The sequence below is a fragment of the Undibacterium sp. Xuan67W genome (genome assembly GCF_049340165.1).
Taxonomy (GTDB): Bacteria; Pseudomonadota; Gammaproteobacteria; order Burkholderiales; family Burkholderiaceae_D; genus Undibacterium.
On sequence record NZ_JBMPPN010000004.1, the window covers coordinates 173,015 to 229,606 of the forward strand.

57 protein-coding genes and 1 pseudogene (2 of these 58 only partly in view) are annotated in these 56,592 nt (G+C 49.9%); 34 read left to right on the forward strand and 24 right to left on the reverse strand.

Features of this window, described 5'->3' with window-relative positions; all coding sequences use genetic code 11:
• The 3 genes from ACO0LE_RS05225 to ACO0LE_RS05235 form a co-directional block, all read left to right on the forward strand.
• Positions 1–289 carry the 3' end of a sensor histidine kinase gene (locus tag ACO0LE_RS05225; protein ID WP_422959366.1) on the forward strand. The gene continues 1,724 nt to the left of window position 1, outside the view, so only the last 289 of its 2,013 coding nucleotides appear in the window; its start codon lies off the left edge, out of view; its stop codon occupies positions 287–289.
• A gap of 157 nt (positions 290–446) precedes the next feature.
• Positions 447–1,157 carry a riboflavin synthase subunit alpha gene (locus ACO0LE_RS05230; protein ID WP_422959367.1) on the forward strand — a complete coding sequence of 237 codons (711 nt, stop codon included), beginning with the start codon at positions 447–449 and terminating at the stop codon, positions 1,155–1,157.
• Positions 1,158–1,278: 121 nt separating this feature from the next.
• The gene (locus ACO0LE_RS05235; protein ID WP_422959368.1) at positions 1,279–2,037 is read left to right on the forward strand and encodes a PEP-CTERM sorting domain-containing protein; all 759 of its coding nucleotides are present in this window, start codon (positions 1,279–1,281) and stop codon (positions 2,035–2,037) included.
• A gap of 53 nt (positions 2,038–2,090) precedes the next feature.
• On the opposite strand, the gene ACO0LE_RS05240 is transcribed toward ACO0LE_RS05235, so the two are convergent.
• From ACO0LE_RS05240 to ACO0LE_RS05255, 4 genes are all read right to left on the reverse strand, one after another.
• Positions 2,091–2,588 carry a cupin domain-containing protein gene (locus ACO0LE_RS05240; RefSeq protein WP_422959369.1) on the reverse strand — a complete coding sequence of 166 codons (498 nt, stop codon included), beginning with the start codon at positions 2,586–2,588 and terminating at the stop codon, positions 2,091–2,093.
• Entirely contained in the window at positions 2,585–3,031 is a 447-nt protein-coding gene (gene pcaC / locus ACO0LE_RS05245; protein WP_422959500.1) for a 4-carboxymuconolactone decarboxylase, read from the reverse strand. Before pcaC ends, ACO0LE_RS05240 begins: the two co-directional genes overlap by 4 nt.
• A gap of 106 nt (positions 3,032–3,137) precedes the next feature.
• Entirely contained in the window at positions 3,138–3,578 is a 441-nt protein-coding gene (locus ACO0LE_RS05250; RefSeq protein WP_422959370.1) for an MAPEG family protein, read from the reverse strand.
• Positions 3,579–3,635: 57 nt separating this feature from the next.
• Positions 3,636–3,884, reverse strand: a complete 249-nt coding sequence (locus tag ACO0LE_RS05255) for a tautomerase family protein (protein ID WP_422959371.1) — start codon at positions 3,882–3,884, stop codon at positions 3,636–3,638.
• 99 nt (positions 3,885–3,983) lie between these two features.
• Between ACO0LE_RS05255 and ACO0LE_RS05260 the strand changes: the two genes are divergently transcribed.
• Entirely contained in the window at positions 3,984–4,985 is a 1,002-nt protein-coding gene (locus ACO0LE_RS05260; protein ID WP_422959372.1) for a GlxA family transcriptional regulator, read from the forward strand.
• 199 nt (positions 4,986–5,184) lie between these two features.
• Entirely contained in the window at positions 5,185–5,751 is a 567-nt protein-coding gene (locus ACO0LE_RS05265) for an outer membrane beta-barrel protein (RefSeq protein WP_422959373.1), read from the forward strand.
• A 124-nt stretch (positions 5,752–5,875) separates the two neighbouring features.
• On the opposite strand, the gene ACO0LE_RS05270 is transcribed toward ACO0LE_RS05265, so the two are convergent.
• Entirely contained in the window at positions 5,876–6,448 is a 573-nt protein-coding gene (locus ACO0LE_RS05270) for an SAM-dependent methyltransferase (protein WP_422959374.1), read from the reverse strand.
• Between the two features lie 311 nt (positions 6,449–6,759).
• Here ACO0LE_RS05270 and ACO0LE_RS05275 point away from each other — a divergent pair, with 311 nt between their 5' ends.
• On the forward strand, positions 6,760–7,596 hold the full coding sequence (locus ACO0LE_RS05275) for a branched-chain amino acid aminotransferase (protein ID WP_422959375.1): 837 nt from the start codon (positions 6,760–6,762) through the stop codon (positions 7,594–7,596).
• A 58-nt stretch (positions 7,597–7,654) separates the two neighbouring features.
• Here ACO0LE_RS05275 and ACO0LE_RS05280 read toward each other — a convergent pair whose 3' ends face one another.
• From ACO0LE_RS05280 to ACO0LE_RS05290, 3 genes are all read right to left on the reverse strand, one after another.
• Complete coding sequence (locus ACO0LE_RS05280) at positions 7,655–8,449, reverse strand: hypothetical protein (protein ID WP_422959376.1); 795 nt, start codon at positions 8,447–8,449, stop codon at positions 7,655–7,657.
• A 98-nt stretch (positions 8,450–8,547) separates the two neighbouring features.
• Complete coding sequence (locus ACO0LE_RS05285) at positions 8,548–9,969, reverse strand: alkaline phosphatase (RefSeq protein ID WP_422959377.1); 1,422 nt, start codon at positions 9,967–9,969, stop codon at positions 8,548–8,550.
• A 33-nt stretch (positions 9,970–10,002) separates the two neighbouring features.
• On the reverse strand, positions 10,003–11,451 hold the full coding sequence (locus ACO0LE_RS05290; protein WP_422959378.1) for an alkaline phosphatase: 1,449 nt from the start codon (positions 11,449–11,451) through the stop codon (positions 10,003–10,005).
• 217 nt (positions 11,452–11,668) lie between these two features.
• Between ACO0LE_RS05290 and ACO0LE_RS05295 the strand changes: the two genes are divergently transcribed.
• On the forward strand, positions 11,669–13,177 hold the full coding sequence (locus tag ACO0LE_RS05295) for a DUF3369 domain-containing protein (RefSeq protein WP_422959379.1): 1,509 nt from the start codon (positions 11,669–11,671) through the stop codon (positions 13,175–13,177).
• 27 nt (positions 13,178–13,204) lie between these two features.
• Here ACO0LE_RS05295 and ACO0LE_RS05300 read toward each other — a convergent pair whose 3' ends face one another.
• Together ACO0LE_RS05300 and ACO0LE_RS05305 are read right to left on the reverse strand one after the other, a co-directional pair.
• Complete coding sequence (locus tag ACO0LE_RS05300) at positions 13,205–15,160, reverse strand: GAF domain-containing protein (RefSeq protein WP_422959380.1); 1,956 nt, start codon at positions 15,158–15,160, stop codon at positions 13,205–13,207.
• Positions 15,161–15,464: 304 nt separating this feature from the next.
• On the reverse strand, positions 15,465–15,923 hold the full coding sequence (locus tag ACO0LE_RS05305; RefSeq protein WP_262837253.1) for an Lrp/AsnC ligand binding domain-containing protein: 459 nt from the start codon (positions 15,921–15,923) through the stop codon (positions 15,465–15,467).
• Between the two features lie 140 nt (positions 15,924–16,063).
• Here ACO0LE_RS05305 and putA point away from each other — a divergent pair, with 140 nt between their 5' ends.
• The gene (gene putA / locus ACO0LE_RS05310) at positions 16,064–19,726 is read left to right on the forward strand and encodes a trifunctional transcriptional regulator/proline dehydrogenase/L-glutamate gamma-semialdehyde dehydrogenase (RefSeq protein WP_422959381.1); all 3,663 of its coding nucleotides are present in this window, start codon (positions 16,064–16,066) and stop codon (positions 19,724–19,726) included.
• Between the two features lie 161 nt (positions 19,727–19,887).
• Here putA and ACO0LE_RS05315 read toward each other — a convergent pair whose 3' ends face one another.
• The 3 genes from ACO0LE_RS05315 to ACO0LE_RS05325 all read right to left on the reverse strand — a co-directional run bounded on the left by ACO0LE_RS05315 (position 19,888) and on the right by ACO0LE_RS05325 (position 23,852).
• Positions 19,888–20,403: a DUF2059 domain-containing protein gene (locus tag ACO0LE_RS05315; protein ID WP_422959382.1), complete on the reverse strand. Its 516-nt coding sequence runs from the start codon at positions 20,401–20,403 to the stop codon at positions 19,888–19,890.
• A 998-nt stretch (positions 20,404–21,401) separates the two neighbouring features.
• Positions 21,402–22,520, reverse strand: coding sequence for a hypothetical protein (locus ACO0LE_RS05320; RefSeq protein ID WP_422959383.1), 1,119 nt, complete (start codon positions 22,518–22,520; stop codon positions 21,402–21,404).
• Between the two features lie 117 nt (positions 22,521–22,637).
• The gene (locus tag ACO0LE_RS05325; RefSeq protein ID WP_422959384.1) at positions 22,638–23,852 is read right to left on the reverse strand and encodes a DUF3419 family protein; all 1,215 of its coding nucleotides are present in this window, start codon (positions 23,850–23,852) and stop codon (positions 22,638–22,640) included.
• 123 nt (positions 23,853–23,975) lie between these two features.
• Here ACO0LE_RS05325 and ACO0LE_RS05330 point away from each other — a divergent pair, with 123 nt between their 5' ends.
• A complete protein-coding gene (locus ACO0LE_RS05330; RefSeq protein WP_422959385.1) occupies positions 23,976–24,512 on the forward strand; it encodes a DUF2867 domain-containing protein in 537 nt (178 codons plus the stop codon).
• A gap of 92 nt (positions 24,513–24,604) precedes the next feature.
• Here the strand turns inward: ACO0LE_RS05330 and ACO0LE_RS05335 are convergent, their stop codons facing one another.
• A complete protein-coding gene (locus ACO0LE_RS05335; protein WP_422959386.1) occupies positions 24,605–25,714 on the reverse strand; it encodes a GNAT family N-acetyltransferase in 1,110 nt (369 codons plus the stop codon).
• A 335-nt stretch (positions 25,715–26,049) separates the two neighbouring features.
• A complete protein-coding gene (locus tag ACO0LE_RS05340; protein WP_422959387.1) occupies positions 26,050–26,574 on the reverse strand; it encodes an SRPBCC family protein in 525 nt (174 codons plus the stop codon).
• A 173-nt stretch (positions 26,575–26,747) separates the two neighbouring features.
• Between ACO0LE_RS05340 and ACO0LE_RS05345 the strand changes: the two genes are divergently transcribed.
• Positions 26,748–27,437, forward strand: coding sequence for a glycine zipper 2TM domain-containing protein (locus ACO0LE_RS05345; protein ID WP_422959388.1), 690 nt, complete (start codon positions 26,748–26,750; stop codon positions 27,435–27,437).
• A 78-nt stretch (positions 27,438–27,515) separates the two neighbouring features.
• Here ACO0LE_RS05345 and glpK read toward each other — a convergent pair whose 3' ends face one another.
• Positions 27,516–28,985 carry a glycerol kinase GlpK gene (gene glpK / locus ACO0LE_RS05350; RefSeq protein WP_422959389.1) on the reverse strand — a complete coding sequence of 490 codons (1,470 nt, stop codon included), beginning with the start codon at positions 28,983–28,985 and terminating at the stop codon, positions 27,516–27,518.
• Between the two features lie 316 nt (positions 28,986–29,301).
• Between glpK and ACO0LE_RS05355 the strand changes: the two genes are divergently transcribed.
• Positions 29,302–29,562, forward strand: coding sequence for a hypothetical protein (locus ACO0LE_RS05355; RefSeq protein ID WP_422959390.1), 261 nt, complete (start codon positions 29,302–29,304; stop codon positions 29,560–29,562).
• A 168-nt stretch (positions 29,563–29,730) separates the two neighbouring features.
• Here ACO0LE_RS05355 and ACO0LE_RS05360 read toward each other — a convergent pair whose 3' ends face one another.
• The 7 genes from ACO0LE_RS05360 to ACO0LE_RS05390 form a co-directional block, all read right to left on the reverse strand.
• Entirely contained in the window at positions 29,731–30,474 is a 744-nt protein-coding gene (locus ACO0LE_RS05360) for a hypothetical protein (RefSeq protein ID WP_422959391.1), read from the reverse strand.
• A 254-nt stretch (positions 30,475–30,728) separates the two neighbouring features.
• Complete coding sequence (locus tag ACO0LE_RS05365; RefSeq protein ID WP_422959392.1) at positions 30,729–31,046, reverse strand: antibiotic biosynthesis monooxygenase family protein; 318 nt, start codon at positions 31,044–31,046, stop codon at positions 30,729–30,731.
• Between the two features lie 21 nt (positions 31,047–31,067).
• Positions 31,068–31,583, reverse strand: coding sequence for a M48 family metallopeptidase (locus tag ACO0LE_RS05370; RefSeq protein WP_422959393.1), 516 nt, complete (start codon positions 31,581–31,583; stop codon positions 31,068–31,070).
• Between the two features lie 31 nt (positions 31,584–31,614).
• Positions 31,615–32,064, reverse strand: a complete 450-nt coding sequence (locus ACO0LE_RS05375; RefSeq protein WP_422959394.1) for an FKBP-type peptidyl-prolyl cis-trans isomerase — start codon at positions 32,062–32,064, stop codon at positions 31,615–31,617.
• A gap of 11 nt (positions 32,065–32,075) precedes the next feature.
• Complete coding sequence (locus ACO0LE_RS05380) at positions 32,076–32,342, reverse strand: hypothetical protein (protein WP_422959395.1); 267 nt, start codon at positions 32,340–32,342, stop codon at positions 32,076–32,078.
• Entirely contained in the window at positions 32,342–33,094 is a 753-nt protein-coding gene (locus ACO0LE_RS05385; RefSeq protein ID WP_422959396.1) for a substrate-binding periplasmic protein, read from the reverse strand. Before ACO0LE_RS05385 ends, ACO0LE_RS05380 begins: the two co-directional genes overlap by 1 nt.
• Before the next feature lie 126 nt (positions 33,095–33,220).
• Positions 33,221–34,111, reverse strand: coding sequence for a LysR family transcriptional regulator (locus ACO0LE_RS05390; RefSeq protein WP_422959397.1), 891 nt, complete (start codon positions 34,109–34,111; stop codon positions 33,221–33,223).
• 117 nt (positions 34,112–34,228) lie between these two features.
• Between ACO0LE_RS05390 and ACO0LE_RS05395 the strand changes: the two genes are divergently transcribed.
• The 10 genes from ACO0LE_RS05395 to ACO0LE_RS05440 all read left to right on the forward strand — a co-directional run bounded on the left by ACO0LE_RS05395 (position 34,229) and on the right by ACO0LE_RS05440 (position 44,768).
• Positions 34,229–35,743 (forward strand): CoA-acylating methylmalonate-semialdehyde dehydrogenase, encoded by a 1,515-nt coding sequence (locus ACO0LE_RS05395; protein WP_422959398.1) that lies wholly within the window; start codon positions 34,229–34,231, stop codon positions 35,741–35,743.
• Positions 35,744–35,874: 131 nt separating this feature from the next.
• On the forward strand, positions 35,875–36,942 hold the full coding sequence (locus tag ACO0LE_RS05400; protein WP_422959399.1) for an NAD(P)H-dependent flavin oxidoreductase: 1,068 nt from the start codon (positions 35,875–35,877) through the stop codon (positions 36,940–36,942).
• A 6-nt stretch (positions 36,943–36,948) separates the two neighbouring features.
• Positions 36,949–38,577, forward strand: coding sequence for a GMC family oxidoreductase (locus tag ACO0LE_RS05405; protein ID WP_422959400.1), 1,629 nt, complete (start codon positions 36,949–36,951; stop codon positions 38,575–38,577).
• A 321-nt stretch (positions 38,578–38,898) separates the two neighbouring features.
• Positions 38,899–39,672, forward strand: coding sequence for an ABC transporter ATP-binding protein (locus tag ACO0LE_RS05410; RefSeq protein WP_422959401.1), 774 nt, complete (start codon positions 38,899–38,901; stop codon positions 39,670–39,672).
• Positions 39,669–40,430, forward strand: coding sequence for an ABC transporter ATP-binding protein (locus ACO0LE_RS05415; RefSeq protein WP_422959402.1), 762 nt, complete (start codon positions 39,669–39,671; stop codon positions 40,428–40,430). Before ACO0LE_RS05410 ends, ACO0LE_RS05415 begins: the two co-directional genes overlap by 4 nt.
• A gap of 130 nt (positions 40,431–40,560) precedes the next feature.
• Complete coding sequence (locus ACO0LE_RS05420) at positions 40,561–41,772, forward strand: ABC transporter substrate-binding protein (protein ID WP_422959403.1); 1,212 nt, start codon at positions 40,561–40,563, stop codon at positions 41,770–41,772.
• Between the two features lie 335 nt (positions 41,773–42,107).
• A complete protein-coding gene (locus ACO0LE_RS05425) occupies positions 42,108–42,992 on the forward strand; it encodes a branched-chain amino acid ABC transporter permease (protein ID WP_422959404.1) in 885 nt (294 codons plus the stop codon).
• 11 nt (positions 42,993–43,003) lie between these two features.
• A complete protein-coding gene (locus ACO0LE_RS05430) occupies positions 43,004–43,984 on the forward strand; it encodes a branched-chain amino acid ABC transporter permease (RefSeq protein WP_422959405.1) in 981 nt (326 codons plus the stop codon).
• A gap of 181 nt (positions 43,985–44,165) precedes the next feature.
• Complete coding sequence (locus ACO0LE_RS05435; protein WP_422959406.1) at positions 44,166–44,357, forward strand: hypothetical protein; 192 nt, start codon at positions 44,166–44,168, stop codon at positions 44,355–44,357.
• 18 nt (positions 44,358–44,375) lie between these two features.
• The gene (locus tag ACO0LE_RS05440; RefSeq protein WP_422959407.1) at positions 44,376–44,768 is read left to right on the forward strand and encodes a hypothetical protein; all 393 of its coding nucleotides are present in this window, start codon (positions 44,376–44,378) and stop codon (positions 44,766–44,768) included.
• 260 nt (positions 44,769–45,028) lie between these two features.
• On the opposite strand, the gene ACO0LE_RS05445 is transcribed toward ACO0LE_RS05440, so the two are convergent.
• Entirely contained in the window at positions 45,029–46,186 is a 1,158-nt protein-coding gene (locus tag ACO0LE_RS05445; RefSeq protein ID WP_422959408.1) for an iron-containing alcohol dehydrogenase, read from the reverse strand.
• A 116-nt stretch (positions 46,187–46,302) separates the two neighbouring features.
• Here ACO0LE_RS05445 and ACO0LE_RS05450 point away from each other — a divergent pair.
• The 13 genes and pseudogenes from ACO0LE_RS05450 to atpA form a co-directional block, all read left to right on the forward strand.
• A pseudogene (locus ACO0LE_RS05450) lies at positions 46,303–47,064 on the forward strand (sulfite exporter TauE/SafE family protein).
• Positions 47,065–47,102: 38 nt separating this feature from the next.
• Positions 47,103–48,032 (forward strand): hypothetical protein, encoded by a 930-nt coding sequence (locus tag ACO0LE_RS05455; RefSeq protein ID WP_422959409.1) that lies wholly within the window; start codon positions 47,103–47,105, stop codon positions 48,030–48,032.
• Between the two features lie 149 nt (positions 48,033–48,181).
• Positions 48,182–50,125, forward strand: coding sequence for a tRNA uridine-5-carboxymethylaminomethyl(34) synthesis enzyme MnmG (gene mnmG / locus ACO0LE_RS05460; RefSeq protein WP_422959410.1), 1,944 nt, complete (start codon positions 48,182–48,184; stop codon positions 50,123–50,125).
• The gene (gene rsmG, locus ACO0LE_RS05465) at positions 50,122–50,778 is read left to right on the forward strand and encodes a 16S rRNA (guanine(527)-N(7))-methyltransferase RsmG (protein ID WP_422959411.1); all 657 of its coding nucleotides are present in this window, start codon (positions 50,122–50,124) and stop codon (positions 50,776–50,778) included. Before mnmG ends, rsmG begins: the two co-directional genes overlap by 4 nt.
• Before the next feature lie 33 nt (positions 50,779–50,811).
• The gene (locus ACO0LE_RS05470; RefSeq protein WP_422959412.1) at positions 50,812–51,603 is read left to right on the forward strand and encodes a ParA family protein; all 792 of its coding nucleotides are present in this window, start codon (positions 50,812–50,814) and stop codon (positions 51,601–51,603) included.
• Positions 51,603–52,496 carry a ParB/RepB/Spo0J family partition protein gene (locus ACO0LE_RS05475; RefSeq protein WP_422959413.1) on the forward strand — a complete coding sequence of 298 codons (894 nt, stop codon included), beginning with the start codon at positions 51,603–51,605 and terminating at the stop codon, positions 52,494–52,496. Before ACO0LE_RS05470 ends, ACO0LE_RS05475 begins: the two co-directional genes overlap by 1 nt.
• Positions 52,497–52,510: 14 nt before the next feature.
• A complete protein-coding gene (locus tag ACO0LE_RS05480; RefSeq protein WP_422959414.1) occupies positions 52,511–53,053 on the forward strand; it encodes an RBBP9/YdeN family alpha/beta hydrolase in 543 nt (180 codons plus the stop codon).
• Positions 53,054–53,221: 168 nt separating this feature from the next.
• Positions 53,222–53,560 (forward strand): ATP synthase subunit I, encoded by a 339-nt coding sequence (locus ACO0LE_RS05485; RefSeq protein ID WP_422959415.1) that lies wholly within the window; start codon positions 53,222–53,224, stop codon positions 53,558–53,560.
• 2 nt (positions 53,561–53,562) lie between these two features.
• Positions 53,563–54,393, forward strand: coding sequence for a F0F1 ATP synthase subunit A (gene atpB / locus ACO0LE_RS05490; protein WP_422959416.1), 831 nt, complete (start codon positions 53,563–53,565; stop codon positions 54,391–54,393).
• Between the two features lie 82 nt (positions 54,394–54,475).
• Positions 54,476–54,718 (forward strand): F0F1 ATP synthase subunit C, encoded by a 243-nt coding sequence (gene atpE, locus ACO0LE_RS05495; RefSeq protein WP_110254369.1) that lies wholly within the window; start codon positions 54,476–54,478, stop codon positions 54,716–54,718.
• A gap of 64 nt (positions 54,719–54,782) precedes the next feature.
• The gene (locus tag ACO0LE_RS05500; protein WP_422959417.1) at positions 54,783–55,253 is read left to right on the forward strand and encodes a F0F1 ATP synthase subunit B; all 471 of its coding nucleotides are present in this window, start codon (positions 54,783–54,785) and stop codon (positions 55,251–55,253) included.
• A gap of 2 nt (positions 55,254–55,255) precedes the next feature.
• On the forward strand, positions 55,256–55,789 hold the full coding sequence (locus ACO0LE_RS05505) for a F0F1 ATP synthase subunit delta (protein WP_422959418.1): 534 nt from the start codon (positions 55,256–55,258) through the stop codon (positions 55,787–55,789).
• A 52-nt stretch (positions 55,790–55,841) separates the two neighbouring features.
• Positions 55,842–56,592 carry the start of a F0F1 ATP synthase subunit alpha gene (atpA, locus tag ACO0LE_RS05510; protein ID WP_422959419.1) on the forward strand. Its footprint extends 791 nt past the window's final position, so only the first 751 of its 1,542 coding nucleotides appear in the window; the start codon lies at positions 55,842–55,844; the stop codon falls past the right edge of the window.

The window sequence follows — 56,592 nt, forward strand, 5'->3', positions numbered from 1 at the left end:
GCCGGCAGGCCGACACATCTGGATCACCATCTCGGCACAGGCAGAGCTTGGTAGGATTGTTGTCAAGGACGAAGGACCGGGATTATCGGAAGAAGATCAGCAACATCTTTTTGAAAAATTCACCCGCCTCTCTACCCGGCCTACGGCAGGAGAACATTCCAGCGGATTGGGTTTGTCGATTGTCAAAAAACTCAGTGAAGCAATGGGTGGCAACGTTCAGTGTGAAAGTGTCGAGGGACAAGGCTGTACGTTCACCGTGGACTTGCCTTTCGCTAAAGGTAATTTTTAAGCCATAGTAGGCAAACACGTTTAGTGCAAATAGACTGCACGGGCATGACATTCCTGCGAATCGCTTACAATGACATTGCCTCGGAGCTGGTGTATCAATCGTATGACACACGTCAACCAGGCATATATATTTCCCTAATTCTTGAATACCACTCCCCATGTTTACTGGCATCGTACAAGGCATCGCCCGCATTGCAACACTCTCTGACAAACCCGGCTTGCGCACATTTAAGCTCGATTTCCCCGAAGGCTTCTGTAAAGACCTAGAAATAGGTGCCAGTGTCGCGGTAGACGGCGTGTGCCTGACTGTCACGGCTTTACCAGACGACCACAGTGCAGAGTTTGATGTCATGCAACAAAGCCTGGCAATCACTACACTAGGCGCCTATCAGCAAGACGGGCGGGTTAATGTGGAAAGAGCGGCCAGAGACGGCGCAGAAATCGGCGGTCATCCGCTATCTGGTCATATCGATTTCACAGCCACGATTGCTGCTATCCGCGAGCTGGAAAACAACTATGTTATCCGTATCGCCGTCACACCCGAATGGTTACGCTACATCTTTGCCAAAGGCTACATTGCCATCAACGGCGCCAGCCTCACGGTTGCCGAAGTCAACCGCGAAGAAGGCTGGTTTGAAGTCTGGTTAATCCCGGAAACCCTGCGCATGACCGTGTTCGCTGAGAAAAAAACCGGTGCCGCCTTAAATATCGAAATCGAACGCGCTACCCAGGTCGTTGTCGACACCGTACGTGCCATGCTGACAGAAACCTTGGGGCCATTATTACCTGCACTGGAGGCTCTATTAAAACAGCAGGGGGTTGCGGTGGAGGAGTTGGTAGCGCCTTCGAATTTGAAAAAAATGGAGTAATTGTCGGAAAAATTTACACTTCCAAAATATACTTTCTTTAAGTCATTGCTTTAAATCACTAAATTTTTTGGCGTGATTTTTGCTTAATGAGCTTACTGATCAATTTTAATTAAGGTGTGTTATGAAATTTTTACGTCATGTTGCCATTGCGGCAGTTGCTCTTGCAATGTCCATTTCTGCACAAGCAGGAACAATTTCCTATGTCACAGCAAATAATCCATGGGGTAATTTGACGAACGACGCAGCGATGAATACGGCATTTGGTGCAGGTAACTGGAATAAATACACGAGTTTTAGTCTGGCTGCTTTGGCAGGTGCTGACTTTGTTTTTATCGACGGCAGCGACAGCAATTCTGGTAACTTTGCTTCCTTCATTGCAGCAAACACTGCGGTATTGGAAAGCTATGTTAGTGGTGGTGGTCGCTTATTTTTGAATGACTCACCAAACACAGGTCCTGCTAGCGCAAGTCTTGGTTTTGGTATCACGATGAATTGGAACGGTTATGCAAACGCTAGCTCAACAGCAACAGTAACCTCCCTGGGTATTGCTGATGGCTTGACTGCAGGTGGTATTACTAGTTCATACACTGGTGGTTATTTTTCTCATTCTTCAGTAAGTGGTGCTGGCTTGAGCAATCTGGTATCCGGCACTGGCGGTATCATTTTCGGTGGACTGCAATACGGTAACGGCTTTGCAGCGTTTGGCGGTCAAACAACAACAAATTTCCATTCACCAAATGCTGACGCAAGCCGTCTGCTGGTCAATGAATTGTTGTACGTAAAAAATGCAACGACTAACAATGTTCCAGAACCAGCTAGCCTTGGCTTGTTAGGTTTAGGCATGATTGGTCTGGCAGCAGCCCGTCGCCGCAAACAGTAATCTCGCACATCAAACAAAAAGCCCAGCTAGTCTGGGCTTTTTTTATGACTTATCTAGGTATCTTCGCCCTCCCAATACGCCATCACGGCAGCCTTGTTATACCCTTCGCCGGTCAAACGCACACTGACCCGGTTGCTGTCTGGATAAACAATCACATCATGTGGATTGCGGTCACCGATCAGCAGATAACGGCAGACCTGGTCTGTGTGATTAAAAATACTGTGCCCCAATTTTTGCCCAGCCGGAAAAACTACGTAGCTGCCTGCTGACATAACATAGGTTTTGTCGCCCAGACGTAAAGTCAGACTTCCTTCCATCACCATAAGCTGCTCTTCTTCAAGATAATGATAGTGGTTGGGGCAAGCGCGCATGCCAGGTGCCAACTCCTCGATACAAACCCCAATGCGCTGACAGCCGCCATGTTCCCCGATTTGCTTGTAGCGAGAGCCAAAACTGGTACCGTGCGAATAGCCGTCCCATGCGACATCATCAATTAAAAATGGCTCGGTATGTCCCTCGGCATTAATCGCTTTTGCTTTGCTCTCGCTCATACTGACTTGTCCAGAGCGGGTATCAAACCCATTTCTGATAAGACCTCTTGCGCGGAGCGAAATGCATCAATCGCCAGCGGCATGCCGCAATAGACACTTGCATGCAGCAACACTTCCTGTATCTCTTTCATCGTCGCGCCGTTGTTGACAGCGCCGCGCACGTGGCCGCGAATCTCATGCGCACGGCCCAGCGCAGTCAGCATGGAGAGAGTAATCAAGCTGCGGGTCTTCATATCAAGTTCGTCACGGCACCAGACGGTACCCCAGGCGTTACGGGTCACGAACTCTTGCAACGGTGCGGTAAAAGCGTCAGCGCTCGCAAAGGCTTTATCGACGAATGCATCACCCATCACTTGCTTGCGCTTATTTAAACCATCATCAAATTGCTGATCTGCTTGTTGACCTGCTTGTTGTTTTGCTCTTTGATTTATTTCCTGATCCATTCTGCCTTCCTTCGCGGTCATGATGCTGCATAGAGAGTAGACCCATGGTAGCCAGCAGAATAGCTAGGGTCAAGGCTGATGGTGTAAGCCAATCCGGCGAGCATGATTATCCGGTGATCTGGATGATCCTGAGCACAATCGCCGCCACGATCATCCAGCATACCGCCATACCGGACAGGTACAAAATCGCGCGCCACGGTTGCAAGCCGCGCAGATAGACGATGGTATGTGCGTAACGAATCAGCACATAGCTGCTAAATAATGTTGATGCCGTATCTGGCTCCCCGCCGACTAAAACATAGCTCAGTGCCAGCGTTAAAAATAACGGTAAATTCTCTACATCGTTACGCCAGACATTGGCACAGCGTTGCACAAATGCGGACTCACTTGCGACCGGAGTGGTTCTGGCCAAGGCGGCGTCTTCTGGCAATAAAAACCGTCTGCTACGAAAACGGCTGATGATCTGTATGACACTGGTGACGCTGGTTTTGACAAATAGCGCCAGCAGGCTCAATACAAAAATAGACAAGGCAGGATAGTAGGGCATCAATGGCTCCTAAAAAAATGGGTGTATGCATATACAAATATATGCAAATAGATAGACTTATTTTTGACGCGCTGTGGCATCGCGTAAGGCCACAAACTGGGCAATTGAGGCACTGTCTGGCCGGAGCTCACCCAGCCCGAATGATTCCGGTGAGCGTTCGTCAATACTGACCCAAACCATCTTCCGAAAATCGGGATTACCGCCACCTTCGATATCGACCAAGGCATCGCTTAAGCGGGTAATCAAAACTTGTTTTTGCTCAGGACTGAGCAGACCGCGAATCGTCGTGACATTGACATAAGGCATGAGGAACTCCTGTCGTGATTGAATGGGAGTTCACATTATCGGCAGAGCATATCGCCACGACCATTGGCGCAATTGACATAATTATGATGTAATTCGCCAATGGCTACGTCTCAACGCATCATACGCATAGGCATTCTGGTCTATCCCGGTTGCCTTCTCAGCGGCGCAGTGGTGCCGCGTGATGTATTCTCGATTGCAAATACCCTGATGCAGTTGCGACCGCCGGGACAACAGATCCGGCTGGAGCCGGTCTGGCTCAGTGCGCGCGACCAGGCAGTAGAAAACCAGCATGGGCTTAGCTTTGCAACCCAGCCACTGGACGGACAGCAGCTTGACGCTCTCATGCTACCGGGAATTGATCACCAAAGCGCTTATGACATCACCGACCGCATCGCATTGATGACGCAAGAACAGCTTGCGCTGCGTGACTACCTGTCGCAGGGCAAGTTGCTGATCGCGAGTTGCTCGGCAACCTGTCTGCTGGCGAATACCGGCATGCTGGATGGCAAACGTGCGACGACAAGCTGGTGGCTGGCGGCTTATTTCAAACAACAGTATCCCAAGGTCATCCTCGAAGCCGAAGAATTAATCGTGCAGGACGGCAATTTGGTGTCCTCAGGCGGACTGACGTCGTATATCGATCTCGCTCTATGGCTGGTCGCTCATTTTTGCGGTGAAACCTTGCGCCAGCTATGCGCCAAGATGCTGGTGATTGACGCCAACCGCAATAGCCAGGCCCCGTATATTGCGACTGCCATGATCCAAAATCAGGGACATATCATCGTCGAGCGGGCGCGTCGCTGGCTAAATAAACGACTCGATCAGCCATGGTTAATGGGTGAGCTGGCAGAACATTGTCATATCAGCCAGCGCACCTTGTTGCGTCGCTTTCAAGAGAATGTGGGTTTAAGCCCGGCCCAATATGTCCAGCAATTACGCATAGAGCGCGCCAAAGCTTTACTGGAAACCACAAAAATCTCCCTCGAAGAACTGGCCGGACGTTGCGGTTATCAGGACGTGTCGAGCCTGAGTAAGGTGTTTAAACAATGGACTCAGGTAACGCCAAAAGAATACCGGCAACGGTTCGGCTTACGCAGCTAAGGCAGCTAAGGTAACTTTGACGGGTAGTGAGGTAATGCAACAACTAGCTGTTTTCGTCTAGAAATAGTTTCGACAGAGACAACTCAAACAAGTAAAATAATAGATTGACATGGAATTTGATGTAATTCTGTCAAATCGTTCTGTGGCTCTGTCCAGCGGAACGCATCCATTACCCATCTTATAAATAATTGAGAATTACATGATCAAGAAAAATATCCTCGTTGCAGCATTGATGCTTGCCGGTATCGCTTTAAGCGCAAGTGCTTCCGCACAAACCTATGTTGCCGCGACCGTTGGTCAGGCGAAAGTTGATGCAGATTGCACTGGAGTGACTAACTGCAAAACATCTGACACAACAGTCAAACTGCTGGGTGGATACAACTTCACACAAAACCTAGGCGTTGAAGCCGGTTATTTCTCTTTAGGCAAAGCAACTGCAAGCGTGGGTGGTATTGCCGGAGAATTTAAAGCAACTGGTGTTGATGTTGTTGGCGTGGTAAAGAGCACACCATCAAACGGCTGGGTTGGTTTCGGTAAAGTAGGTATTGCCTATATCCGTGCAGAATCCACTGTAAATTCAGCCACAATCAAAGGTACTGTTACAAAAAATAGCACTAAGCCAGTGTTTGGCCTAGGTGCGACATACCAGATTTCCAATAACGTGAACGTACGTGCCGAATACGAACGTCGTCAAGTTAATGTGGTGGATGGTGTAAGCGATGCTACGGTATCCAACTTCTCCGTAGGCGTTGAATACATCTTCTGATGGTGTGATTGCCTCGCGCAGTCGATGATGTAAAAAAAGGCATGCTACGGCATGCCTTTATTGTTCCTGCCTGATCACGCCATTATTTCCGAATTCGCTCTTCGTTTTTTGCAGGCTTTGCGTCCTAGTGCTCGTATTCATCCGGCGGCTCTTCGCCCGCAAGCACCCCGGTCGTTACTGGCAATCCTTCCCCTTTGCGCACCAGCTCATCCGCATATTCAAATACATTGGGACAACCTGTGACCGCAATCAGGGTTTTGACGATGGTGACTTTCCATGCATCGACACCAGCAGCTTGAAACTGACAGACCAGATAACCCGGTGCGCTGCCGTAATGATCGACCAGCAGACCTGGCAGGCCGTCTTGTTCTGCATTAATCAGGCGACGTTGCTTGCCATCCGCTTTGACCGGCATCGGCTGTTTTGCCAGAGCCGCTTGCACGCGCCGTTTAATAAAAGCATGATCAATGGCCTCGGTCTCATCGACGCTCCAGACCCGTGCCTGTATCTGCGATTTCGGACTCCAGGCAGCGCGCGCTAAGAATTGCCCTGATGATGAGCGAACCAAAGCGGTTGCTCCTGCTTTCATTTTTTCGTCATACTTACCGTCAACCCGCGCCACCATAGACACATAGATCCATGGCTCGCCTTGCAATATGCTTTTTTCCTTGCCTTGTTTAATCGTGATGATCAGCATGTGCTTGTCCTGTCCGGGTAAAAATGGTGTGGGAGCGGAATATACACCAATGCAAAAAAATGCGGTTATTTACGCAGTATAGCCGCTGCAGAAAGGCGATACCCGGGAATGAATCCGCAGTATTCATGGTCCTTTCAAGACAAAAAGCGTCCGAGATCCGCATAAACAAAGCGGATACGTATTAGAAATAAATGCGCTACTTATTGTAAGCAAGTCATTCTGCTCACATGTCAGGCTCTGTTAACATATAAGCTGGACAGTACATGTTATACAAACTCCTGCCGCAACGATGTTCATCACAAAGGACCATTATGTATCTCACATATTTCAAAGGTAGCTGGAGCGAAGGCAATACGCCCTTGTTTGGCGCAATGGATCATGCTGTATGGCTGGGATCGAGCGTATTTGACGGTGCCCGCGCTATCAGCGGTAAGACACCCGATCTGCGGCTGCATCTGGCGCGCGTGGTGCAATCGGCGCAGCGTCTTGGCCTGCACTGTCCCTACCAGGTTGACGAGCTTGAAGCATTATGCCGCGACGGGATCAGACAATTTCCTGCCGATGCGGAGCTGTACATCCGTCCGCTGGTATTTGGTACTGATGGATTGCTGATCCCCGATGCAGATCAGTCGAGTTTTGCGCTGACCTTGTTTGATGCGCCTTTGCCACCGTTCTCCGGTTTCTCGGCCTGTTTGTCTGCATTGCGCCGGCCCGATCCCAGCATGGCGCCGACAGATGCAAAAGCGTCGTGCTTATATCCGAATTCGACCAAGGCACTGCGTGAAGCCAAAGACCGTGGATTTGACAATGCTGTGGTGTGTGACAGTCACGGCAAGGTCGCGGAATTTGCAACGGCGAACATCTTTTTGGTGACCGAATCCGGCGAAGTCGTCACGCCAGTTGCGAACGGCAGTTTTTTGTCTGGCATCACCCGTGCGCGCGTGATTGGCTTGCTGAAAGACGATGGCACTCAGGTCATCGAACGCAGCGTAACACCGGAAGAATTATTGAAGGCGACCGAAATATTCAATACCGGGAACTACGGCAAGGTAACTCCCTGCATCCGTTACGAAGACCGCAGCTTAGCCATCGGTCCGGTCGCAACACGCGCCAGGGACTTATATTTCAGCTGGATGGAAGCGCAGTAAATCGAACAAAATGCCCCGCGTTCATGACAGACGCGGGGCATTCACATCATGCCGGATATCAATCAAGAAAATCCGAATACTCTTTTTGCGCATACCCTTTCAAATTCTGCCAGGGTAATTCACGTGTCAGGGTCGCCAGCGGCTTGACGTCAACACGACGGTAAAATGTCGCCGCCTTATCGCCACTCTCGATCACCAGAGGAATTTGTTTTTTCTCGTCCCACAATACGCGCTGATAAACGCCATTCTTTTCACGTTCACGCCAGCGCGCACCTGCTACGGTGGAGACTTGCGCAGAATACGGAATCGTTTGAACCAGCTTAGGATCCAGTAAGTAAAAACTATTATCCCAAGAGCCGTCGAAATTTACATTCTCATATTCGGACGGTGGAATTGCGACTACATCTTTACTGTGTGCGTCGACGTATTCAACACGGACTTTGTTATTCTCGAGGACAACATGACGCGGAATCACGACATGATTGAAGTGCTTATGTTCTGTCGCACTGGCAGCCGGTGCTGTGTTCAACGCGACTTTTTTCTTGCTTACGGTCTTTTCGTCGTCATGAGATTCCACGACATTTTTAGGCAAGACACGGACAACCCAGACGTGGCCAGGACGACGTAACATTTTTTCTTCATAACGCGCTTCACGCGTAACGCCTTCAGCGGTCAATACTTTGCTGTAATACTGAATATTCAGGTCGAGGTCCGGCGCAGTAAGGCTCTGTGCAACTGGGATAAGGGGTGTGGATGCGGGTGCGGATGCGGCCTGTACTGACGGAACTGACAGAACTGAGAAGGCGGCGATACTTGCGAATAATAATCCCGGCACATTCGATACGGATTTCATACTTATCTTTCAAAAAAACTAAAGGTGAGCCTCGGATCTGAGGCTCACCTTATTGTTCAGACTGCTTTGATGACTACAAAAATCACAAGAACCAGGACTTAGAAACCAAACGCAGACTTCAACAAACCGAAGACCTTGGTATTGTCCAGTGTGCCTTTAAATACTTTGGCACCGGCACCGGTTGCGAACAATTTTACATCGCCGCCACCGTGCGTTTCGCTGGCCAGACGCACACCGGTTTCTTGCAGATAGTTGTCTGCCAATACGGTAGCGCTGTCGAGGCTGGTGCGCAGGTTAGGACGGTTAGGACCGTTGCCGAATACCAGCGTCGTGTAGGTATTGCCATCTGCGTCTTTGGTAGGTTGACCTGTTTTGTAATCGCGGTTGATATCCAGAATCGGATTGCCACGTTTACCGTAGCCGTTGAACGCCAGAGTGTGGTCATGATCAGCAGTAACAACGATGAGGGTATTTGCCAGTGTCGGGTCAGTCAATTTCGCTTTATCGAGTGCGGCTTTAATCGCGTCGTCGAATGCGATCGTATCAACCAGCGCGCGCTTGGCATTCGTGCCATGCAGGGCGTGATCAATACGACCACCTTCTACCATCAGAAAATAACCATTGGTATTTTGCGATAACAGATCCATGGCTTTGGTCGTCATCTCAGCCAGGCTTGGCTGCGTTGCACCTTCACCTACAGGTGGTGTCGCAGCGCGGTCGAGTTCATATTCCAGATGGCTTTTACTGCTATACAGACCGATGAATTTTTTATTATTTGGTGCCGCGGCCATATCCGCTTTTGTTGCCGCAACGGTATAGCCTTTTGCTGCGAGTTCAGTCAGCAAATTGCGACCGTCAACACGGCCTAATTTACCTACGCTAGTTGCTGCATCGTAAGGCAGAAAATGATTGCGGCCACCGCCCATCAGCACATCAACACCGTCGCCCAGTGCCGTGTTGTAACCGGCTCCACCGGGTACTGCCTGCGCTGCAATCGCATATTGCGCGTTGCGGTTGCAAATATGGGAATAGGTCGCAGCCGGTGTTGCATGCGTCAGTTCTGTGGTCGTGATCGAGCCGACTGCTTTACCTTTGGCTTTAGCGAGTTCGAGAATCGTTGCGACCGAAACGCCATTACCTGTAGCTGCGCAGTTATTGACGCCGAGATTACCATTCGCGTCTTTGGACGGTGGTGTAGCGATTGTTTCTGGAGACATGGAGATGACTTCATTGTTCATCTTGACGCCAGTCATATACGCGGCCATTGAGGGTGCGCTGTCGGTAGTTTGTGCATCGTTTGAATACGTCTTGATACGTGCTGTACGCTCCAGCTTATCCATATTCAGGCTACCGTCTTCACCGTATTTGTAGATGCGGGATGCAGTGACTGTCGACGGGCCCATGCCGTCGCCGAGGAAGAAAATAATGTTCTTAGCTTCGCCCGCTGCATAAGCAGACGTGTTGGCGAATGCGGAGGCCAGAGCCAGTCCCAGCAAAGAGAACTTGAGTGTGTGTTTCATGATGTTTTCCAATTCTTAATATGTGCGGACCAATTACAGACCAGAGGCAGTTTTGACCAGAGTGAATACCTTGGTGTTATCGATCGTGCCGAGGAAGGTGTCTGAGCCTTTGCCAATCGCGCCAAAGAAGACGTCGGTACCGCCATGGGTTTCGCTACCGACCGCAACACGCACAACCGCTTCCTGATGGTAGGTGTTGGCGCTGGTCACGGTTTCATCGAGGCTGGCCATAGTAGAACGGCTGCCTTGTGTACGGTTTTCACCATTACCAAAACCGATGATGGAATACGGCGCACCATCCAGATCTTTGTCAGGAACACCCGTGACATAGTTTTTCACGACACCGAGCACGCCAGGATTACCCGCGGCGGTCTTGCCTGTACGCTTGGCGTAACCGTTCAATACCAGAGTGTGATCATGGTCAGCGGTGACGACGATCAGGGTATTTTTCAGGTCAGGGTCAGCAATCTTGGCTTTGGCAATCGCGGCTTTGATCGCGTTATCAAAAGCGACTGTGTCTTGCAATGCTTTTTTCGCGGTTGTTTCATGCAGAGCGTGATCGATACGACCGCCTTCGACCATCAGGAAATAACCTTTGGAATTTTTTGCCAGGACATCCATGGCCTTGGTCGTCATTTCTGCCAGGCTAGGTTCTTTAGCAGGATCACGGTCGAGGTCATAGCTCATGTGGCTTGAGGTGAACAGACCAAATAACTTGTCCGTCTTGGTACCGTCGATCGCATTGAATTCTGTGCTGTTGCTGGCGTAGGCGTAATTTTTTGCCTTCATTTCAGCGACCAGATCACGTCCGTCAGAACGCTTGCCGCCATCTTTAAACGGCGTAAAGAATTGCTTACCGCCGCCCAGTAAAACGTCCAAACCGGTTGTGCCTAATCCGGTGTTGTAACCAATGCCGCCAGGTACTGCCGCTGCTGCGATGTCGTTTTCCAGATCGCGATGGCAGATGTGGGAGTAGGTGGCAGCCGGTGTTGCATGCGTTACGCGTGTTGTTGTGACGACGCCAGTGGACAAGCCTTTTGCTTTTGCAAGTTCGAGCAACGTGGTTGCAGGTGTGCCGTTCTTGGTGCCGCAGTTGTTGACCAGCTTGTTCCCATTTGCATCTACCAGCGGATCAATTGCCAGTGTGTCAGGTGACATCGACAACACTTCATTATTCATCTTTACACCCGTCATATAGGCTGACATCGACGGTGCGCTGTCCGTAACCTGTGCGTCGTTGGAGAAGGTTTTAACAAATGCTGTCTCAGGCAAAGTGTCCATAGTGAGTTCACCGTCTTCACCGACCGAGTAGATACGCGCTGCTGTCATGGTCGTCATACCCATGCCGTCACCCAGGAAGAAGATGACGTTTTTTGGCGCATCGGCGACGGGTTCTGTGACGGGAGTATTGCTGCTGCAGGCAGCGATCAAAGTGCTGATTGCGACGCTGAGTCCAGCGGCGTAGAGGGGTCTGCGTGTCATGTCGTCCATCCGGCTAGTGTGAAAAACCGAGATTGTAACAAGGCTGTGTGACTGGTTCGTGACGGACTTATTAAATTTTCATGACATGATTACGCTGTGAATGATTTATGAACACACAATCTTTGTTATATTGAGGCTTGCGTTAAAGCAGTTAAGACCATCAAAAATTCTCCGCCGCTCTTTTCACTCACGCTTTGCGTAACAAGGATTGATCCGTATGTCATTCTTGCAATCGTCGTCCAAACTCCTTCCCTGGAAAGTCCTGCTTGTTGATGACGAGCCGGATATTCATGATGTCACCAAGCTGACCCTGAGCCGTTTCCGTCTGGATGGCCGTTCCTTACAATTCCTGCACGCGTATAACGGGCCCGAGGCCAAGGCTGTGTTGAGCAAGGAAACCGATATCGCACTGGTGTTTCTGGATGTTGTCATGGAAAGTGATGACGCCGGATTAGAAGTAGCGCGCTGGATGCGTCAAGATCTCGGTAATCAGTTCACTCGCATTGTTTTGCGCACCGGCCAACCCGGACAAGCACCGGAAGAAAGCGTCATTGTGAATTACGACATCAATGACTATAAAGAAAAAACCGAACTCGACCGCACCAAGTTATTCACTACTACCTTCGCCGCCCTGCGTGCATATCGCGACATTATGCAAGTCGAAGAAGCACGCCGCTTCCAGGCGACCTATCGGGAAGGTCTGGAACGCGTCATCGAAGCGTCTGCACATATTTTTCAGCAACGTAATCTGCATGATTTCGCGAACGGTTTGCTACAGCAAGTCGTTGCGCTGTTACGTCTGGAGCAAAGTATGTTGTTGCGCCTGCGTGGCGCCAGCGGTATCTCGGGTCAGCAAAGTTATGAAGTACTTGCCAAGATCGGTAATTTTGATGATGACCACCAGTTGTTCAGCCAGGATTTATTAACTCAATTAAATGATGCCACGGTCAACCGTATCTCGCGTCTGTATGGCGACGTGTATGTCGGTTACTTCCCGAATAGTAGCGGCAAGGCGTCTTTACTGGTGTTAAAGGGTGTGGAACAAGTCGGCGAAATTGACGCTAAATTGCTTGAGGTTTTTTCTTCTGGTGTTGCGATTGCGTTTGATAATATCTTATTGAATCAAGAGATCAGCGACACGCAGGGTGAGTTGATTATGCGGCTGGGTGATGTGGTCGAATCACGTTCACACGAGGCGGGCAATCATGTACGCCGCATGGCTGAGGTCTGCTATTTACTAGCACTTGCATCGGGGATGCCAGCGGAAGAAGCCGGTGTCTTGAAGCAAGCTGCACCTATGCATGACATCGGTAAAATCGCTACGCCGGATGCGGTGTTACTCAAGCCTGGCAAACTTGATCTCGATGAGTGGAACATCATGAAAATGCATCCGCAAGTCGGCATGTCGATACTGGACGGTTCACAGCGACCTATCCTGAAAGCTGCAGCGATTATCGCGCATCAGCATCACGAAAAATTTGATGGCTCAGGTTATCCGCAAGGTCTGGCAGGTAATGAAATTCATATCTATGCACGTATCGTTGCCGTGGCCGATGTATTCGATGCACTGATGCATGCACGGGTCTATAAACCTGCATGGCCCATCGATCAGGTGGTACAACATTTGCGCGATGTCAGCGGCACGCATCTCGATCCTGTTTTTGTCGAACTGATGATAGCGAATATCGATAAAGCGCTGGAAATTAATCTGAGCTTTCCAGACTAATCCAGACAAAAAAGTAATACGTGAGAACTACGCCGGTTTGACGGAATTTTTCGCCACCATCGGAAAACGAATTTGATAGCTCAATCCGTTGCCCGGCTGGCTACTTGCCTTAACTGTTCCCCCAAGTGCGCCGGTAATCAGGTTATAGATGATATGCGTACCGAGACCGCTGCCACCTTGTCCGCGTTTGGTGGTGTAGAAGGGATCAAATAATTTGTCTAGTCCATCCTGATCAACGCCGATGCCGTTGTCGGTGTAATCGAATTTTAAATGAGTGCCATCGGCCTCTGCTTTCATCCGTATCTTTCCCTCGGCATTATTCTCAAAAGCATGGTGTATTGAGTTCATCAGGAGATTCGTTACCACCTGAGATACCGCTCCGGGATAGCTGTCGAGCCGTATCTCTTCAGGACAATCAATCTCAACGCGGATGGGTCGACCTTTGAGCTTGGGCTGCAAAGAGAGCAGGACTTCGTCAAGATAAGTTTTTAACTGAAACAGCCGTTTGTCGTTTGATGTCTGGTCAACCGCTACTTGTTTGAAACTGCGTACCAGCGTGGCTGCACGCCGGGTATTGCTGGTCAGAATACGCAGCGATTGATCGACGATATCCAGAAACTCTTCCAGACTCTCTTGTGTCATGGTATCGGCTGCCATGTCTTTACGTGTGAGCTTGAGCTCGTCAACCAGATGGCTGGTCGCTGTGACGCAGATCCCCAGCGGCGTATTAATTTCATGCGCAACACCCGCAACCAGACGTCCCAGGGACGCGAGTTTTTCTTGTCTGACTAATTCTGACTGAGCTTCTTGTAGCGCAAGCAGCGCTTCGTTCAGCGTGGTGTTTTGTTCTTCCAGACGGGCTTTGGCATTGCGCATTTCGCGGTCGGCCTCAAGGCGCGTGACAGCCACTGCAACATGGCTGGCGACGAAGGCGAGTAATTCGAGATCGGTCTCGCTGTACAAAATATGAGGATCATAACTTTGTACCACAATCACACCGTGGACATGATCATTAGCAAGGATGGGCGCGCCCATCCAGCTGTATAACTCCATGTTCCCTAGGGCTTGCCTGATCCGGCCACCAGCAACTAATTCAGCGAGACGCGCCTTGTCGATCAACTGGGCGTGTTCGCAATGAATCACAAACGATGTTATCCCGACTCCCAACGGGAAACGCTTCATCGACGGGTGCTCATCCTTTTCATCGACGAAATACTGAATACTGATTTCTTCCGTATCCTGATGATACAGCGCGATCATGAAATTCCGCGCCACCAGTAACTGACCAATGATCTGATGCAGTTCGGCATACAGACTATTCGGGTCGGCTGCAGAAAAAGACAATTCGGCGATCTGATACAAAGCCCGTTGCAAGGTCTCGGTACGCCGTCTCTCTGTGACCTCATGTGCCAGTAATGCGGTGCGCTCCTGTACTGCACGCTCCAGATGATCTACGCTCTGAAATCCTTGCAGAGCATTTGATACATGATTGGCGATAAGACCGAACAACGCCTGATCTTCCTGACTGAAGGTATGTTCGGCGTCATAGCTTTGAATAACTAAAGCGCCCAGCGATTTTTTTTCGTGATCCAGTAAGGGATAGCCCATCCAGTGTTCTGCCCGGGCGCCGCTACCCCAAGGATTTCCGGCAGCTTCTTGAGCAGCGTCTTCTTCGGCTGTCATGATCAGAGGCTGACGATGATAGATTACCCAGGCAGTGGGGGATGCCTCCGGTGATTCTAAAACAACGGGAATTGCCGGATCCGGAGAGGGGTCAAATTCATCGACGTGATAGGCAAACTGAATGCTGTTTTGCTCCGCCTTGTATAAGGCAACATAGAAATTCGCCGCGTACATAATGCGACTCAGAGCCTGATGCACCGCATGTAAAAACTCGTTGATATTGTTGCAGTGATTAGAAATCTGGCCGATTTCCAGCACCATGACTTGCACAGCTTCAAGACGACTTAGACGGCTTTCCATCTTTCATCCTTTATGCTTTATAGGCAATTGGTCTCAACAAAGATCATATAAATAAACGGGATTGACGCAAAGCGACAAGCTGCTCATTACACATTGCACACTGAACCCGCAGGCTGGATGCGGCTTTCAGAGGGTTTTCGTGCCAGCAGGCCCACTCCGCTTGCGGGTTCGTTTTGCGTAAATCCTAATAAAAAAGAACTCGCTGTCCGGGAGTTCCTTTTTGATTGCTGCTTTGATGCTCAGTTTTTTAACGACGGTATCCGATTGTGTCTGATTGTGTCTGATTGTATCTGATATGGCCTGATCAGCGAATCGGCAGATTTGTCGTATTTTTGACTTCTTCCATCACCGCATAAGTATGCGTCTCGCGCACGCCATTCAACTGCAGCAAAGATTTACCGAGAAAGTCGCGATAAGCATTCATGTCTTTGACCCGAGCCTTGACCAAGTAATCGAAACCGCCGGCGACCATGTGGCATTCCAGAACTTCAGGAATCGCTTGTACGCCACGCTTGAAGGCATCGAAAACATCCGGTGTGGTTCTGTCGAGTACCACTTCGATGAATACCAGCAGGGCAACATCGAGCAAATGCGGATTCAGTTGTGCGGTATAGCCCAGGATGTAGCCGGACTCTTGTAATTTACGCACACGCTCAAGACAAGCGGCAGGGGACAGATTGACCCGGGTCGCTAGTTCTACGTTACTGATACGGCCATCATTTTGTAATTCGGCCAGAATTCTTTTACTGATTTTGTCGAGCATAAGAAGTCAGAGTAGTGATTAATAAAATTCGGTGTAATTTTCTCACAAAATAGAAAATTCCGATATACCTTGATATTTCCAGAATTAATCATCTACGTTCATCTATACAATCAAATCAAATTTGTTTTGATAAAAATTATATGAATCCCACTCAGACCGCTATGCCTGCCAAGACACCTTTCCAGCAATTACAAGCCGAAATTCTTCCCGAACAAACTGCATTAAGAACCGCAATTACTGAAGTATACCGTCGTGATGAAGTCAATGCAGTCCAATGGTTGCTTGCACATATTAATCCACATTCTGATTCGCAACAGTCAGTGCATCAGTTAGCGCATCAACTTGTGAGTTCGGTGCGACAACAGCGTACCCGTGCATCAGGTGTCGATGCGCTGATGCATGAATTTTCTTTATCGTCCGAAGAAGGCGTTGCCTTAATGTGTCTGGCAGAAGCCTTGTTGCGTATTCCCGATCATCAGACCGCGGATCGTCTGATCGCAGACAAAATCAGTAAAGGTGACTGGGCAAAACATCTGGGTGAATCGCCGTCCTTATTCGTCAATGCGGCAACCTGGGGTCTGCTGGTAACCGGCAAGCTGGTCAGCACAAATAGCGAACAGGGTTTAGGTTCGGCGCTGACCCGCCTGATCGCTAAAGGCGGAGAACCTTTGATACGCAAAGGTGTAGACCTCGCGATGCGTATGCTGGGGAATCAATTCGTGACTGGTCAGACCATCCAGGAAGCGATTAAGAATAGTCAGGATAACGAGAAGCGCGGCTACCGTTATTCCTACGATATGCTGGGTGAAGCGGCATTGACGGCACATGATGCAGCGTTTTATCTGAAATCCTATGAAACCGCGATCCATGCCATCGGCAAAGCATCAAATGGTCGTGGTATCAAAGATGGTCCGGGTATTTCAGTCAAACTATCAGCCTTGCATCCGCGTTATTCACGCGCACAAAAATCACGTACCTTAAATGAACTGTTACCAATTCTCAAAAATCTGGTACTGCTCGCCAAGCAATACAACATCGGTCTGAACATCGATGCTGAAGAAACAGATCGCCTTGAGTTATCTCTTGATCTGATGGAGGCATTAGCATTTGATCCGGAATTAGCCGGCTTTGACGGTATCGGTTTTGTCGTGCAGGCGTATCAAAAACGTTGTCCATATGTGATCGATTACCTGATTGATTTAGCTCGCCGTAGCGGCCGCAAGTTCATGGTGCGTCTGGTAAAAGGCGCCTATTGGGATGCCGAGATCAAGCGTGCGCAAGTCGATGGGATGAGCGGCTTTCCTGTCTACACACGCAAGGTCTATACGGATTTATCGTATCTGTTCTGCGCACAAAAATTGCTGACAGCAACGGAGGTCATTTATCCGCAATTCGCTACGCATAACGCATTGACGCTCTCTGCGATTTACACTTGGGCGCAAAAAGCTGGTATCACCGACTATGAGTTCCAATGCCTGCATGGCATGGGCGAAACCTTATACGATCAGGTCGTCGGTAAAGACAAGCTCAATAAACCTTGTCGTATTTATGCACCTGTCGGGTCGCATCAGACTTTGCTCGCTTATCTGGTACGTCGCTTATTAGAAAACGGTGCTAATTCTTCTTTCGTGAATCAGATTGTCGATGAAGCTGTTTCAATTGAATCGCTGATCGCCGATCCGATTGAAGTAGCAAAAAAACTGGGCGGGGTACCGCATACAGGGATTAATTTACCCAAGGATTTATTCGGTTTAGAACGTAAAAATTCTTCTGGCCTAGATTTCAGCAATGAGATTGAATTGCAAAAAATCAGTCTTCATTTTATTCAGGCCAGTCAAACCCAAATCCAGGCACAACCTTTATTACAAGGTCAGGTCTCAGCAAGCCTGGCCCGCGCAGTAATTAATCCAGCCGATCATCAGGACATCGTTGGTAGCGTAATCGAAGCCGATACGCAAGACGTACAGACGGCGCTGGCACAGGCTGAAGCGTATGCGATTGACTGGCAAACCACTGCACCCTCAGCGCGTGCAGCTATATTAAAAAAAGCAGGTGATTTGCTTGAAGCGCACACCCTGGATTTTATGGCCTTAGCGATTCGCGAAGCTGGTAAATCACTACCGAACGCCTTGGCAGAAGTACGCGAAGCAGTCGATTTTTTACGCTATTACGCAGCACAAGTAGAACATTTACCAAATACTCTCGCGCTTGGCCCTGTCGTTTGTATCAGTCCGTGGAATTTTCCTCTGGCGATTTTTATCGGAGAAGTCAGTGCTGCACTGGCCGCCGGTAACGTGGTTCTGGCAAAACCAGCAGAACAAACGCCGCTCATCGCTTATCGTGCAATCCAGCTTTTACATGAGGCTGGCGTACCACGCGGAGCTTTGCAATTCTTGCCTGGTACAGGGGAAGTCGTTGGTGCGCAACTGGTTGCCGATAGTCGCGTCAAAGGCGTGATTTTTACAGGCTCTACCGAGGTTGCACAGATCATCAACCGCACCCTGACTAAACGCTCAGTGGTAGAAAACATCGACATTCCGCTTATTGCAGAAACAGGCGGCCAGAATGCGATGATTGTGGACAGCAGTGCCTTGCCAGAGCAAGTCGTCAATGACGTTGTCTCATCTGCTTTTGACAGTGCAGGTCAGCGTTGCTCTGCCTTACGTATACTTTGCCTGCAAGAAGATATCGCAGATAAAACCATAGAAATGCTAAAAGGCGCAATGCAGGAACTGCGTATCGGCAAACCTGATCAGCTCGCTATTGATATCGGACCAGTTATCGATGCAGACGCACAAAAAGCACTGCAAGCGCATATCGATCAGATCAAACAAAAAGCCACAGCAAGTTATTCATTAAACCTTGCGGAGTCCTGCAATAAGGGCACCTTTATTGCACCGACTGTCGTTGAGATTCAGTCTTTATCTGAACTGACCAAAGAGGTATTTGGTCCGGTATTGCATATCCTTCGCTATCAGCGTGATCAGTTGCCGCAACTGATTGACAGCATAAACGCGACTGGTTTTGGTCTTACGTTGGGTATTCATTCCCGTATTGATGAAACGATCAACTTCATCAGTTCACGCGCACACGTCGGCAATATTTATGTGAATCGCAATATCGTCGGTGCTGTTGTCGGTGTGCAGCCTTTTGGCGGTGAAGGTAAATCTGGCACAGGACCAAAAGCTGGCGGCCCTCTGTATCTGAAACGCTTACAAAAAAATCCTTCCGGCAGTCTCGGCGGTCACACAGTGTATGAGCGTCAATCACCTCCTGCGTTGGAAGCATTGTTGGTCTGGGCTAAAACACATGGCCATGAAAAAATCGCCGAACTCGCCGATCACTATGCACACGCCAGTCCTTACAAAATCACTCTGGTATTGCCGGGACCAACTGGCGAACGCAATACCTTATCATTTGCACCGCGTGGCAAGGTATTTTGTGCGGCAAGTAGCGTAAATTGCCTGCTGAATCAAATTGCAGTATTGCTGGCAACAGGCAATATCCCCGTTTTGCCGGCACAAACCATGGCAATTTTGCCATCTGGCTTACCGGCAGAAGTTCGTGATCTGATCAGACAGGCAGAAGCAGGCCAGGAAGAGCTCCAGTTCGCTTTAGTTGAAGGTGAGCTGCTTGTACACTACAAACCCGTCTTTGCAGCTCAGAACGGCGCTATCGTGTCTGTAATCGAGATGCATGAAGAGACCGAAGCTCCTTTATGGCGACTGGTTGCTGAACGCGCACTGTGTGTCAATACAACTGCAGCTGGTGGAAATGCCAGTTTGATGACCTTGCAAGACTGATGGTGTAGGTGATTTAGATCATTTGATGAGGTCAGTTAACAATTAGTTGTTATTGTCGCTGACCGATATGTGAAAAAGGTGAACATGCTTCTAGGTGTGTTCACCTTTTTTATTGCTTAAGCTAGTTGTTACAGGCCACAAAATCCAAAAAATTTACGCTTTTATTTCTTTTTTATTTTTTCCATATCTTGCGCTAATTCTTTTGATGCTAGTTGCAGTCTTTCCATCATAGGCACCATGATTTTTTGCATAGATCCCATGGTGTTTTGGATTATTACCGGCATTTTTTTAATCATCGCCTGACCGGAAGGTGACTGATAAAACGCTGTAATGCCGTCTACCTCTTCCTGAGTAAGGCTGTCTGTATAGATTTTAATAAATGTTGGCTCGAGTTTTTCCCAACTTATTTCTTCCTTATATACGACAACAATCTTCGCCCTGAATTTATCTAATGCAACTTGTTCTTTTTCACTTGGTTTTGCACCCTTTAAGGCTTGTTCCATCGAACTCCTCATGAGGTTGTCGATTTGCTGATCGACGTTACGAATCAATGATTTGGCGTTAGTCAGCACGAAGAGCTGCTTAATCGATTCTTCAGTTGGCTTAGTGTCTTCTGCATGGGCATTACTTAGAAACAGGCTGAGAGCCAGTAAAAAACCTAATTTAGTTGATGTCATTTTGGGTGAAGGAGGATCTTTGCAAAAGTGCTTATTAATTTTATATGAATCTAACGGTTTTCAGGCTTTTTCTGCTTGGTTTGCTTTTCTTTGTTTAAAACAATAAAGGTATATATATAAATAGTAGTAATAGTTAACGTAGGGATGTTTCTGTGGATAACTTTGCTTTTATCAACAGAATCAATGCACTGCGAAAAAGATAAACCCATGAAGAAGTCTTGTATGGCGACAGGACGGTTAGTGGATAATTTTTCTTGTTCGTGGTTATTTCATGGTTTCGCACATGCTGTGCGGTGGATATCCTTAGACTTATCCACAGTCACATTTGCAATATGGACTTTTTTAGCCTTATTTTTACTGCAGTCGTTTAATTTATCCGTTTTTTTAAATAACCTGATGGTAAAAAATTCATCAGAACGCTGCCCCAGCAGTTTTCGACCATAGCGCCACTATCCCATTACCTCACCGATCTGGGATCACTTAGATCCACACGATGGCTTTGATAAGCAGAAAATCTAGGTTTGTAAGCACGCTGCAATTTTTTATATTGCCTTTTGATCTTTAGCCGTGCGTTTTTTATTCGTCATAGCGTTAGCCGGCTAGTTGAAATGGCATTTGCTTTGAATGATTTTGATAGGCTTGGTTTTTTAAAAAAACAGAAAGGACAGAAGTCTTTGTTGTTTACATTAAGGTATATATATACATAGTAGTAATAGTTAACGTAGCGATGTTTCTGTGGATAACTCGTTTTTTATCAACAGAATCAATCTTTTACAGAAAAGATAAATACCCTGATAAGCCCTGTACTGTAAAAGAATAGATTTGGGATAAATATGTGAGCTCTGCAAAAGTCTGGGGTTTTGCACAGACTGTCCTGTGGATATGCAGACACTTATCCACAGTCGAATTCTGGGTTTCTGCCAAATATATATTCCTTCACAGAAACGCGGATGGCATGCTGCTCTCACAGTAATGGCATAGCCAATATGATGATAGCGTCAGTACTGGTCGGCTTTGCGCAGTATGGCTGTAGCCAGCTTTTGTAGGGTTTTTGCCCACATCTGTGTCATGCATTGCCGATAGCGCGATAAATGGCCTGTGAATACGGCGCTGTATTCGAGATGTGCCTCACCGCCGCGAGCGCGTTTGAATTGACTGGCACCTGAACTGTAGTGAAGTTTTGCCTGTCTTTGCTTTGCCTGCTGCAACAATAAGGCCATGAGGCGACGATAGAGTCCTAGTTCTTGCGGTAGGCTGGTGTCGTAACCGATCAGTGGGGTAGTCATCCAGCCAGATTCAGGATGATGATAAATGCCAATCACACCGACCAGACGTTCGTGCCAGCGCAAGGCATACAGATCAAGGAAGCCCGTTTCCAGGCAAAGTTCAAAGAAAGCCGGCGTGAAGTCGGGATTCAGTCTCGAATGTTTATCGATAAACAGCTGGCGGAACAATGCACGCATCTTGGGTAAATCGCTGCTGCGTATTTGGTCTGGCGGGATAATCTGTATCGCAGCGTCCTGTAGTAGCCGTGCATCTTTTTTAACGTGATTGTGTTTCCAGACCGCGTTGTGACTTGGATCGCAGGTGTAAATCATGCGTGCCGGTATCAGTTCCCAGGCTTGTTGCCGCAACGCATTTGTCAATTGCGGGTTGATCTCCGGACAAATATTGCGCATCATAAAAGGCCGGTCTGGATACAGCTCACGTAAATGAGCGGTCAGATCTTTGATGTCGTTCTCTTGCCAGTCGGGATAAAGATTGGTCGACATCAGGTGATTGCCGACAACCGCGGCACGGTCGATATCGCTGGTGCTGAGCATGGCGGCCATTGGACTGAAAACCAGAGCGCTGGCGATGGAGGCTAGCGTCTGTGTATAGGCTGGGGCATGCCGTATCGCTTCGTCTCTGGCATAACGTAGCCAGGCGGAGCGCGGACTCGCCACATAACTGGTATTACGGTTGCTGACATCGAGTAAGCTGACCGGCTGCGTACTATCAGCAATACTGATGCATTCAATCTTGCAATCTACATTACTCAGCCAATGCGCGCCACCACGAGCTTTCGCTGCAAGCAGCCATAGAGCATCAGCGCGGAGTTGGGGAGAAAGTGTCAAAGCGGCAGCGACAAATACATGAGGTGAATCAAACAAAGCAAGCAAATTTATCTAATTGGATGAATGCAATGAGCGAATCCAATAAGTGAGTCAAATAAACGAATCTAATAAGGTCGCTTAGACTTTTTGATATAAATGCATACCACCGTAAATTGCTGAACGATCCGTTGCATACAGCGCACGATTATGTGCGACATCAGTGTGCCAGGCGGAGATCAGGTGAGCAGGCAATTTGCCTTCCAGCGGAGATTCTTCGCCACCGGTACGGAACACGACTTTGGCACCTGGTGCGGCAGTACGGGTCACTTCTTCCCATAATTCCGTCAACTGCTGCTGATCCATCCAGTCTTGCGCATCAAGAAACAGATAGGCATCCATCGAGGCGTTTGTCTGTTTGCGTAAAAAATCGGTCAACGTAATGTGATGGGCATGCACCCGATCAATGTTCAGGCGCAGACTGGTGAAATACTGTTTTTGCAAATACATCGGTAAAGCCGCTTGCTTACTTGTATCGTGGCGCCGTCCGAACGCTTGCTGGGCGAAGCAATTTTCTTCAATCGGAAAATCGCAGGCCAGGTGACGCATTCTTTCTTTGAACAAGAGATGCAAGCCTTGCTTGGCATCATGTTTTAGCGCGGCAAATTGTGATGGCGGTATTCCCAGGCTATACAAAGCCACAGGCTGACGTGCGATGAAACGGAAGATGGCGGTATCAAATACCGGTGCTAGATAACGGTCAAATAAACGACTTTGCTCCTCCGGCGTGCGCGCCTCCAGAAGTTTTTTCATATTGCCGCCCATCATGCGGACGAACATATGGGCAAAGCCGATGAAGTCACCTAACAAACCAAATTGATATGCATTTTTGCTGAAATAGCGATAGCGCGGCTGACCTAGCAAGGAACGGCTTTCCCAGAATGTGCTGGCATCTTCGCTCAGATGCGGACGAATGTGGCGCTGATACCGCTTCAGATTATCGCTATGTGCGGCATTGCCCAGATAGGCCAGAACCGAATCGTAATCCGGCAAATGCTTGATGGCTTTTTTCTTCATCTCCAGCATAGCAAGATGAGCTGCGTTTAAATCAACGGCGTGCACCGCAGCCGGATTCGCTGACAGATACGCAAGCGCGTTGCAACCACCTGATGAGATGGTCAGGATATTGGCACCAGGCTTCAGTTGCAATGCATCAAGATCCGACTTTGGATCTTCCCAGATCTGGGCATAAACTAGGCGACTAAACCAATGCGTGAACAGACGATCAGCTAAACCTTTGCTACCTGACGTGGTAGAGTTGATAATTGCAGTATCGATAAGTGTCTTGGTGTTCATGCCATCTCCGCATATGGATAGAAGTTTTGTGAACTGTAGGTAATCAAGGTGACAGGCAAGTGACAGCTTGATGAAGAATTGATGAAATGACTGTCAATATGACGGGCGAACAACAGGATCAGTATGATTAGTCAAACCACAGTACCGGAAGCAAGCAACATCGCAGACTATGCGTATGACTCTGATTTTCAGCACGCATTTGCGATGAGCGTGGGTAGCTACAAAAAATCCGCGCTCGATTTGTATCTGGACCTGGTGGCGAAAACCCCGGCGTGGATCGATTTTGTCATCACGTCACGGAATAAGCTTGTGCGCTTGTTCGGTTTAAAGCATCTGGAAAATTTTCGCGGCATAGAACGCCGTCGCAAAATGTACAAGGTCGGTGACAAGCTCGGTATTTTTTCTATCCTGGCGATGTCCGAGCAGGAAGTGATACTCGGCGATTGTGACAAACATCTGGATGTCCGGGTGTCGGTCTTTAAGTCGGACGAAGATGACACGGCGATTGTTTCAACCGTCGTCCACATCCACAATCTGGTCGGGCAGATGTGTTTGTTTTTTGTCGTGCCGGCGCATAAACAAATTGTACCTGCACTGCTCAGGAAATGGACAGACCCGGGTAGCCGCTCGCGTCGATTTAACCGGGTGACGGACAGATAATCAATGGAATAGGCCGGTGCATAAACTCAAAGAAAATCACCGAGACTCGGGGAAATCCAGCGAAATTCAGCAGAACAAAACAACCGGATTAATTAATCTGTAATCAAAGACTGACGCCGCTTGCGGAAATGACTGATCGATCTGACGATGCGGTTACGCCACCAGCCTTGTTCTGCAAACTGAATTTCGACATAGCTTTTGAGTTCCGGCCCCCAGCGGGTTTTTGATACATCTTCTCCCACCGACAGATTGATGCGCTGGAGTTGCGCGTCCATCGACCAGCAAATCACTTCGACCAGCAGCGTCGTCATTACACTGTACTTCGCATAAGCGAGATCGTAGCCGGAGTAATAAAGATACAGCTCGTCACCCATCAAAAATCCCAGACGCACCGCGACAACCTGATGATCGACGCGCAGGCAAAACAGATGCATGCGGCTGGCGAAGGGCGATGCCAGCAGGGCAGTGATAAAGTCTTTGTGCTGAGGATTTAAAAAATAGTCGGGATGTTTGACCGACGTATCCGCTGCGGCACGTGCCCCATGTAATTGATAAAACAAACCGAGTTGCGCCGTGATCGCCGTTTGCCCTTGTAGTACTTGTAGGTGTGGTACCAACTGGTCGCGTGTCAGCGAGTTATAACAACGTCGTATCGATTCTTTGATATTGCGTTTTAAGCTAGTACGAAACTGGTCCCAGTTAGCGGCCAGCGGCAAAATGAAATTAGGAATATGACGCTGATCAAGCTGATGTAATGACGGACGCTGTCTCAGAACTTGCGCCTGCGACGCTTCGGCGATGAACTGACGTTCAACAAGTCCTGCCGAGTATTGTTCATGTAAATCTAGAATTGCATTCGTCAATGCGGCTTCATAACCGGGTAAGACCAGCGGAATACGGATCTCGGTCAGATTGGGATCGGAGCCAAATGGCCGGACGTAGCGGTATAGCGCCGCGCCCGCAATACCGATGCATGAAATGAGCAAAGGAGCGATGCCTACCAGCCGATCCTGATCGTACAAAGTGACGATGGCTAACCTATCCTTGCGAACCAGCGTCTGGACAGCAAACACGCGCCACCAGCAACGGTTCCAGTCATAGGTCTGGAAAGGCAATAGCTGAACAAGTTGCTGCTCAAGGCTGCGCCATGACGGTTCTACAGCATCAAATTCAGCATCCGTCGTAAGCAGCAGTGTTTGCATCGTGAAAAAGTAGAACGAAAAAATTAGGCGAATCTGAGAGTTTGGAATCTGGGAGTTTAAAACAGCACTGCTCAGGAACAAGGCGATTATGGGGAACTAAGAACGGAAGAACACCCAGAGACGCTACAGATACAAACTAGTCAGTGCGGTTTCAGTGCAATAGCAGATACTCCCCTGTTTTTTCTCAAAACATGCCTGTCCCCGCTCTTATATCGAGCGAATAAATTTATACTAGGACCCAGTATATAAGAGCAGCCCAGGAAAACTGCCCGTATCCGCCACAGCAAATCTCCCTGAAGATTGCAGCTTTCGCAACAAAGCTTGCTATTCTATTTCTATTCAACAAGTTTCTTCAAGTTATTTAATCCGGCTTCAAAATCTGGCCCTATCAGTTTATCCATGAACGGGACAAACAATTTGGTGAACACGTTCCCCTCGCTGGTCCCTTTCATGGTCCAGGTGATTTTGGTGGCATTGCCTTGCGGTTCAAAAATGAAGCTGCCGGTCGATGGATTGCCCATGCCCTCGAAGTGTAGTTCGTAATCGATTTGCTGGTTCTTGACTACATTGGTGGATTTCATGCCACCGTTGCCCTGACTTTTACTCTGCCAGTCCCAAGCGGCATCTTTGCCTGCTTCTGGACCGGTGAATGTCATGACCATGGCGGGATCGCGCTGGTTCCAGACCGACCATTTTTGCCATTCTTTGGTCGTGACGATCATGGGATAAATTTTTTCAGCAGGCGCGTTGATCACGATACTGCGTGATACGCCATAGTCGTTTGGCAGTGCAAAGGCAACTGCGAGAATGATAATAACCAGTGCAAGCAGCGTACCCAGAATGCGTTTTAGTAGTTTCATCGTAATCTCTCCAGTGGAATTGACCGGCTTATGGCGAAATCATTCTGCGCACATTTGGCAAAAATAACAAGTGTCATGCGGTTTTACAAAGGATTACAGATGACACATCTCTCGTCTATTTTTTGATCGTAGGCACTTCTATACTGAGTTTGTTACAACTACCAAGCTCAAATATGGAAAACACACCATCTCCACGTCGTATCCACCCTTTGCTGGCAGCCGCGGCGGTATCTGTTACCTTGCTGTCCCTGGTCGGTGTCGCCGCAATTACAGGGGTGATCCCCAGCTCGCAAGGGCATGGCAATCCTCAAGATCCGATGGCCTCTGGTAGCAGTCTGTCACAGCCAGAGAATATGACGCAAAATACCGCGCAAAATGGTACTGCCCCTGGCGACAAACTGCATGCTCCTGTGGTTGACCGCTCACCGTATCCCGTCGATGCACCGCGTCGCAATTCAGGCGCATCACATCAGCCCGCCGCGAATAATCAGCTTGCGTCTGATACGTCCAACGACACCTTAACGAATAAAACGATTTGTGCGAATTGCGGACGTGTAGAAGCAATCCATACCGTTCAGCAACAAGCCAAACCTAGCGGTATCGGCGTCGCAGCGGGTGCGGTGTTAGGCGGTATTCTGGGGCATCAGGTGGGTAACGGCAACGGACGTACACTGGCGACGGTTGCCGGTGCTGTCGGCGGCGGTTATGCCGGTAATGAAGTAGAAAAAAGATCCGGCACGAACACGGTTTATCAAGTCAAAGTCCGCATGGATGACGGCAGCCTGCGTACTTATCCGCAAAACGGCTGGCGCGTTGGTGACCGTGTGAAGGCAGTCAATGGTGCACTGGAATCTTTGGGTTAATCAGCATTGATGCAGTACCTTGAGTTTTTACCGGTATGGTCTTCTATCGCGTCTTAACGAACCAAGATTAGCGCACACTTAGCGCACACGACCAACCGCAACATTCCATTGCTGCATTAATTCACCGGCCTGATCGCGGCTCATGGCGGGTAAAAAAGTCCGTTCCATTTGCCATTGTGCCGCGCATTCTTCCACGCTGTCGTAGATACCCACACCCAGACCGGCAAGATACGCCGCGCCCAGTGCGGTGGTCTCGGTGACCTTGGGTCGTATCACCGGAATACCTAATAAGTTCGCCTGAAATTGCAACAGCAGATTATTGGCTGCGGCACCGCCGTCAACCCGTAATTCGGTGATCGGCGCGACGGCATCCCTAGTCATGGCCTGCAACAACGCGGTGCTCTGAAACGCGATTGACTCCAGTGCGGCGCGGGCAATATGTGCCACCGTGGTACCACGCGTCAGACCGAGGATCGCGCCTTTTGCGGAGGGTACCCAATACGGCGCACCGAGCCCCGTAAACGACGGTACAAACACCACGCCACGCGAATCCGGCACGGTCGTCGCCAGATCCTCCACGTCCGGTGAATGCTGTATCGCTTTTAATCCGTCGCGCAGCCACTGCACCACAGCGCCACCGATAAATACGCTGCCTTCAAGCGCATATTGGCGCTGCTCGCCGGTCTGACAGGCCGAGGTACTGATCAGGCCATTATGCGAAGTCGCGCAGACGCTGCCGGTGTGCAGCAACATAAAGCAACCCGTACCATAGGTATTTTTTGCCATGCCGGATTGAAAGCAGGCTTGCCCGAACAAAGCGGATTGCTGATCGCCAGCGATACCGGCTATCGGAACCGGCTGGTCAAAAATTGTCGCATTGCCGAAGCGATGACTCGATGCATAGACTTCAGGCAAAACCGCGCGCGGTATATCAAAACAACAGAGGAGCTCGTCATCCCATCGACCCTCATGGATATTCCAGAGCATCGTCCGCGCAGCATTGCTCACGTCGCTGACATGCAATTGGCCCTCGCTTAGTTGCCAGGCCAGCCAGGTATCAACGGTACCGAATGCCAGTTCACCACGCTCGGCTTGCTGGCGTGCATCGGGGACATGATCGAGCAGCCATTTGATTTTACTGGCGGAAAAATACGGATCCAGAATCAGGCCGGTTTTTTGCTGTATGCGTTCTGCCCAGCCCTGACTGCGAAGCTCATCACAATACGCGGCAGTGCGGCGGTCTTGCCAGACAATCGCATTCGCCACCGGCATGCCGGTCTTGCGGTTCCACAAGATACTGGTTTCACGCTGGTTGGTGATGCCGAGGGCTGCAATCTCACTGGCGGCGACACCACTTTTATGAAGCACCTCCTTGCAGGTCGCCAACTGGCTTTGCCAGATTTCCATCGCATCATGCTCGACCCAGCCCGGTTGCGGAAACAGTTGCCGGAACTCTTGCTGTGCGGTCGCCACGATCGCCCCGGCACGGTCAAACAAAATGCTGCGGGAGCTGGATGTGCCTTGGTCGAGAGCGAGCAGATAGGTCATGGTTAGTGTCTTTGGAGTTTGTGGTTTTTGTATTCAACCAGTAAGTGTAAGAAGTAAGTGTAAATCGGGCGAAACACTTTACATGCTGCACCGCAGAATCGATTGTTCGCGGATAACAACACAAATCATAATAAAAAAGCTAGTAATAATAACCAAGTTTGTTATAGTAAATTATCAAGAGTTTTAACAAACTTGATGAAAATGACAAGCCCGACTCGCGTGATGCGGATTGATATAGTTGCCGCTGACACTGCAAAGGTGTTGCTACATGCCGGTTTAGTGAATTTATAACGAACAGAAAAGAAAGGGGGACATCATGTTAGAAGCGATCAGTTTTACCTTGTCTGTGACGGTACTTGGCTGCCTAGCTGTCGGTGTATTACAGAAAAAACAGCGCCTGCTGAATTTCTCTTACGGCGGGATGATGGCGATGAGCATCATCGGCTGGTATCAGGCGATTTTCCCGACCGGATTGAGCTTCTGGTTTTTTGCCGGAACAATTATCACCGTGGCCGCGATCTGCGCTTTTTTTTACGCGATTTATTCAAACGAAATCATCTGGCAAAAGCAGCGGTAGATAGTGCCAGACCCGTAAGCGCGCGTCAGAGCAATGACGGATGGAGCTTTTTAGACGGGTGCGGCACTCACCGTTCAAGCGCTGATGATGTTCTCAAACGAGACGTCATTTTTTTATCTTGTTGTGCGGTGATATAAGTCGATAGGAGTCATATGAGGCGACGTCAGCTTATTGCCCTTTTGCGGCATTCAGACGACGAAGCAAAGCCCGGTTGATATCCTTGGTATGACTGTTCCAGCGTTTCATCTGCTGATCTATTTCTGACTGCAACTTGCTGGCAATCGCCGTATCACCGTTGCCATATGCCCAGATGGCGTACTCGGCAGCGACTTCAAAGCCGCCAAAGTGATGCATTGCTGATTCGAACTCTGTTTTGGCATCGGCATGCCGCTCGGCTCCGGCAAATGCCCGTGCGAGTAGCAAGCTGACCTGAGCGGCGCGGAAACCGGCGTCCTTGTTGCGGATCTCTTGCAGATGGCTGATCGCCGTGGCGTAACGGCCACTCTCGGTCAGCGCGCGGGCGGCGCAAAATTTGATTTCCGGGTCGGCAGCGAAAGGACCTTTGAGGCAGGCCTCGTAGTTACTTGCGGCTTCTTCCGCGTTGCCTGTTTCTAGTAAAGCTAAGGCCAGTCGCATCTGATTTTGTGCGGTGGGTATGTACTCAAAAGCGGTACGGGCTTCGCGCAATTCGCGGGTCGGATCCAGTGTTTTTGCCGCTGCGGCGACGACTTTTTTTGCACCGAATTCCAGTCCGGAATTCGGCATATAAATGGCGAAAAAATACACGATACTGCCAAGCAGCGGAAATGAAAAAAGAATCAGCAGCCAGTAGATTTGCTGGCCCGAGCGGATCGCATGCACAGCAAAAAACAGCGCGACTAAGACATGTAGACCAATACCAAGAAATGGCATGTTTTCTCCTGTGAGATGAAAAAATACGTTGTGGGCGGTGCTGAAAATGAGGCTAGTGGTCAGTCAGGTTGCCTTGGTGGAGTAGACATCGATGGATTTTTGGCCTGGCAAGGCGGGAGGACGCCGCATCGCTGGCGATGCAATGACGACCAAGGCCGCCATGTGGAAAAAGGGGCGATTGATGCTCGTCTGATACCCACCTGATTCGACTTAACTGACTGCCAGGGATTGTACCAATTTTCAATATCAGTGGCTCACATCCCGTAATCAAATTCCACTTTGCTAATCCGTGTTTTATACGAGGAATACCATTTCTCTTTGCCCAATTGTTGCGCCTCCAGATGGTCGGCATTAGCTTTCCATTGTTTGATGGCGTGCAAATCTGCCCAGTAGGAGACAGTAATCCCGACTTCCGCACGGGCGGATTCTACGCCCAGAAATCCAGGTTGCTGCATGGCTAGTTTTAACATGGTGTCAGCCATATCGTTATAGCCATCGTCGCCTTCTGTGCGGTTGGATGTGAAGATGACGGCGTAGTAGGGAGGTTGTGGCTTGTTGGCGATCGTGCTCATCGATGTCTTGCTCGTAGGTTGTCAGTTCCAGACCTCACCGCCGAAGGTGTCGATCTGCGTCAGGTAGAGCCGCAAATCCAGTTCGTACTGGTGATACTGCGGTTCCATGTAGCTGCATAGTTGATAGAAGGCTTTGTTATGCTCTTTTTCTTTCAGGTGAGCGAGCTCATGCACGACGATCATTTTTAAAAATTCTTCCGGCACCTGTTTGAATAAGGTGGCAATGCGAATCTCGTGTTTGGATTTGAGCTTATTACCCTGGACCCGGGAGATGAACGTGTGCTGCCCCAGCGCATGCTGAATCACTTTGATCTTGCTGTCGAAATGAACTTTGCTGATCTGATCGCCATTACGCAGATGGGTGCTCTTTAAATCTTGTACGTATTGGTAGAGCGCTTTGTCGGTACGGATTTGATGTGCGGAGGCGTATTTTTTACGGAGCAGACTGGCTAGCTGTTCGCTTGCGATCAGGTCCTGAACCTGCTGCTGAATTGCAGCAGGATAAGCCGTCAGATAATTGAGCTCCCGTTTTTGCATGCGCCGCCGTACGTTTTATTTGACTATGGAACTATTTGACTTCAAGTAATTCAATATCAAAAATCAAATTCGCATATGGTGGAATCCGGCCGCCAGCGCCACGCGCGCCATAACCAAGATCTTGCGGAATGATGATAGTGCGTTTGCCACCGACCTTCATCCCGGCAACGCCTTGATCCCAGCCCTTGATGACGCGACCGGTACCGAGCTGGAAGGTGAATGGTTTATCTCCGACCGAGCTGTCGAACATCATGCCGTGTTGTTTGTCCGCTTTCGGGTCAAGCAGCCAGCCGCTGTAATGCACGGTCACAGTATTGCCAGCGACGGCTTCTTTGCCAGTGCCGACCTTGGTATCGATTTTTTGCAAATCCATTTTTTTCGGACCGGCATCGGCAGGCGCTGCAGTTTGTGCGCTGGCTGGTGCGAGCGCGATGAGGCTGGCGATACCGACTACGAGACTAGTGATGACACGACGGTTCATGAGGCAACTCCTTAAAGTTTATTGCGTAGTTTTGCTTCGAAAGCGATATCGAGTTTGCTGGCTTTTTTCGGTGCTTGTTTGCTGACCCCGTTGACGAAGGCGACAAAGGCATCCAACTCTAAAGGTTCATTGAGTTTTTCGTTATCGCCGGAGGCATTGGCGAGTACCAGATAGAAGCGTCCGTCGGCAGTGCTGACCATGGAATACGGGGCATTATTGCTTCTGTCTTTCAGGCGCATGACGGCAGCACTGGCGCGCGTTGAGCGTAAGCTGGCCATTATCTGGCTCCGTAGTTACGCGTGATTTTTTCCATATAGCCTTCGCGATCAACTTCTTTATTCAGCTCATTAAACCGGTCGATGCGCTGTTTGTCCATTTTGGCATTACAGAGCATATACAGATCTACATTGCGCCATTTGATGGCGCGTTTGATATCGCTCCAGAATCCTTGCTCCTGCGCCATTTGCATGCCGTGTAGTTCGGACACGATCCAGTAATCGATCCTGCCATTCACCAGCAGACGCGGATTGTCGTCATCTTCGCTGGCGAATTCTATTTTGTAACCTTGTTTGGCGAGTTCAAGGCCGGTTGCCGCATTTTTATAAGAGCCGATGCTAAAAGCCTTCGCGTCTTCAAAATTTTTTAAACTGCGGGTATCGGATTTTTTGGTGTATAAAACCCAGGTATCCGTCGTCAGCGGACCGACCCATTTAAACAGTGTTTCTCTGTCCGGCGTACGACGAAATCCGAACAGACAAGTATTTTCTTCGTTTAATGTGGCTTGGTAGCCGCGCGCCAGTGAAGTGCTGACGATAGTCGGGGATTCGCCTGCTCGCTTCATGATTTCCATCACCTTGTCGGTCAGAAAACCTTTGATCTCGTTGGACTTGGGATCAGTATGGGTGAATGGTGCAAATTCCTGAATGACCAGACGTATGCTTTCTGCTTGTGCCAGCAAGGGCAAGCTAAGCAGCAGGGCTGCTAGTGCTTTCACTTGCGGTTTACTACTTGAGCACGTCAGTAAGTACATCAGTTAGCCTTGTGTGGAACGCGCATATGGAGCGCGAAATCGGTGGAAGATTATAGGACAGAAATGAGACCTTGTCTGTGTCCTTTTTGGCATCACTTCAGTCGCGTTATGTCGGATTTTTCGTGCTTATTCCAGACCCCAGCACAGTTTAAGTAGGGCAAAAACCGCCGCAATCGTTGCTTCGTTCTGGCGCTTTTCCAGGCAGATAAAACTCAGTTCGGTCGACAGGTTGACGGCATCGGCAATCACTAATCCGTGAGCGTGCGCTTCGCGGATGGCAATCGCATCGCGTAGCAAACTCAGGCCGACACCGGATTTAACTAGGTCGAGCATCGATGGCTCCTGATCGACCAGCGCTACTTTATTTGGCGTCACGTGGTGGTCGGCAAAGACTCTGCTCAACAGACGGTTGTGCGTTGATTCGGGTGGCGTCCATATCCATGGCAGTTGCGCCAGCGCCGCCCAATCCTTTCCGGTGACCCGGCTTTTCCAGCCCTCAGGTGCAACCACACGGTAGGTGAAATGGGTCAATGTTAGTGCATGGTATTGCGTTTTGCCATCGTCCGGCGGCTGGCCCAGATAAAAGCCAACATCAAGCAAGCCCGCCCGTATTTGCTGGAGGACAGAGCCTGACATACCGTGTTGTAATCTGGTGGAAAGCTGAGGATAGGATTCCACCAGTCGTTTTAAAAACACGCCTAGCCGTGTGAATTCAGGATCAAGTATCGTGCCGATCGCCAGCTCGCCTGTTAATGTTGAATGCAGGGTATCGGCGGCTTGCTGAAAATCGGCCATGCTCGCAAGTACCCTCTCGGCATGGGGCAAAAGTTTTACGCCGTCGTTGCTGAGGGTCATGCCGCTGGATGTGCGATGCAGTAATTGCAGTCCCAGACTCTGCTGTAGCGATTTGATTTGCAGGCTCACGGCAGGCTGGGTTACATGCAGGCGTTCTGCGGCCCGCGTCAGGTTGCCCTCTCTGGCGACGGTGACGAAGGCTTTGAGTTGAACGAGATCCATCTTGTGGTCTCCATTATTAGTGTTGCTTATATTAGATTTGATAATAACTCATTGGATTTGGCTTGAACACTGGGTTAGTCTATATGAACATTTAAATATTACCTAAAAGGTTTGCTTATGTCCGCTACCCCTTCCTCCAGCCCTTTGATCAAGCATTTTATAAACGGCGTTGTTCATCCTTCCGCTGGTGAGCGTCAGCAAGAGGTGTTTAACCCGGCAACCGGGGTGGTCAGTGCGAAGGTCGTGCTGGCGACGACGGATGATGTGAACGCGGTCGTGGCGGCTGCCAAAGCTGCTGCACCAGCCTGGGCGGAGACAGCGCCGCTGAAACGCGCGCGGGTGATGTTCAAGTTCAAAGAGTTGCTGGACCAGCATCACAAGCAGATCGCGACGCTGATCACGCAAGAGCATGGCAAGGTGCTGTCGGATGCGATGGGGGAAGTGACTCGCGGAATTGAGATTGTCGAATTTGCCTGTGGCATGCCGCAACTCTTGAAAACACAATTCTCCGACAACATCGGAGGCGGTATCGATAACTACAACCTGCGTCAACCGCTCGGTGTGACTGCCGGGATAACGCCATTTAACTTCCCGTTCATGGTGCCGATGTGGATGGCGCCGCTGGCGATTGCGACTGGTAATACGTTTATTTTAAAGCCGTCAGAACGTGACCCTTCCTGCTCTTTACTGATCGCCGATTTACTCAAGCAAGCTGGTTTGCCGGACGGCGTTTTCAACGTACTGCAGGGTGACAAACTGGCGGTCGATGGGTTGTTGCAACATCCTGATGTGTCGGCCATTTCCTTTGTCGGATCGACCCCGATTGCAGAATATATTTATAGCGAAGGCACGCGCATGGGCAAGCGGGTGCAAGCGCTGGGTGGGGCAAAAAATCATCTGGTTGTGATGCCGGACGCGAATCTCGATCAGGCGGTAGACGCCCTGATGGGCGCGGCTTACGGCTCGGCAGGCGAACGTTGCATGGCGATTTCTGTGGCCGTTGCGGTGGGTGATGTGGCAGACAAACTGGTCGATGCTTTAGTTCCGCGTGTGAAGGCACTGATCGTCAAAAACGGAATGGAAGCCGATGCAGAAATGGGACCGGTCGTGACCGCAATCCATAAGGCAAAAATCGAAGGCTATATTGCTGACGGTATCGCCGAAGGGGCGACGATGTTGGTCGACGGTCGCGGCCTGACAGTGCCGGGACATGAAGGTGGATTCTTCCTCGGCGGCACGCTGTTTGATCATGTCAAAGAGGGTATGAAAATCCATCGTGAAGAAATTTTTGGCCCCGTGCTGTGTGTGGTGCGGGTACCGGATTTTGCCAGCGCAGTTGAACTGATTAACCGTCACGAGTTTGGCAACGGCGTGTCGCTGTTCACTTCGGACGGCAACACGGCGCGTGAATTTTCACGCCGGATTCAGGTTGGGATGGTGGGCATTAACGTACCGATTCCAGTGCCGATGGCGTGGCATTCATTTGGTGGCTGGAAACGCTCATTGTTTGGCGATCAGCATGCGTATGGCGAAGAAGGCATCCGTTTTTACACGCGCTACAAATCGATCATGCAGCGCTGGCCTGACAGCATCGCCAAGGGTGCAGAGTTCACCATGCCGGTTGCGAAATAAGATATTTTAGGGGAGTATCGCTGGTTGAATGCCGATTCCGCTTTGTTTATAAGCGGAATCGGCCTGACGATACTGATACTCTCCCTTAGTATGTAAAATCATGCCGGACGCTTACTTTGGAGTCAAATTCCATGAAGATCACGCAACTTTGTTCTCATCCGATTATTCAGGCGCCGATGGCCGGTGGTGCTACCACGCCTGAACTGGTCGCTGCGGTGTCGAATGCCGGCGCCCTCGGATCGCTTGCCGGGCCCTTGCTGACGCCGCTGGCAATCATTGAGCAGGCGGAGCATATCCGTCGCCTGACTGACAAACCCTTCGCGATTAATTTATTCGTCCAGACACGACCTCAAATCGATTATGCGGCACTCGAATCCGCAAAACAATTATTGCAGCCGATCTGGATGTCGCTTGGATGGAATGCTCTGCCAACGCCGACACGCTGGTGCGAGGACTTTGATGCGCAGCTTGATGCCTTGCTGATCGCGCGTCCGGCGGTTGCCAGCTTCACATTTGACATCTTGCATGCGAGCCAGATTCAGCGTCTGCATGACGCAGGGATTCTGGTGGTTGGCACGGCGACCAATCTGGCCGAGGCGCAAGTCTGGCAAGCCATGGGCGCTGATGCGATCTGTCTGCAAGGCGTCGAGGCCGGTGGTCATCGCGGCACTTTTATCGGCAAGCAAGAAGAGGCAACCCTGAGCGCCATGGCCTTATTGCAGCAAGTGAAATCGCACAGCCATGTGCCGCTGATTCTGGCAGGCGGCATCATGCATGGTGGCGATATTGCAGAAGCCTTGCAAGCGGGTGCGCAGATGGTGCAGATGGGCACCGCGTTTTTGACCACGGATGAAGCCGCGATCCATCCGGCGTATAAGGCAAAGCTGCTGGAGCTGGCTAGCGGTAATTCCGCTGAGGGCGAGGAGGCAACTATGCAGACCCGTGCTTTCTCCGGTCGACTTGCCCGCGGCGTGCGGAATCGCTTTATGCAAACCATGCAGACGGTCGCACAACAAGTCCCTGCTTATCCTATACAAAACGCCCTGACCGGCAGCCTGCGTGCGCATGCGGCCAAGACCAATGACACCGAACTGATGTCGATGTGGGCCGGTCAGGGTGCGCATCGCGTGCGCAAGATGTCAGCCGCGGGCCTGATCGCCACGCTGATCACCGAATTACAGCAACACCAATCAACATAAGAGACTATGCAATCCGCTGGCAAATACGACTACATCATCATTGGCGCAGGTACGGCAGGTTGCGTACTGGCGAATCGCTTATCGCAGAATCCTGACAACGAAGTCTTGCTGCTGGAGGCCGGTGGCAAGGACGACTATGTCTGGATTCATATCCCGGTCGGTTACCTGTATTGCATTAACAACCCGCGTACCGACTGGATGTTTCGTACCGAGAGCGAGCCGGGTCTGAACGGCCGCAGCCTGATTTATCCGCGTGGCAAAGTATTGGGTGGTTGCTCGTCGATCAACGGCATGATTTATATGCGCGGACAGGAGCAGGATTACCAGCACTGGGCAGAGCAGAGCGGTGACGCCAGCTGGCGCTGGGATCAGGTATTGCCGCTGTTTAAAAAGAGCGAAGACCATTATGGCGGTGCCAGCACAATGCACGGCGCAGGCGGTGAATGGCGGGTTGAAAAGCAAAGATTGTCGTGGGAGATTCTGGATGCATTCCGTGAGGCGGCATCTCAGGTTGGCATTCCGAAAACTGACGACTTTAATCGCGGCGATAATGACGGTTGCGGCTATTTTGATGTGAACCAAAAACGTGGCATACGCTGGAACGCCTCTAAGGCTTTTCTAAAGCCAGCAGCAGGACGCGGCAACCTGACTATCATGACGGGCTGCCAGGTCAAACGTCTGCAATTTACGGACAGTGCGCAGGGCAAGGTATGTAGCGGCGTAGAGTTTATCGGTGGCGGTAAGGAATGGTCCGCAGAATCCTCCCGCGAGGTCGTGCTGGCCGCTGGCGCGATCGGCTCCCCAGCGATTCTTCAGCAATCTGGTATCGGAAACGGCGCCCATTTACACCAGTTGGGCGTGCCGGTAGTACATGATTTGCCGGGCGTGGGTGAAAACCTGCAAGACCATTTGCAAATCCGTTCTGCGTTTAAAATCAGCGGTGCTAAAACCCTGAACATGATGGCGAATAGCTGGCTAGGCAAGGCTAGTATCGGACTTGAATACCTGCTAAAACAGAGCGGTCCTATGTCGATGGCGCCGTCCCAGCTGGGTGCTTTTACCCGCTCCGATTCGAGTCAGGCCACACCAAATTTGCAATATCACGTACAGCCATTGACGCTGGAAAAATTTGGCGACCCTCTGCATTCCTTCCCTGCTTTTACGGCGAGCGTCTGCAATCTGCGTCCGACATCCCGCGGCCATGTACGCATCGCCAGCAGCGACCCTTTATCGGCACCGAAGATTACGCCGAATTATCTGAGTACAGCCGAGGACAGAAAAATTGCCGCTGACTCGCTGACACTGACGCGCAAAATCGTTGCTGCACCCGCCTTGCAAAAATATGCCCCAGAAGAAATGAAACCTGGTGCGCAGTTCCGTACTGAGGAAGAGTTAGCTCGTGCCGCAGGCGACATCGGGACGACGATTTTTCACCCGGTTGGTACTTGCAAGATGGGCGTGATCACGGATAAACAGGCGGTGGTCGATAGTGAATTGCGTGTAGTGGGTCTGCGTGGCGTGCGGGTTGCTGACGCATCCATCATGCCGACCATCACCTCGGGCAATACCAATTCACCGACATTGATGATTGCAGAAAAAGCCGCCAGAATGATATTGGCGGCTGCGCCTAAATAGCGTTCTGAGTGTGTCCATAAATAAACAAATCAACAGACAACTGAGCAAATAATTGGTCATGTATTTCTTGATGGGACACCATGAAATAGTATGTTTTAATACTTCAGGAAAACAGGGATAAAAGCCTGTGGTTACTACTTACAGTAGTTATACCGTATTGTTGAATACTTACGGCGATGGGTAATATAAAAGGTAATAAAAACGCGATAAAAATCGCTAAAAATAGAATAAAAAGCCCCTTTGGTCATTAAAAAATAAAAAGCCAACAGGGTTGTCATAGTGCAGTTCGTAATGAAACTACGCAGGCAAAAAGGAGACCAGATGACCGATGTCATCCTAGAGACAAAGCATTTGACCAAAGAGTTCAAGGGCTTTACCGCAGTTAGCGATGTCAACCTGCAAGTGCAGCGTGGACATATTCATGCATTGATCGGCCCTAACGGTGCCGGTAAAACTACCTGTTTTAATTTGCTCACTAAGTTTCTGGTGCCAACCTCGGGACAGATCCTGTTTAACGGTCGCGATATCACGGCAGCCAAGCCGGCGCAGATTGCACGTCAGGGCATCATCCGGTCATTCCAGATTTCGGCGGTGTTTCCGCATCTGAGTGTGATGGAGAATGTGAGGATTGGCTTGCAACGCCAGCTTGGTACCTCTTTTCATTTCTGGAAAAGCGGAGCAAGTCTAGCGCGCCTCAATGATCAGGCGATGGCGCTGCTGGCGCAGGTAGATCTGACCGAATTTGCTGACACAATTACCGTTGATTTACCTTATGGACGCAAGCGCGCGCTGGAGATCGCCACGACCCTGGCGATGGAGCCGGAAATGATGCTGCTTGACGAGCCGACGCAAGGGATGGGACATGAGGATGTACACCGCGTGACTGAGCTGATCAAGAAGGTATCGGCAGGGCGCACGATATTAATGGTGGAACATAATATGAGCGTGGTCTCGGGTATCTGCGACAAAATCTCCGTCTTGCAGCGCGGCGCCATGCTGGCGGAGGGCCGCTACGAAGAAGTGTCTAAAAATCCGAAAGTCATGGAAGCCTATATGGGCAGTACCTCAGCTGAACTCGAAGGAGCACACGTATGAGTGTTGCAACCATGTCAGCCGATACATCCGCGAGTTCTGCCACATCCGGTACAACGCCAGCGTTACAGATCACGAATTTGCAAGCCTGGTACGGCGAATCGCATATTTTGCATGACGTTAATCTGGTCGTGAATCCCGGCGAAGTCGTAACGCTTCTGGGTCGCAACGGTGCCGGCCGTACCACCACGATGCGCGCCATCATGGGATTGACTGGCGCACGCAAAGGCTCGATCAAGATTAATGGGGTCGAGGCAATTGGCCTGCCTACGTACAAGGTCGCTCATCTGGGCGTTGGCTATTGCCCCGAAGAACGCGGCATTTTCTCCTCTTTGTCGACCGAAGAAAACCTGATGCTGCCACCGTCGGTATCAAGCAAAGATCAAGGTATGTCGATCGATGATATCTACGCGATGTTTCCGAATCTGGCGGAGCGTAAAAACAGTCAGGGTACACGTTTGTCCGGTGGTGAGCAGCAGATGCTGGCAGTGGCGCGTATCCTGCGTACCGGCGCGCGCCTATTACTGCTCGATGAGATTTCGGAAGGTCTGGCACCAGTCATCGTGCAGGCGCTGGCTCGTATGATTACGACGTTAAAAGCTAAGGGTTATACGATCATTATGGTGGAACAGAATTTCCGTTTTGCAGCACCGCTGGCAGACCGGTTTTATGTGATGGAGCACGGGCAAATTGTCGAAACTTTTGCCGCAGCCGAGTTGCAGGACAAGATGTCCGTGCTGAATGAATTATTGGGTGTGTGATTAGATAGGGAATCAGTTTCGTGATAAGTAAGAGTGGTGCGTAGTTGACTTAATTTCTGTACTTAGTTTTTGTACTTAGTTTTCATACTATATAAGCAGTTCAAATTGATAAAATGATTGGAGAAGACACATGAAAACAACATATAAAGTAGCAGCACTGGCGGTCTCTGCCGCACTGGCAACATTATCCGGCACCGCCTCTGCACAGGTTTCTGGCGATGTCGTCAAGATCGGTTTTATTACCGACGTTTCTGGCCTGTATTCCGATATCGACGGCCAGGGTGGCGCTGAAGCGATCAAGATGGCGATTGCTGATTTTGGCGGCACGGTTCTGGGTAAAAAAATCGAACTCGTGACCGCTGATCATCAAAACAAAGCGGACATCGCAGCAAGCAGAGCGCGTGAATGGTTCGACCGCGACGGCGTTGATATGCTGATTGGCGGTACCAATTCCGGCACAGGTCTGGCCATGTCCAAGGTTGCCTTGGAGAAGAAAAAGACCTTTATCTCCATTGGTGCAGGCACAGCACGTCTGACTAACGAAGAATGCACACCTTATACCATTCACTATGCATATGACACGGTGGCACTCGCAAAAGGCACAGGCTCTGCTGTCGTTAAGCAAGGCGGCAAAAGCTGGTATTTCCTGACAGCGGATTATGCATTCGGTGCATCGCTGGAAGGTGATACTACGGCCGTCGTGAAAGCGGCTGGTGGTACTGTGGCGGGTGCTGTGCGTCACCCGTTATCGGCATCAGATTTCTCGTCTTTCCTGTTGCAGGCGCAAGCTTCAAAAGCGCAAATTCTTGGTTTGGCTAATGCCGGCGGCGACACTATCAATGCGATTAAAGCCGCGAATGAATTTGGCGTGACCAAAACCATGAAGCTGGCGGGTCTGTTGATGTTCATCAATGATGTGCATTCCCTGACGCTGAACCTGACTCAGGGCATGTATCTGACGGATAGCTGGTACTGGGATGCGAATGAAGAAACCCGCACCTGGGCACGTCGCTATTTCGGCAAAATGAAAAAAATGCCGTCGAGCCTGCAAGCTGCTGATTACTCCGCTACCTTGCAATATCTGAACGCTGTGAAAGCAGCGGGCAGCGATGATACCGATAAAGTATTGGCGAAATTGCGCAGCATGAAAATCAATGACATGTATGCCAAAAACGGCACGATCCGCGGCGATGGCAGCATGATTCATGACATGTATCTGATGCAGGTGAAGTCCCAGTCTGAGTCCAAGTATCCATGGGATTACTACAAAGTGGTACAGACTATTCCGGGTGAACAGGCATTCACGACCAAAGCGGAAAGTAAGTGCGCTGCCTGGAAGTAATTGGGCGTAAGTAAAAAAAGTATGTGCTGAAACCTTTTTCTTCTCATGTCAGCGTATCTCAGCCTGCCGGTCCAGCCAGGGGCTGGCCCCCTTTCCCCTAAGCAAGTGAAGGGGGAGGGGCAGGCAAACGGATTGGCCGGTTTGAAGTTATCCGTCAACCATGTTGTTAACAACGTGACAGATGAGGTGGCAGCAAGAACGTAAATTATGTGGTAGACGGGGACGCAAATTTGCTTAAAGGTGAGCTTGGGCAGATCTGTTTTATCCCGTCTGCATCAGTTTTTTTGAATCAGCTATCTATCCCGGTTGTTCGGGGTATTTTTCTTTAGAGTGCCATGGAAATATTTGGTATCCCGCTTCAAGCGATGCTCAGCCAGTTGCTGCTGGGGTTGGTGAATGGCTCTTTTTACGCCATGTTGTCACTCGGTCTGGCCGTGATTTTCGGTCTGCTGAATGTGATCAATTTTGCGCATGGTGCCTTGTATATGATGGGCGCTTTTCTAGCATGGATGGGCATGAATTACTTCGGTATTAATTACTGGATCATGCTGATTGCGGCGCCTTTGCTAGTGGGAATCTTCGGCATCGTCATCGAAAAAACTATGTTGCGCTGGTTATATAAACTCGATCATCTGTACGGGTTGCTGCTGACTTTCGGCCTGACCTTGCTGCTCGAAGGTTTATTCCGCTCTTTCTATGGTGTCTCGGGACAGCCTTATTCGGTACCCGATGCGCTGATGGGGGCGACCAATCTCGGTTTTATGATTTTGCCTAACTATCGCGCCTGGGTAGTGGTGGCCTCGCTGACTGTCTGTTTCTCGACCTGGTTTGTGATTGAAAAAACCAAGCTCGGTGCGTATCTGCGGGCCGGTACTGAGAATCCTAAACTGGTAGAAGCCTTTGGCGTCAATGTTCCCTTGATGGTAACCATGACCTACGGCTTTGGCGTGGCTTTAGCGGCGTTTGCAGGCGTGCTGGCGGCACCGGTGATACAAGTGTCACCCCTGATGGGATCGAACCTGATTATCACGGTATTCGCGGTGGTTGTGATCGGTGGCATGGGTTCTATTCTCGGCTCTATCCTGACGGGTCTTGGCCTGGGCATTATCGAAGGCCTGACCCGCGTGTTTTATCCGGAACTGTCTGCGACGGTGGTGTTCATCGTGATGGCAATTGTCTTAATGATCCGCCCTGCCGGTTTGTTCGGCAAAGAAAAATAATCGGAGCGTTTATGAATAAAAAAATTGGTTACGGCATCGCATTCGCCGTCCTGCTGGCAGCGCCGTTATTGATTTATCCGGTCTTCCTGATGAAGCTGCTGTGCTTCGCTTTATTCGCTTGCGCATTTAACTTGCTGATTGGTTTTACCGGCCTGCTGTCGTTTGGTCATGCGGCTTTTTTCGGTGGTGCGGGTTATGTCGCCGGATGGGCGATCCGTGATGCCGGGTTACCAACGGAGCTGGGGATTGTCTTGGGCGTCGGCGCTGCGGCCTTGATCGGCCTGGTGATGGGCTTGCTGGCAATTCGCCGTCAAGGTATTTACTTCACCATGATCACGCTGGCGCTGGCACAGATGCTGTATTTCGTTTTTTTACAGGCCAAATTCACAGGCGGTGAGGATGGTTTGCAAGGTGTGCCGCGCGGTAAGTTGCTGGGCACTCTGGATCTGAGTTCTGATCTGACTTTGTACTATGTGGTGTTGGCGATTGCGATTGCCGGATTCGCACTGGTGGTAAGGACGATCCATTCGCCGTTTGGTCAGGTATTGAAAGCGGTGAAAGAAAATGAGCCGCGTGCAATCTCGCTGGGTTATGACGTGGATAAATACAAGTTGTTGGCTTTTGTCTTATCTGCGGCGCTGGCAGGTCTGGCAGGCGCTACCAAAACGCTGGTACTCGGCTTTGAGACCTTGACCGATGTGCACTGGTCTATGTCAGGCTTGGTCGTATTGATGACCTTGGTGGGCGGTTTAGGCACCTTGGCGGGGCCGATTGTCGGTGCAATCATTATCATCGCTTTAGAAAACAAACTTGGCGACCTGGGCAACCTGATCGCGGATCTCACGTCGGTTGACTGGTTCCGCAGCCTCGGTGACTCAGTGACCATTGTGACGGGATTGATTTTCATCGTTTGTGTATTGTCCTTCCGTAAAGGCATCGTTGGCGAGCTGGGTGCATGGCTGAGCCGATCAGGAAAAACCAAGGCCAGTTAAATTATTGTTGAGTCAGATATACAAACAAAAAGCCCCGCACTTGTCGGGGCTTTTTGTTGCTGGCCGTCGTTATTGATCGTTGCTAAACTAGTAATGTAAAGTCAATTGTCGACGGTAACGGATATTGTTACCGCGGTGGGGAAGGTTGCCTTACTTTTTGAGCCATGTGAAAGCGTATTCAATGATCCGGTCTATTTTCGTCCTTGCTTTATTCCTGCTTGCTGCTGAACCGGCTTGTGCGGCTCAGACTCAAGTGCATATTGTCTACAATCCGGCCATGGATTCTGCATGTTCATTTTTGCGTAACGCTACGATTAAGGATGAATGGAAAGCAGAACTGAGCTTGCGTAAAGCGGAATTCGAGGGAATCTGACAAGAGCATGGTCCCCGCATGATTCTGGCTGCTGAGACGATTACTGGTAGGTCTTTTCCTGCGGATATCGATGCGCACTTGTCGCTGTGCGATCTGCCATCGCAATCGATGGTCGGTGTCAGTATTAATATGCGATATGCATTGAAGAGCTTTACGGCAACACCTGTACCGTTACGCTACAAAGCAGATACTCTGTTCCACGAACTATTGCATGTGTTATTAAGCTCTTACTCCTTGAGTAACTCCAGTTTGCTCGCGCAGCACGCCGCTGAACACGAACGAGTGCGCTCACATCTTCATTTGCTTGCGCTACAAAAAGCGGTTCTGATACAGCTTGGTGAACCCGGCATACTGAATCAGCTTATCGCGATAGACAGCCAGCTTCCCAGCGGCCATTACCGGCGCGCCTGAGACATCGTTAACGCCACTGATACGACGTATCTGAAATACGTCGAAGAGCTCAGAAACTGACCGGTTTTGATCACGCAGGGTTTGGTGGTCGGGCGGATGCAGGGTGCAGAGGCGTTAAGGCAGTCAGAATAGTACGGTTGTACATTGAGCAGCCCTGAGCCGCACTATCCACGCGCCTTCTGGCAGGGCAGGCTGGAGAGGCTCGTCAATACTGCGTCTCCAGCCACCCTTCTCATTTTCCGCTTTTCACTTCACAGGCTTTATAGCGCCGCAGCGTAAATCGCGCGGGCATCGGCTAAGCTAACCTCTCTCGGGTTGTTGCCTAGCAAACGGGTCTGCAACATGGCGTCGTTCGCCAACTGGTCGAGGTCATTCACCGTGACGCCGACTTGCCGTAGCTGCGTTTCTATCCCGACCCGTTGCGCCAGTGCTTCCATCGCATGGATCAAGGCTGAACTGCGGGCCTCGTCACTACCTTGTGCGTCTGGCGCAATGATGCTGGCGAGCTCGGCATATTGCCCGGCTGCATTCGGTGCGTTGAAGCGCAATACGTGCGGCAAGACTAGTGAGTTCGACAGACCATGCGGGACATGAAAGATGCCACCGATCGGGTACGCGAGGGCATGTACCGCGGCGCACGGCGCATTGGCAAAGCACTGTCCCGCCAGCATGGCTCCCAGCAACATGGCCTGGCGTGCGGCGAGATTGCTGCCGTTCTTGCAGGCTTCGTCAATATTTCCCCAAAGCAAAGTCAGAGCCTGACGTGCCAGCATATCGGACAAGGGGTTCTTTTTGTGCTTGGTGGTATAGGCTTCGATCGCATGTACCATGGCATCAATCCCTGTTGCCGCCGTGACTTTAGTCGGGAGTCCTATCGTCAGTTCTGCATCGAGAATGGCGATGTCTGCATATAGTTGCGGAGCGACTACGCCCATTTTCGTCGTTGCCCCGGTGGTGACGATGGAGATAGGTGTCACCTCAGAGCCGGTGCCTGCTGTCGTTGGAATCTGGATCAAATGCAGGCGCTGGCCTTTGACGTTGCCGATGCCGTACATACTGCCGAGCGCTTGGGGGCTGCCTGACAAAACGGCAATTAGCTTTGCCACGTCCATGGAGCTGCCGCCGCCAAAGCCGACGACTAGTTCGATCTCTAATTTTTCTGCGTTGCTGACGGCGTGAAGCACTACCGATTCTGGTGGGTCGGCGACTACGTCGGCAAATACACTGACTTGCAAGCCGCGTTGTTCTAGATTCGCCATCGCCGGCGCTATCAGACCCGTCCTTAAAAAGCCTGCATCTGTCACTATTAATACCCGTTTGATCTCCGGATAATGCTGCGTGATGATATCGCCCAATTGCTTGGCAGCGCCGGTCTGGCTGATGAGATAGGGGACGGTACGAAAATCAAAATTATTCATGGTCAGGCTTCTCCTCTTGAGCCTTATTGTAGCAAGACTTGCTATGCTGTTGCCTTGAATAGAATTCAACTATTTGCCATCCGATTAAGATTGGCTTTGCGTAATTATTATTAAAAATGACAGATATCTTATTGCTTGGTGGTGCCGCCTTTTTTGCTGGATTGGTTGATGCAGTGGTTGGTGGTGGTGGCCTGATACAACTCCCGGCCCTATTCGTCGCTTTGCCGAATGTGGCCCCTGCAACTTTATTAGGCACCAGTAAGCTCGCGGGAATTTTGGGAACCACGGTTGCTGCGCGGAATTATGTGTAGACAGTGAGGGTGCGCTGGGCGATGGTGCTGCCTGCTGCCTTGGTGGCATTTATCTTATCGTTTGCCGGAGCATTTACGGTAACTCATTTGCCGCCGACTTATTTGCGTAAGGCCTTACCATTCATTCTGGTGGCGGTGGCGCTTTATACGTTTAAGAAAAAAGATTTCGGTACGTCGCATACGCCTTTATTTCATGCGGATAAAGAGCGTTGGATGGCGATGCTGGTGGGTGGTGGCATTGGTTTCTATGACGGTTTTTTCGGTCCTGGTACGGGTAGTTTTTTAATGTTCTTATTCGTCCGTTTGTTCGGATATGACTTCCTGAGCGCTTCCGCTGTTGCTAAAATCATCAATGTTGCGTGCAATGCGGCGGCTTTGTTGTGGTTTGGTTACAGCGGACACATTATTTGGCAAACAGGTTTAGCCATGGCGGTTTGTGGAGTGTTAGGATCGTTGTCTGGTAGCCGCATGGCAATTAAATATGGCAGCGGCTTCGTCCGAAAGATGTTCTTGCTGGTAGTGCTGGCGCTGATTTGCAAAACTACTTACGATGGTTTTATTAGATAACGATTTGTTTCACGTGAAACAATATTAAAGGGACGGACGTGGCATATTCAGATGCAGTCATATTTCAGCGTACGGATTTAGGTAAGGCAGAAATTAAAAATAAGCAGCATGGCTTAACGCAAAGTGAGCGCTTGGTACTGATTATTGCCGATGGCGTTAGCTCTTATGCCGAGTTGAGGGCTAAATTAAAAAGTCTGGTAAAAGAACGATTTGACCGCGCACTGAGGAGTTTGTCGGACAAAGGATTGTTGTATGAAGTGATGTTTCCGCTAGACAATCAGTTGCCTGATATTGTTGAGGCAGATGCGATGGATCGTTTCTTGCGGCAGGAAGATTCCGATCCGGTCTCTGTGCTCTCCTTTCAGCCTGAGGAGGAGTACGGCACTGATGATTTACATGCTCAGGGCTTAGTGCCGCTGGACGAGGTTGAGGAGGTGGAGGTTGGTGAGCCTGTGCCGCCGTATCCAGATTTGATTGAGAATACGATTGATCGCTTGGAAGAACCGATTATCTATACTCAGGAAAAGGTTTCCACAAGAATTGAGACATCACATACCCCCGAGCCTGAACAGGCCGGGCAGTTAACCGAGGTTGATTTTTATCTGCCGCTGACGTTGCCACCCTCTGAGGTTCAAGGTCAGCCTCAGTCGGTAGTTTTGCCTATAGAAAAATTAGTGCCATCGGAACCGGTTTTGATTAAAGAAGTACCGGTCAAAACGATTGTTGCTCCTGTGTCTGTGCCTGAGGTCCAACCAGTCGTGGCCAGTAAATTGCCAGAGCAAACCATAAAAAAACCGCCGGTGGTGATACAAAAATTCCCGGAACCAAAGCAACCAAAGCCTATTGTGCCAGTAAAGAAAAACACGTCTTTGTTGGATTATCTGGACTCTCGTTATTCTTTGCTGTTGGTGTTGCTCGGCTTGCTTCTTGCGTTTATGCCGGCGCTCGCAAAATTCCTAAATAAATAGACTCGCGGATTTCATGGCCTTTAATTAGATGTTTCACGTGAAACATCTAATGATCGATTCGATTGAAATTATTGATCAGCGAAGAATTTAGGCAAAAAACCTCTATAATCGTGCCTCCCTGAGAAATCCAAAAAAAGCAGATATTTCCTATGTATTATCCAAAAGAATTCGATGTCATCGTGGTTGGCGGCGGTCATGCCGGGACTGAGGCAGCTTTGGCTTCAGCCCGCATGGGGCAAAAAACCCTGTTGCTGACGCATAACATTGAGACTTTAGGACAGATGTCGTGTAACCCGTCTATTGGCGGCATAGGAAAAGGTCACCTGGTCAAGGAGGTTGATGCCATGGGTGGTGCCATGGCAATTGCAACCGACGAGGCGGGCATTCAGTTCCGTATTTTGAACTCGTCTAAAGGACCTGCAGTACGGGCAACCCGCGCACAAGCAGACCGGATTTTGTACAAGCAAGCGATACGTAGTCGTTTGGAGAATCAGCCGAATCTCTGGCTGTTCCAGCAAGCGGTAGATGATTTGCTGGTTGAAGGCGACCGGGTGGTTGGTGCGGTAACGCAGGTCGGCATCCGTTTTCGTAGCCGTTCCGTAGTGCTGACAGCGGGGACTTTTTTGGACGGAAAAATTCATGTTGGCCTGAATAACTACTCTGCTGGTCGTGCTGGTGATCCCCCTGCGGTTTCCTTGTCGAACCGTTTAAAGGAGCTGGCTTTGCCACAAGGCCGTTTGAAAACTGGTACGCCACCACGAATAGATGGTCGTAGTATTGATTTTTCGGTCATGCAAGAGCAGCCCGGTGACCTCGATCCGATTCCGGTGTTCTCTGTCATGGGCAATGTGGCGATGCATCCGCGTCAGTTGCCATGCTGGATTACCCATACGAATGAGCGTACTCACGATATTATTCGGGCTGGTCTCGATCGTAGCCCGATGTACACCGGTGTGATCGAAGGAGTGGGGCCGCGTTATTGTCCATCGATTGAAGACAAGATTCATCGTTTTGCCAGCAAAGAATCACATCAGATTTTCCTTGAGCCGGAAGGGCTGACCACCAACGAATTTTATCCAAACGGTATTTCAACGAGCTTGCCGTTTGACGTGCAGCTGGAGTTAGTGCGGTCTATGCGTGGCATGGAGGACGCTTATATCCTGCGTCCTGGCTATGCGATTGAATATGATTATTTTGATCCGCGTGGTTTGAAAACCTCGTTAGAGACACGCCAAATTCAGGGCTTGTTTTTTGCGGGGCAAATCAATGGCACCACTGGTTACGAAGAAGCCGCTGCCCAGGGAATGCTGGCCGGTTTGAACGCCGCCTTGATGACGCAAGGCCGTGACGCTTGGGTCCCCCGTCGCGACGAGGCTTATCTTGGTGTATTGGTTGATGATTTGATTACTAAGGGTGTGCAAGAGCCTTATCGTATGTTCACCAGCCGCGCTGAATTCCGCCTGAGTCTGCGTGAAGATAATGCAGACATGCGCTTAACTGAAATCGGACGTCGGCTTGGCTGTGTCAGTGATGCCCAATGGCAGATGTTTGAGAAAAAGCGAGAGGCTGTTTCACGTGAAATGGAGCGGCTGCGGTCGACCTGGGTCAATCCACGTATTGTCGCCGATGCAGAAGCAGAGCGCATTGTGGGCAAAGCGCTGGAGCGTGAATATTCGCTCGCGGACTTATTGCGTCGTCCGCACGTGACTTATGCAAGCCTGATGAGTATGCAGGGTAGTGAAGGTCAGGCATTAGCTGGTCCTGGCGTCACTGATGATGCGGTGAAAGAGCAGGTTGAAATTCAGGTCAAATATTCTGGCTATATCGACAGGCAGGCAAAAGAAGTAGAGCGTCATGCGCACTTTGAAAATTTAAAAATGCCCGCCGGATTTGATTACCTCGACGTGGGTGGTCTTTCCATCGAAGTTAAACAGAAATTAAATAAGCATCAACCGGAAACTCTTGGGCAATGTGGCCGCATCTCCGGTGTGACACCGGCTGCAATTTCGCTGCTTCTGGTGCATTTAAAAAAACGTGGTTTTAAAGGCTTTGCGTCAGCGCCTGAATTGAGTGTTGCAGGTGAGGACATATGAGTGGATTTGACGCCGTTGCATTGAGGGCTTCATTAGCGGAGGGTGTTAAGGCTTTGACTCTAACCCTGAATGATGCGCAGCTTGACCAGATGATTGCCTATCTGGCATTGTTGTCAAAATGGAATAGTGTCTATAATTTAACATCTATTCGCGATCCAAAAGAGATGGTGAAACAGCATGTGCTGGACTCTTTGTCCGCCGCTCCCGCGTTTAAAGATGCCAGCAATGTTCTGGATGTCGGAGCAGGCGGTGGCCTGCCCGGGATGATACTGGCGATTGTTTATCCTCATATCCGTATTTTCATGATCGATACCGTGAGTAAAAAAACGGCATTTTTGAACCAGGCAAAAACCGAATTAGGACTGAGCAACGTCACGGTGTACACAAATCGTGTGGAATCTTTGCAGCTTGCAGACAAATTTGACGTGATTACTTCGCGTGCTTTTTCAGAATTGAGTAATTTTATTAACTGGTCGGAGCATTTGTTGGCAGACGGTGGTATTTACATTGCCATGAAAGGGGTGTCGCCCGATCAGGAAATCGAGCGTATGCCAAAAGGCTGGCAAGTACAGAAAATACAGCCTTTATCCGTTCCAGGCATGGATGCAGAGCGGCATCTGGTATTCATTCACAAAACCAATGCTGAGCTTTGATTTCTTTCTCACGTAAGCTTATTTAAAGTGACTATGGCCAAAATTTTTTGTGTCGCCAATCAAAAAGGTGGCGTGGGTAAAACGACGACGACGGTAAATCTTGCCGCGGGACTTGCCAAACTTGATCAGCGGGTTTTGCTGGTGGATCTGGATCCTCAAGGCAATGCCACGATGGGAGCGGGGATCAATAAAGCCAAATTGACCGCATCGATTTATGAGGTTCTGCTAGGGATGTCGGATGTCGCCACGGCGCGTCAGCGCTCCGAAGCAGGGCAGTTTGACGTGTTGCCGGCGAACCGTGAGCTAGCCGGGGCCGAAGTCGAAATGGTTGAGTTGGAAAACAGAGACAAACGTCTGCGTGATGCGTTGAGCAAAGTGAGTGCTGACTACGACTTCATTTTGATCGATTGCCCACCTGCTTTATCCATGCTGACGCTGAACGGTTTATGTGCGGCACATGGTGTGATTATTCCTATGCAGTGCGAATACTATGCATTAGAAGGTTTGTCTGACCTGGCGAATACGATTAAAAAAGTATCTGTGAATTTGAATCCCGACCTGAAAATCGTCGGTCTGTTACGCGTCATGTTTGATCCTCGGATGACCTTGTCGCAGCAAGTCTCCGATCAACTGGAGCAGCACTTTGGCGATAAAGTCTTTAAGACGGTGATTCCGCGTAATGTGCGTCTCGCAGAAGCACCATCCTATGGCATGCCAGGTGTGGTGTTTGATCCAGCCTCGAAAGGTGCGCAGGCGTATATCGCCTTTGGCGCAGAGATGGTTGAAAGAATTAAATTGTTAGAAACTCAGTCGGATACAAAGTAATGGCAACGAAAAAGCAAAAGGGGTTGGGACGCGGCTTGGAAGCCTTGTTCGATGGTGCCGGTGATTTTAGTGAGGCTGTGCCAACGGTTGCCGGTGCGCCAAGCAGTCTGCCGATAAGCCAGATGCAAGCCGGTAAATACCAGCCCAGAACCCGCATGGATGAAGGTGCCTTGACTGAACTGGCCAGTTCGATCAAGGCACAAGGATTGATGCAGCCAATTCTGGTGCGGCCAATTGGCCAGACAAATGGCGTTACCCGCTACGAAATCATTGCGGGTGAGCGCCGTTTCCGTGCATCGCAAATGGCCGGTCTGGACGAAGTGCCTGTGCTGGTCAAAGATGTCGATGATCAGGCCGCTGCGGCGATGGCCTTGATTGAGAATATTCAACGTGAAGATCTGAATCCGCTTGAAGAAGCGCAAGGCATCCATCGTTTGATCACTGATTTCAGTTTTACACATGAGCAGGCGGCCAATGCGGTCGGGCGCTCGCGTAGCGCCGTGTCTAATTTATTGAGGTTATTGAACTTGGCAAAACCGGTTCAAACCATGCTGATGGCGGGCGACATCGATATGGGACATGCGCGCGCGCTTTTAGCGACGGACGCAGCGACACAGATACAACTTGCCAACCAGGTGGTTGCCAAGCGTATGTCGGTGAGAGATGCTGAAAAACTCGTCACCCGCACCACCGCAGAAATGAGCGCACCAGCCAAAACACGCGACAAAACCGAAAAATCACGTGATATCACTCGCCTGGAGGAAGAGTTGTCTGATTTGCTCGCCACGCAGGTTACTTTAAAAATGGGTAGTAAAGGGCGCGGGCAAATGATCATTGATTTCGCCGATCTCGACAGTCTTGACGGCGTCATTTTAAAGATTCGCGGCCAGTAAAATCGCCACATACGATGAACATCCTCTTGCTTCCCGGTTTATACAACTCTGGCCCATCCCATTGGCAAAGCCTCTGGGAGCAACAATACCCCAGAGCTATACGGGTTCAGCAACAAAACTGGGATCAACCTGACCGTCAGGCATGGCTGACCGGATTGACTGAAGCCATTAATCAAGTTGATGGGCCTGTCGTACTGGTTGCCCATAGTCTTGGTTGTGCGCTTGCTGCATGGTGGCTTAGTCTGGGAATGCCAGGTATTGAGCAGAAGGACCAGATTAAGGCGGCTCTTCTGGTTGCGCCACCAGATGTAGAGCGTGATGAATTTCCGGCAAAAAGTTTTGCGCCTATGCCCAGAACGGCATTCAACCTAGATGTTCTGGTCATTGCATCAGACAACGATCCCTGGTGTGATCTCGCTGTTGTTCAAGACTGGGCAACAGCCTGGCATGCTGAATTTCACTGTATTGGTGCAAAAGGACATATCAACGGAGATTCTGGCTTAGGAGCCTGGGAGCAAGGCCAGCATTGGCTTGCCGAGCTTATTAACAAACACTGAAAAGCATCAATGTCTCATTTTGATGCATTGCATCAAACGTTTGACGATAAGACGCACTACCACGTATAATTCCGTGGTTTTGGTTGGCGCGCAGTTGCGCTGGCTCAAACGAGATGATGGTTTTTTAGTTCTTATCAAGTACCATCAGCAAAATAAAGAGGAAATAGCATGGCGCGTATCGTCCTGCTGCAACTACTGGCAACGATTGTGGTTACCGTACTGGCAGCGTTAATCGCTGGCATTTCCTCTGGAATATCCGCATTGTTAGGTGGCTTGTGTTGCGCAATTCCCAATGCTTTGTTTGCTGCACGGCTTTATGCTAGTGCCAAAAAGCCCGGAGGCGCGAACCCGATGACATTCTTCATCGGTGAATTTGTCAAAATTGCGTCAACAGTTGCGCTCATGGCGGCAACTGTTTACTTGTACCATGATGTGAATTGGCTGGCGTTCGTCGCTGCCTTCATCCTGGTCTTGAAAAGTTATTTCATCTTACTCTTTAGGCATTGATCATGAGCTCAGCTGAACAAGTCACTCCGTCAGAATATATAGCCCATCACCTTGGGCATTTGACTAACCACGGGCACCAAGCGCAAACCTCCTTGTGGGACATGTCGTACGTAAATATTGATACGGTTATCTGGTCAGTCGTTTGCGGCTTGCTGGGTTCCCTCATTATGTACATGGCAGCGCGCAGGGCAACTTCCGGCGTACCTGGCCGTTTTCAATGTGCTGTTGAAATGCTCATAGAAATGGTGGACAACAACGCAAAAAGCATCGTTCACGGAAACACGAGCTTCATCGCCCCAATGGCCTTATCGGTGTTTGTCTGGGTTGTATTGATGAACTCTCTGGATTTCCTGCCGGTTGATTTGTTCTCTCAATGGTTGTTCCCTGCGCTTGGCTTGGATCATGAAATGCCACACCGCGTGGTTCCTACTGCTGACTTGAACGGCACTCTGGGTATCTCTATTGGTATCTTCGGATTGATGATGTATTACAGCTTCAAGATCAAAGGCGTAGGCGGCTTCATCAAGGAATTGTTCAGCGCTCCGTTTGGGCCGATGATGTTTCCGTTCAATTTTTTGTTGAACGTAGTTGAATACGCAGCGAAAACTTTCTCGCTTGGTATGCGGTTGTTCGGCAATATGTTTGCCGGCGAATTGTTGTTCCTGTTGATTGCAGCTTTGCTAGGTGCATCCGATTCCATTTTGGGCGGTATTGGTCATTTGATACTGGGTTCTGCATGGTCCATCTTCCACATCCTGATCGTACCTCTGCAAGCGTTTATTTTCATGATGTTGACTTTGGTGTACATGGGTCAGGCTCACGAAGCGCATTAATTAAGTTTTGAAGTTTTAGGTTTTTTTGGTTTTAGTTTTTTTGATTTTGGTATTTTAATTTTAACTTTCAAGGAGTTTTCTCATGACTAACGTCGCTTTCGTTGCTTTGGCTTGTGGCTTGATTATCGGTTTGGGCGCTTTGGGTGCGTGTATCGGTATCGCTATGATGGGTGGTAAATATCTGGAAGCATCTGCACGTCAACCAGAATTGATGGAAAAACTGCAAGGTAAAATGTTGTTGTTGGCTGGTCTGATCGATGCTGCGTTCATTATCGGTGTTGGTATCGCTATGTTCTTCGCAACTGCAAATCCGTTCAAAGGCTAATTGATTTTCCTTTTCCTACCGCAGACTTTGTCTGCGGAACGATCGATCTGATAAGGAAACAACTATGAATCTTAATCTATCAATGTGGTACCAGGCCGGGGTGTTTATCATCCTTGCTTTGGTGACTGCAAAATTCATCTGGCCGCCAGTGATCGGCGCCATTGATGAGCGCATGAAAAAAATCGCGGACGGATTAGCAGCAGCCGATCGCGGTCGTGCAGAGATGCAGGCAGCCGAAAAACGTGTGCAAGCCGAATTGGCCGGTGCTCGTGATGAAGGTCAAAAGCGTATCGTTGACGCAGAAAAACGCGCTCAACTGATCATCGAAGAAGCTAAAAATACAGCCTCCGCTGAAGCTGCACGCATTCTTGCTGCAGCTAAAGCAGAAGCCGATAATCAAGTGACTAAAGCACGTGAAGAATTGCGCGACCAGGTTGCCACTTTGGCAGTCAAAGGCGCAGAGCAAATTCTGAAGCGTGAAGTCAACGCATCAGCTCACGCTGATTTGTTGAACCAACTGAAAATCGAGCTGTAATCATGGCCGAACTCGCAACGATCGCTCGTCCTTACGCAGAAGCATTGTTCCGTGTTGCTCAGTCCGGTAACCTCTCCGCTTGGTCGGAACTGGTTGCCGAGATGGCGCAAGCTGCAGCACACCCAGATGTAGTCGCTCTTGCTCACAATCCAAAAGTCTCCGCTAGTCAAACAGCTGAGGCTTTCTTGTCCGTGTTGAAATCCCCGGTGAACGACGAGGCGAAGAATTTCGTTAATGCGCTCACTGAATACGATCGCTTAACCCTGTTGCCTGAAATCGCTGCTCAATTTAAAGATCTGAAAAATGCGCAAGAAGGCGCAGCAGATGCTCAAATTATCAGCGCATTTGAATTATCGGCAGCCCAGGTAAGCGATTTGGCGACAACGCTGGAAAAGAAATTTGGCCGCAAATTGCACCCGTCCGTTACAGTGGATAATTCCCTGATCGGTGGCGTGCGTATCGTGGTTGGTGATCAAGTGTTGGATACGTCGGTTCGTGCCAAGCTGCAACAGATGCAAGTCGCCTTAACAGCTTAAATTCGCTGCGTAAATTGCACGAGCAAGTACTGAAACAATTTTAGGAGTTAGTATGCAACTCAACCCATCAGAAATCAGTGAGCTGATCAAGAGCCGGATTCAAGGCCTTGGCACCAGCGCTGAAGTTCGTAATCAAGGTACGGTTATTTCCGTTACCGACGGCATCTGCCGCATCCACGGTCTGTCTGACGCGATGCAAGGTGAAATGCTGGAATTCCCAGGCAACACATTTGGTCTGGCATTGAACCTGGAACGTGATTCCGTTGGCGCCGTTATTCTCGGTGACTACGAGCACATCTCCGAAGGCGATACAGTCAAATGTACTGGTCGTATTCTGGAAGTGCCTATCGGCCCGGAATTACGCGGTCGTGTCGTGAATGCGCTAGGCCAGCCTATCGACGGCAAAGGTCCTATCAACGCAAAAATGACAGCGCCGATCGAAAAGATCGCACCTGGCGTTATTGCCCGTCAATCTGTTTCTGAGCCTATGCAAACGGGTATCAAATCAATTGATGCGATGGTTCCGGTTGGTCGTGGTCAGCGTGAATTGATCATTGGCGATCGTCAGACTGGTAAGACAGCCGTAGCGATTGATGCTGTCATCAATCAAAAAGGCCAAAACGTTACCTGTATCTATGTAGCGATCGGTCAAAAAGCGTCTTCCGTGAAAAACGTTGTGCGCGCTTTAGAAGCACACGGCGCGATGGAATACACCATTGTTGTTGCTGCGACGGCGGCGGAATCTGCAGCGATGCAATTCGTTTCCGCATACTCCGGCTGCGCGATGGGTGAATATTTCCGTG

What these genes read in the sequence shown, in the direction of transcription:
- atpB (WP_422959416.1), top strand. Translation starts at nt 53,563, where the DNA reads ATGAGCTCAGCTGAACAAGTCACTCCGTCAGAATATATAGCCCATCAC.
- ACO0LE_RS05425 (WP_422959404.1), top strand. Translation starts at nt 42,108, where the DNA reads ATGGAAATATTTGGTATCCCGCTTCAAGCGATGCTCAGCCAGTTGCTG.
- ACO0LE_RS05405 (WP_422959400.1), top strand. Translation starts at nt 36,949, where the DNA reads ATGCAATCCGCTGGCAAATACGACTACATCATCATTGGCGCAGGTACG.
- ACO0LE_RS05365 (WP_422959392.1), bottom strand. Translation starts at nt 31,046, where the DNA reads ATGAGCACGATCGCCAACAAGCCACAACCTCCCTACTACGCCGTCATC.
- atpE (WP_110254369.1), top strand. Translation starts at nt 54,476, where the DNA reads ATGACTAACGTCGCTTTCGTTGCTTTGGCTTGTGGCTTGATTATCGGT.
- pcaC (WP_422959500.1), bottom strand. Translation starts at nt 3,031, where the DNA reads ATGGATCAGGAAATAAATCAAAGAGCAAAACAACAAGCAGGTCAACAA.
- ACO0LE_RS05475 (WP_422959413.1), top strand. Translation starts at nt 51,603, where the DNA reads ATGGCAACGAAAAAGCAAAAGGGGTTGGGACGCGGCTTGGAAGCCTTG.
- ACO0LE_RS05275 (WP_422959375.1), top strand. Translation starts at nt 6,760, where the DNA reads ATGTATCTCACATATTTCAAAGGTAGCTGGAGCGAAGGCAATACGCCC.
- ACO0LE_RS05370 (WP_422959393.1), bottom strand. Translation starts at nt 31,583, where the DNA reads ATGCAAAAACGGGAGCTCAATTATCTGACGGCTTATCCTGCTGCAATT.
- ACO0LE_RS05295 (WP_422959379.1), top strand. Translation starts at nt 11,669, where the DNA reads ATGTCATTCTTGCAATCGTCGTCCAAACTCCTTCCCTGGAAAGTCCTG.
- ACO0LE_RS05435 (WP_422959406.1), top strand. Translation starts at nt 44,166, where the DNA reads ATGATCCGGTCTATTTTCGTCCTTGCTTTATTCCTGCTTGCTGCTGAA.
- ACO0LE_RS05480 (WP_422959414.1), top strand. Translation starts at nt 52,511, where the DNA reads ATGAACATCCTCTTGCTTCCCGGTTTATACAACTCTGGCCCATCCCAT.
- ACO0LE_RS05340 (WP_422959387.1), bottom strand. Translation starts at nt 26,574, where the DNA reads ATGAAACTACTAAAACGCATTCTGGGTACGCTGCTTGCACTGGTTATT.
- ACO0LE_RS05380 (WP_422959395.1), bottom strand. Translation starts at nt 32,342, where the DNA reads ATGGCCAGCTTACGCTCAACGCGCGCCAGTGCTGCCGTCATGCGCCTG.
- ACO0LE_RS05230 (WP_422959367.1), top strand. Translation starts at nt 447, where the DNA reads ATGTTTACTGGCATCGTACAAGGCATCGCCCGCATTGCAACACTCTCT.
- ACO0LE_RS05285 (WP_422959377.1), bottom strand. Translation starts at nt 9,969, where the DNA reads ATGAAACACACACTCAAGTTCTCTTTGCTGGGACTGGCTCTGGCCTCC.
- ACO0LE_RS05485 (WP_422959415.1), top strand. Translation starts at nt 53,222, where the DNA reads ATGGCGCGTATCGTCCTGCTGCAACTACTGGCAACGATTGTGGTTACC.
- ACO0LE_RS05410 (WP_422959401.1), top strand. Translation starts at nt 38,899, where the DNA reads ATGACCGATGTCATCCTAGAGACAAAGCATTTGACCAAAGAGTTCAAG.
- ACO0LE_RS05420 (WP_422959403.1), top strand. Translation starts at nt 40,561, where the DNA reads ATGAAAACAACATATAAAGTAGCAGCACTGGCGGTCTCTGCCGCACTG.
- ACO0LE_RS05240 (WP_422959369.1), bottom strand. Translation starts at nt 2,588, where the DNA reads ATGAGCGAGAGCAAAGCAAAAGCGATTAATGCCGAGGGACATACCGAG.
- ACO0LE_RS05255 (WP_422959371.1), bottom strand. Translation starts at nt 3,884, where the DNA reads ATGCCTTATGTCAATGTCACGACGATTCGCGGTCTGCTCAGTCCTGAG.
- ACO0LE_RS05415 (WP_422959402.1), top strand. Translation starts at nt 39,669, where the DNA reads ATGAGTGTTGCAACCATGTCAGCCGATACATCCGCGAGTTCTGCCACA.
- ACO0LE_RS05500 (WP_422959417.1), top strand. Translation starts at nt 54,783, where the DNA reads ATGAATCTTAATCTATCAATGTGGTACCAGGCCGGGGTGTTTATCATC.
- ACO0LE_RS05305 (WP_262837253.1), bottom strand. Translation starts at nt 15,923, where the DNA reads ATGCTCGACAAAATCAGTAAAAGAATTCTGGCCGAATTACAAAATGAT.
- ACO0LE_RS05360 (WP_422959391.1), bottom strand. Translation starts at nt 30,474, where the DNA reads ATGCCATTTCTTGGTATTGGTCTACATGTCTTAGTCGCGCTGTTTTTT.
- ACO0LE_RS05395 (WP_422959398.1), top strand. Translation starts at nt 34,229, where the DNA reads ATGTCCGCTACCCCTTCCTCCAGCCCTTTGATCAAGCATTTTATAAAC.
- ACO0LE_RS05445 (WP_422959408.1), bottom strand. Translation starts at nt 46,186, where the DNA reads ATGAATAATTTTGATTTTCGTACCGTCCCCTATCTCATCAGCCAGACC.
- ACO0LE_RS05325 (WP_422959384.1), bottom strand. Translation starts at nt 23,852, where the DNA reads ATGAACACCAAGACACTTATCGATACTGCAATTATCAACTCTACCACG.
- ACO0LE_RS05385 (WP_422959396.1), bottom strand. Translation starts at nt 33,094, where the DNA reads ATGTACTTACTGACGTGCTCAAGTAGTAAACCGCAAGTGAAAGCACTA.
- ACO0LE_RS05470 (WP_422959412.1), top strand. Translation starts at nt 50,812, where the DNA reads ATGGCCAAAATTTTTTGTGTCGCCAATCAAAAAGGTGGCGTGGGTAAA.
- ACO0LE_RS05260 (WP_422959372.1), top strand. Translation starts at nt 3,984, where the DNA reads ATGGCTACGTCTCAACGCATCATACGCATAGGCATTCTGGTCTATCCC.
- ACO0LE_RS05335 (WP_422959386.1), bottom strand. Translation starts at nt 25,714, where the DNA reads ATGCAAACACTGCTGCTTACGACGGATGCTGAATTTGATGCTGTAGAA.
- ACO0LE_RS05505 (WP_422959418.1), top strand. Translation starts at nt 55,256, where the DNA reads ATGGCCGAACTCGCAACGATCGCTCGTCCTTACGCAGAAGCATTGTTC.
- ACO0LE_RS05315 (WP_422959382.1), bottom strand. Translation starts at nt 20,403, where the DNA reads ATGACATCAACTAAATTAGGTTTTTTACTGGCTCTCAGCCTGTTTCTA.
- ACO0LE_RS05270 (WP_422959374.1), bottom strand. Translation starts at nt 6,448, where the DNA reads ATGCTGATCATCACGATTAAACAAGGCAAGGAAAAAAGCATATTGCAA.
- mnmG (WP_422959410.1), top strand. Translation starts at nt 48,182, where the DNA reads ATGTATTATCCAAAAGAATTCGATGTCATCGTGGTTGGCGGCGGTCAT.
- ACO0LE_RS05375 (WP_422959394.1), bottom strand. Translation starts at nt 32,064, where the DNA reads ATGAACCGTCGTGTCATCACTAGTCTCGTAGTCGGTATCGCCAGCCTC.
- ACO0LE_RS05250 (WP_422959370.1), bottom strand. Translation starts at nt 3,578, where the DNA reads ATGCCCTACTATCCTGCCTTGTCTATTTTTGTATTGAGCCTGCTGGCG.
- ACO0LE_RS05300 (WP_422959380.1), bottom strand. Translation starts at nt 15,160, where the DNA reads ATGGAAAGCCGTCTAAGTCGTCTTGAAGCTGTGCAAGTCATGGTGCTG.
- putA (WP_422959381.1), top strand. Translation starts at nt 16,064, where the DNA reads ATGAATCCCACTCAGACCGCTATGCCTGCCAAGACACCTTTCCAGCAA.
- ACO0LE_RS05355 (WP_422959390.1), top strand. Translation starts at nt 29,302, where the DNA reads ATGTTAGAAGCGATCAGTTTTACCTTGTCTGTGACGGTACTTGGCTGC.
- ACO0LE_RS05330 (WP_422959385.1), top strand. Translation starts at nt 23,976, where the DNA reads ATGATTAGTCAAACCACAGTACCGGAAGCAAGCAACATCGCAGACTAT.
- ACO0LE_RS05290 (WP_422959378.1), bottom strand. Translation starts at nt 11,451, where the DNA reads ATGACACGCAGACCCCTCTACGCCGCTGGACTCAGCGTCGCAATCAGC.
- glpK (WP_422959389.1), bottom strand. Translation starts at nt 28,985, where the DNA reads ATGACCTATCTGCTCGCTCTCGACCAAGGCACATCCAGCTCCCGCAGC.
- ACO0LE_RS05390 (WP_422959397.1), bottom strand. Translation starts at nt 34,111, where the DNA reads ATGGATCTCGTTCAACTCAAAGCCTTCGTCACCGTCGCCAGAGAGGGC.
- ACO0LE_RS05235 (WP_422959368.1), top strand. Translation starts at nt 1,279, where the DNA reads ATGAAATTTTTACGTCATGTTGCCATTGCGGCAGTTGCTCTTGCAATG.
- ACO0LE_RS05345 (WP_422959388.1), top strand. Translation starts at nt 26,748, where the DNA reads ATGGAAAACACACCATCTCCACGTCGTATCCACCCTTTGCTGGCAGCC.
- ACO0LE_RS05280 (WP_422959376.1), bottom strand. Translation starts at nt 8,449, where the DNA reads ATGAAATCCGTATCGAATGTGCCGGGATTATTATTCGCAAGTATCGCC.
- rsmG (WP_422959411.1), top strand. Translation starts at nt 50,122, where the DNA reads ATGAGTGGATTTGACGCCGTTGCATTGAGGGCTTCATTAGCGGAGGGT.
- ACO0LE_RS05430 (WP_422959405.1), top strand. Translation starts at nt 43,004, where the DNA reads ATGAATAAAAAAATTGGTTACGGCATCGCATTCGCCGTCCTGCTGGCA.
- ACO0LE_RS05400 (WP_422959399.1), top strand. Translation starts at nt 35,875, where the DNA reads ATGAAGATCACGCAACTTTGTTCTCATCCGATTATTCAGGCGCCGATG.
- ACO0LE_RS05265 (WP_422959373.1), top strand. Translation starts at nt 5,185, where the DNA reads ATGATCAAGAAAAATATCCTCGTTGCAGCATTGATGCTTGCCGGTATC.
- ACO0LE_RS05440 (WP_422959407.1), top strand. Translation starts at nt 44,376, where the DNA reads ATGATTCTGGCTGCTGAGACGATTACTGGTAGGTCTTTTCCTGCGGAT.